Raw genomic sequence first — 55623 nt, forward strand, 5'->3', positions numbered from 1 at the left:
ATCCAGTGAATAGGGTCGTGACATCGATGCTGGCCTCCACCCCAGTCAGCATCTTGAATCACAAATCACCCCAGCTGGGAATCCCACCAGATTCACACTTCGGGAAACGTGCTCTAGTCACGACCCTCAGCCAGAATCCCCTTCTCCCTTCGCGGGAGAACGATGCGAAGCCTTAGCGAACGAAGTGAGCTTAGGCGACGCTGGATGAGGGGGCCGCGCAGCGAAGAGCCGCGCGCAGCGCGCGAGTGCTAAGGATATCCCGAATAAACGAACCCCAGCACCGCGATGAGGAGGAGCGCGCCGAGCAGGCCGCCGATCATGAGCCAGCGGGCGAAGACCTCCCATGTCCGCCTCTTGGATTGCGCCAGCTCGTCGTCGGCGCGCGCTTCATCGGCACGCGCTTGCTGCAGGTTGTCGTTGCCGTGCAGCGCCTGATCCGCCGGTTCACGTCGAGGTGGTGCGGCCTGCGACTCCTCGTCGCGCTCCACCAGCGGTATCATGCGCCGATGTCGTGCCGATGACACTGAGCCCTCTCAGTTTCCTAGACGTCCATCAATGACTCGTGCAACATCCCGCCTCTCCCGCCGTTGCAGCGCGGCGCGCCTATGCGACCTTATGTGCCAGGGTGATGGATCCGCTCCTCCGGTTCAGACGGCCTTGGATAGAAACGCGTTCAACCGCTCCAGGACGAGAGCCGGCGCCTCGAGCTGCGGCAGGTGGCCGACGCCAGGCAGTGTCTCGAACGAGGCCTGGGGAATCAGCGCATGCAACGCCTTGCCGCGCTCCAGCGGAATCCATGGATCGTCCTCGCCCCAGACGATCTTGACCGGACAGCGGATCGTCCCGAACGACGGCTCAACTTCGGCGGTATATTTTTCATCGGCCTGCGCGAATTGCCGATAGAAGCTGCCGCGTCCCTCCTCGGAGAGCCACGGCTCGACCAGCTTCCCGAAATCGTCGGACCCGACGTCGTTCACGATCGCGCCCTTGATGTAGGCTTCCACGACCGCGCGGTGGATGTGCGGCGGCAGGCCCAGAAAGGCCTCCACGTGGCGGCCGACATGGTCGAAGAACGCGGATCCCCATGGGCGCATCGCGACGACGTTCATCAGCACATACCGCTCGAAGTCGCAGCCATGCAGCAGATGCGCCCGCAGCGTCGTCGCGCCGCCGAAATCGTGCGCGACGACCATGGGCCGCGCGAGACCCCAGTGCGCCAGCATCTCGGCGAACACCGTTCCTTGCACATCTAGCGATGTGCGCTGCGCCGCGCTCTTGGCGGATCGCCCATATCCAGGCATGTCGTACCAATGGACGCGATAGCGCTGCGCCAGGTCCGGAATGATCCGGTGCCATGAGAACGAGGACCAAGGCCAGCCGTGCGCCAACACGAGTGCAGGCCCGCTGCCGGTTCGCCCCGCCGCCACAATGCCCGCGGATGTCTGCACGGTCTCATCGAGTTTCCACGACATCGAATGGTCTCCCTATCTTCGGAACAGCGCCACCCAATCCCCTTGGGCAGGGCCATTTGGCGAATGAAGTGAAGAAAATGGGGTCAGAGTCGATTTATCGCTGCGTCCTGCGCGCCCACGTGCTTCCTGCATCAGGCTCGGCAGCTTATCGGTGGCACCACGAGGTTGTCGCGCCGTTTTCCCCGTGGTGGAGATGGGTCGGAGTCGACTTAGCGCAGGGCGGACAGCGCGACGTCATCTCCGACAAACGAGCATGGGATAGCTCTCCAGTCCGGAGACGAGCCGCGTATAAGGCGGGTGTTTTGCCAGTTAAACTACGGGGCCGCGATCAGGCGCGCGGCGTCCGTATTCGGCGGCGCAGGAGGGCGATATCTGGCAGGGCGAGTCATGAATCGGCCGACCGGCGCGGCGATCACCGCCCGCCGGTCGGAGACAACTACGGTCCCGATCGGGCCTAGCGCCGCGGCTGGTCCGTCGGTTCGGAGACGCCGGCGAGCGCCTGCTTGGCAGCCTTGTCGCTGCTCCTGCCGAGATCGGCGAGGGCAACCACGCCGACAAGCCTCTTGTCCCGATTGAGAACGGGCAGGCGTCGAACCTGGTGCTCCGCCATGATCTGGGCGGCGCGTTCGTCCGTTTCGTCCTCGAAACAGTAGAACACCTTATCCGACATGACTTCGCGGACGGTCGTGTTCCCGGCGGAACGGTCTTCGGCGACCGCCCGCATCACGATGTCGCGGTCCGTCACCATCCCGATGAGCCGGTCGTTCTCGCCGACCGGCAGCGCACCGATATTGTCCGCCCGCATGCTGCGCGCGGCATCGCGGATCGTCATGTTGGGATCCGCAATCGCGGCACCTTTGTGCATGATCTGCTGAACTTGCATTGGCCTTCCTCGCATCCGCTTGGGCTTGAGCTTGCACGCGTGTCCGCGAGCTCCTGTCCGCTTGGTCGAGCGGAAGGCATGCACGCTCGCCGGCATCACGCATCACGCCGCAAACCGCTGGGGATGAGGAGTCGTTCCCTGCTTTGAAAAATGATCCGGCGCGAGGAGAAGGAATGCGGTTTGGGTTCGCCGCGGCAGCTACGGAACCAGCCCGCGCCCTACTGAATCCCCCGCGCCTGCAGCGCGTCTTCCACCACGGCGCAGATCTCCTTCAGCGAGAACGGCTTCGAGACCACGCGGTCGATCAGCGCGTCGAGGTTGTGCGCGCGCTGGCGTTCGTTGGCGAAGCCGGTCATCAGCACCACGGGCAGAGCGGGCCGGTCCTTGGTCGCCTTGAGCGCGAGCGCGATGCCATCCATGCCAGGCATGACGATGTCGGTCAGCAGCAGGTCGTACGGGCTCTCTTCCAAAGCCGCGAGCGCGGAGCCGCCGTCGCCCACCGCCGTCACGTTATGGCCGTAATGCGCGAGCGCGCGCTTGACGAACTCGCGCACCGCTTCGTCGTCTTCCGCCAGCAGAATCGCTGCCACCGAATCACCGCTTGATTGGCCGGCGTTCTCCGGGTTGTCCCCACAGTCCGGTTGCCGGTCTAGCCCTTCACTCATTCTGGCTCAACTTGTCCTTCCACACCACGGGGCCTGCGCCCCGCACGTCGCCACGGAAGGATAGTCGCGCCGCCTTAAGAATTGGTGAGCCCGGTCATTCCGCGGACCAATCGATGTCGAAGCGCGGCGCCCCGGCAGGCCAATTGTCGAAAGATTTCAGAAATTTGATGTTTTGTCCCGGCTCGATCTGCGTCTCGGCCAGGCGGAACTCCAGCGGCTCCAGCTGGCTTCCGGCCGCGTCGATCGGCGTGACGATCAACGGCGGAAGAGAGACTGGATAATAGGACTTGTTGAACACCGTTCCCCACAGATGGAACACCTTCTCGCCCGTCTGGTCGCCCGGTTCGAGCTTCCAGTCGTCGATCGCGAGATCGAGATCGGCGGTCGCATCGTCGGCCGAGAGTCCAAGCAGCGAATAGATCGCGTCGGCACCCGGCACGGTGCGCGCGATCACGTCGCGGAACACGTAGCCCGCGATCAGCAGCCCGACCACGAGCCCGGCGATCAGGATGAGGCCGAGGCTGGAGCTGCGCTTGGCCGGGCGCATCGGCTTCATGCGCGGCGGCACGGTGATGGGTCCCGTGGTGCGCCGCGCCAAGCGCGCGATCGGGTTGGGCCCTTCCTGCAGGGGCCCTTCCTTGACGGTGTAGCCCTCGGACTTGTTGGCGCCTGCCACCTGCTCGGCGATCGCCGCCAGGGATTGCGCCATCTCGGCCGGGGTCTCCGGCGGGCTCGGCGGATGTGATTCGGCCTCCTCCGGCGGCGCGGCGGCCTCGGGCTCGGCTGGTGGCGCAGGCGGCGTTTCCGACAGTTGAGGTGCCGCCGGCACCGTTTCGCTGACCGTGTAGCCCTCCGGCATTTGGCGCCACCGGTGCTCGCATTTGGCACAGCGCACGTTGCGGCCCGCTGGCAGCAGCTTGGCTGGATCCAGATTGAACCGGGCTCCGCAGGACGGGCAGGCGATGATCACGCTTCTTATAGGTCCCCTGAAAGCACGTAGGCGCTTCTAAAAGCTTATAGTTCTGACCCGTCGAGCCGGGCAAGCCTGCAAGGCTATTGCATTTAGCCACCAAGAGCATCATTCCCCTCCCGGGGAGCGTCGGGGTGGGGGAAAGCGAGCGATAACTGTCTACCACTGGGACGCGGCTTCCCCCTCCCTAACCCGGGCAAGCCTGGACCTGAACAGGGCGAGCGTGCAATTCTGCCGAGCCTGAGGGCGACTCGGGAAGTCGGTTAGGGGCCTGGATAGTGGTTTTGTTCGACGGCGTCGCCGTGCGTTATGGCGCTGGGCCGGAAGTATTGCGCGGCATCTCCTTCACATTGGCGCCTGGTTCGTTCCACTTCCTGGTGGGGCCGAGCGGCGCCGGCAAATCTTCGCTGCTGAAGCTGATCTATCTCGGCCTGCGCCCCGCGGCCGGGCGCGTCGAACTCTTCGGCCGCGATGTCTCGGTCCTGAGGCGCGGCGATTATCCCGCCATGCGGCGGCGGATCGGCGTGGTGTTCCAGGATTTCCGTCTGATCGAACATCTCTCCGCCACGGACAATGTGGCGCTGCCCTTGCGCATTGCCGGTGTGCGCGAGAGCGACATCAAACGCCATGTGCCGGAGCTCCTGGCCTGGGTTGGCTTGAAGCATCACCTCGATGCCTTGCCCGCGACCCTGTCCGGTGGGCAGCAACAGCGCGTGGCGATCGCGCGCGCCGTCATCTCGCGCCCCAGCCTGCTGCTGGCGGACGAGCCGACGGGCAATGTCGACGACCGCATCGGCGTTCGGCTCATGTACCTGTTCGAAGAGCTGAACAAGATGGGCACGACGGTGGTCGTCGCCACCCACAATGAAGGGCTGGTCGGCCGCTTCAATCACCGCCAGCTGCGCATCGAGAACGGCACGATCCGCCCGTTCGATCCCACGACCGCGGCGCCGCCCCCTGATCACACGACGCCCGATGACACCGCGCCGGATTACGCCGAGGCTGAGCAGCAGGAGAGCGCCTGAGCCATGCTGCGCTTCCGCACCGACCTGCCGCTCGACCGCGATTCGACCGCGCGCTTCCTGCCGTGGATCATCGGCTTCATGGTCTATCTCGCGATCATCGCCGCGACCGTCGCCTTGCTGGTCCATCATGTGACGCAGCGCTGGCAGCGCGACTTGAGCGGCCAGCTGACGGTGGAGCTGCCGGCGGTCATCGACGAAGAGCCCGCCGCGCGCAAGCAGCGCCTCGATGCGGCGGTCGAGGAGATCTCCGACACCAACGGCGTCATCGGCACGCGCCTGCTGGATGACGCGGAGGTGCGGCGCCTGCTGGCACCCTGGCTCGGCGATCAGATGGAAGAGCTCGGCGTCGCGCTGCCCGACCTGGTGGCGGTATCGACCGCGCCGGACATCCGCCCCAACCTCTCCGAGCTGGCGGCGCGCCTGCAGCGCGTCTCGCCCGGTGCCGTGATCGAGGACCATGCGCAGTTCAATGCCGGCGCGCTCAGCTTCCTGCGCACCATCGAGGTGATGGCAGTGAGCCTGCTGGCCCTGGTGCTGGCCGCAACCGCCGGCGTGGTCGCGTTCACGGCGCGCGCCGGCCTCTCGATCCACCGTCGCATCGTGGAGATCGTACATCTGGTCGGCGCGCACGATTCCTACGTCGCGCGCCAGTTCCAGGCCCAGGCCTTCCGCTACGGCTTCTTCGGCGCTTTCATCGGTTCGCTGCTGGCGACGGCCACGCTGCTGATGGCCGCGGTCTTCGCCGCCCGCGGCGCCGTCCCCATGAGCGCTGCCGTCCGCACCTTCGAGCCCTGGATGATCTGGCCCCTGGCCCTGATCCCGTTCGCCGCCGTCCTCATCGCCATGATCACCGTCCGCATCGCCGTCCTCACCGCGCTGAGAAGGATGGCGTACTAGAACTGCGCTCGCGCAGCGAGCACGACAATCCCCTCCCCCAACATCGGGGAGGGATAGGGAGGGGAAGCCGCGCCTCGCTGCGTGACAATCTTCGCTCGTTTCCCCACCCCAGCTCTCCCCCATGTTGGGGGAGGGGGAGATAGAGTTCTGCTCCCGCATGACACCGCCTTTCCGCTCTGCTAAGACCCATCGCCCATGAGAGCCGGACGAATCACTTTCAAGGAACAGCCGCCGAGCCTCGGCCGGCGGATCTCCCATGGCGTGCTGCTGCTGATCGTGATTTGGCTGGGCGGCTTTCTCGCCTTCGCCGCCGCCATTCCGCCCAGGGTGCCGGACCCCGACCGCCCGGTCGACGCGATCGTGGTGCTGACGGGCGGCGACGTTCGCCTGGCCGAAGGGTTCGCGCTCTTGGATCGCGGCCTTGCGAAGAAGCTGCTGATCTCCGGCGTCTCCAGCGGCGTCGACATGCCGGCGTTGTTGCAGACGCTGAACGGCGCCGCCCAGCCGCAGCAGGCGGTGCTCGATTGCTGCGTCACCCTCGGCTACGACGCGCGCTCGACCGAGGGCAATGCGCGCGAGAGCCTGCGCTGGCTCACCGAGAACGAGTTCACCACCGTGCGGCTCGTCACTGCCAACTACCACATGAACCGCAGTCTGATCGAGTTCCGCCGCGTCATGCCGGGCATCACCATCATCCCCAATCCGGTATTCCCGCGCCAGATGCAGGACCCCTATTGGTTCGTGCGGCCCAACACGATCTTCCTGCTGTTCAACGAGTACCATAAATACCTCGCCGCGGCCGTCCGCGCGAAGGTCTCCGACGTCGGCAACGCGATCGCGGGTGTGGGCACCCGCATAGCGGCGATGGTCGGGTTGTGATGAAGACACTGACTCCAACAACACTTCCCTTCCCCCCTTGCGGGGGAAGGATGCGTAGCCTTGGCGAACGCAGTGAGCCTAGGCGAAGCTGGATGAGGAGGGATAGCGCGGCGAGAGCCGCGCGCGCTCGCCAGAGCGCTACAACGCTGCCTCATCATCAGCGCTCGCGCGCTGCGCGTCTTTCGGCGCGGCCCCCTCATCCAGCTTCGGCTAAGCTCGGCTTCGCCTCGCTAAGCCTCCGCATCCTTCTCCCACAAGGGGAGAAGGTGAGTCCTTTTGGAGCGTTGCACGCGTGACTCTCCTCCGTTCCCTGCTGTTCAACCTCTTCTACCTGCTGTGGTCCGCGATCATGCACGTCGTGAGCCTGCCGCTGCTGCTGGCGCCGGCGGCGTGGGTGTGGAAGGCGGCACACCTCTGGATCGACGGCACGCTCTTCCTGCTGCGGCTCTTCTGCGGCCTCGGCTATCGCGAGCTGGGCCTCGAGCATTTCCCCCACGGCCCGGCGATCATCGCCGCCAAGCATCAGTCGGCGTGGGAGACGCTGTTCCTCTCGCGCCGCCTGAACCACCCCTCCTTCATCCTGAAGCGTGAGCTCCTGAGCATCCCGCTCTTCGGCTGGTTCCTGCGCAAGATCGGCATGATCGCGATCGACCGGTCCGGCCGGGCGGCTGCCCTCAAGCAGATGGTGCGCGACGCCAACACCGCCTTCGCGCAAGGCCGGCAGATCATCATCTTTCCCGAAGGCACCCGCGTCGCCCCCGGTGCGCACAAGCCGTATCAGCCGGGCATCGCCGCGCTCTACAGCCAGCTCAACGTGCCCGTCGTGCCGGTCGCACTCAATTCCGGCCTGTTCTGGGGCCGCAAGGCCTGGACCAAGAAGCCCGGCCGCATCCTGATCGAATATCTGCCCGCCATCCCGCCCGGCCTCGACCGCAAAAGCTTCATGGCGGAACTGGAAGCAAGGCTGGAGCCCGCCGCGAAGAAGCTACTCTCGGGTGCGGTCTAACGTCTACGCAAGTACAGCTGAAACTACGAAGCGGACTCTCGAACAGAGGCTAGCCAGTCCTCCCAGAACCTCTGTTGTATTTCGACCGGGGCCGGGACAACGTCGGGACCTTCTGCGAATATGTCAACGAGATCCACGATGCTCGTGTGTTGTCCCTCGGTCAGCTTATAGGCCTTCAAGCCCTTGCCCATGTCTCTGGCCATCCCTGAGGGATACACATTCATGCTCGCCCCATAACAAAACGGGATCAAGCCGTCGTCCCAGAGCTGTCGTCGAATCTTGCACAACGCGTCAAAGAAATCAGCCGCCTCAGCTTCGATCAGCTTCCCACGATAGCTGCAGCTCAGGCGACAAATGTCGTTATCTCCGTGCAGCAGGAATAGAGCCTGTTCGTCGTCCTCGCCGCCGATCAAATATAGGCTGCGTTGCGTGTTCATGCCGCGGACCAGTCGTTCCGAAACGAACCCTTAGGTCGAGGATATTAGGTGACAGTCCCTGAGTAGTGCAAATGGCGGAACAGCTAGTGTGCATTCGCGCGAAGCCACGCGGCGAAACCCTCTTCTTCGATCTCGCCCGCTGCGAGCCGCAGCATTGTCAGAACGCAATCCTGGTCGCTCGCGGCCAGTGTCATGCCGTTGAGGCCCAGGAACAGTTCCGCCGCGACAAAGGCGGTGCGCTTGTTGCCGTCGATGAAAGAAATGATTGCACGCGCGGCCAAACGCGTAAGCGGCGGCCAAGGTCGCGAGATCCGCTGCTTCATCGTACGCCAACCGGTTCTGCGGAATGCGGACTCTCGCAGCCCATCATCGCGCACGCCCGTGCGGCCGCCGTGTTCTGCCAACTGCTCATCGTGGATCGCGAGAATGATGGCCTTCGAGAGCCACGCCGTCACTTGGAAAGCTCGCGCAGGACGTTGCGGCGCTTCTTCATGATCTTGCGCGCCGCTTCCATCTGGCGCTCGAACTCAGGGTCGTACGGAGCAACGCGGTAGCCGTCTTCCGTTTCGATCCTGAAAACCTGCTGCCGCTAGAGAACCCAAGGGGAGGGTTATCCACAGGCCCCCACGCACGCCGCTGCTGTGGATTCTGTGGATAACGTGGATAACTTTGTTTTCATAATGTTCTGCAACGACTTAATGGGGCTCATCTGGGGATAAGTCTGGCTCAACCCTGTTGAAACAAAGAGAGAACATTCAGTCGACTCTCGTCAGGTCATTTGTTAGTCTCTCTGCCCCCGCGGTGGTTAAGATGGGGCCGAGGGGCCATATATTGAGGGTTGAGGATTAGGGCGATGGCGCAGGTAGCCGCGATCTCGCAGCAGATCTGGGACATGAAATACCGGCTCAAAGGGCCGGACGGCGCACCGGTGGACAAGACCATCGAGGATAGCTGGCGCCGGGTGGCCGCTGCGCTCGCCGAGGCCGAGCAGCCGGAGACCCAAGCCAAGTGGGCCGACGCCTTCTACGAGGCGCTCTCCGGCTTCAAGTATCTGCCGGCTGGCCGCATCCTCGCCGGCGCCGGCGCCAAGCGCAACGTGACGCTCTTCAACTGCTTCGTCATGGGCGCGATCCCGGACGACATGAGCGGCATCTTCGAGCATCTGAGGGAAGCCGCCCTCACCATGCAGCAGGGCGGCGGCATCGGCTATGACTTCTCGACCCTGCGCCCCAAGGGTGCGCCGGTGAAGGGCGTCGGCGCCGACGCCTCTGGCCCGCTCAGCTTCATGGATGTGTGGGACGCGATGTGCCGCACCATCATGTCCGCCGGCCACCGCCGCGGCGCGATGATGGCGACCATGCGCTGCGACCATCCGGACATCGAGAGCTTCATCGAGGCCAAGCAGCAGCCCGGGCGGCTCCGCATGTTCAACCTCTCGGTGCTGATCACCGATGCCTTCATGCAGGCGGTGAAGGAGGATGGGCCCTGGGAGCTGAAGTTCAACGGCACCACATTCCGCGTCGTGCGCGCGCGCGAGCTGTGGGACCGGATCATGCGCTCGACCTACAGTGCGGCCGAGCCCGGCGTGATCTTCATCGACCGCATCAACCGCGCCAACAATCTGCATTACTGCGAAAATATCCAGGCGACCAATCCCTGTGGCGAGCAGCCGTTGCCGCCCTACGGCGCGTGCCTGCTCGGCTCCATCAATCTCACCACGCTCATCCGCGAGCCGTTCAGCGCGAACGCGCATCTCGACCTCGAGGAGCTCCAGCGCCTCGTGCGCATCGCCGTGCGCATGATGGACAATGTGGTCGACGTCTCGCAGTTTCCGCTGCCGCAGCAGACCCACGAGGCGCGCTCCAAGCGCCGCATCGGGCTCGGCGTCACCGGCCTTGCCGACGCGCTCATCCTGTGCGAGGCGCGCTACGGCAGCGCACGTGCAGTCGAGCTGACCGACCAGTGGATGCGCGCCTTGACGCGTGACGCCTATCTCGCCTCGGTGGAGATCGCGAAGGAGAAGGGCTCCTTCCCGCTGTTCGACCGCGACGCCTTCATGAAGAGCGAATTCGTCAAGAGCCTGGATGAGGACGTGCAGGACGCGATCGCTGCGCATGGCATCCGCAACGCGCTGGTCACTTCGATCGCGCCGACCGGCACCATCTCGCTGTTCGCGGACAACGTCTCGTCGGGCCTCGAGCCGGTCTTCAGCTTCAAATACACGCGCAATGTGTTGCTGCCCGACGGCGCGCGCCAGGCAGAGGAGGTGAGCGACTATGCCTATCGCCTCTATCGCCGCCTGAAGGGCGAGGATGCGCCGCTGCCCGACTATTTCGTCGATGCCCAGACCCTGTCGCCGCAGGATCACGTGCTGATGCAGGCGACGGTGCAGAAGCACATCGACTCTTCGATCTCCAAGACCATCAACTGCCCGGTCGACCTCTCCTTCGAGGCCTTCAAGGACGTCTACATGATGGCGTTCGAAACCGGCTGCAAAGGCTGCACGACCTACCGCCCGAACGAGGTGACCGGCGCGGTGCTCGAGATCGCGCGGGAGAAGGACAAGGAGAAGGCGCGCCAGCCGGAGCTGCCGTTGAGCCTGAAGCCGGAATCGAAGGCCGAGGATATTTTCGAAGCCGGCGGCGTCGTCTACATGACCCAGCCGCTCGATCGCCCGGAGGCCCTGCCCGGCCAGACCTACAAGGTACGCTGGCCGGAGAGCGACCACGCCATCTACATCACCTTGAACGACATCATCCAGGATGGCCGCCGCCGCCCGTTCGAGATCTTCATCAACTCCAAGAACATGGAGCACTATGCCTGGACCGTCGGCCTGACGCGCATGATCTCGGCCGTGTTCCGCCGCGGCGGCGACGTCTCGTTCGTGGTGGAAGAATTGAAGGCCGTGTTCGACCCGCGCGGCGGCTCCTGGGTCGACGGCAAGTATGTCCCCTCGCTCCTCGCCGCGATCGGCGACGTGATCGAACGCCACATGATCGCCATCGGCTTCCTGCCGGACCCCGCCAAGGAGCGCGCCGAGCTCGAACACATGGCCGCGCGGAAAGTGGCGAACTTAGCCGACGGCCTCGGCAACGGCGACGCCGGCTCCCTGCGCCTGCGCCACTGCCCCAAGTGCGGCTCGCCCAGCCTCATCCGCCAGGAAAACTGCGACCTCTGCACGAGCTGCGGCTACTCGAAGTGCAGTTGAGGCAGTAAGGCAATGCCACTTCTCTAACCTGTCATCCCGGGCGCCGCACAGCGCGACCCGGGACCCATGAGGTCGAGGTCAAAATTAGGAGAACCTGCTCCCTCGTTTCCATCGCTAAGGTCTGCGCCGCATCGGACGCGCACCGCCACAATTCCGCTTAGGTGAGGCGCCGCCACAGCTTCACCCAGCGGCCGGCTGAAATGCTACTCCGCCACCAACTCCCCCGACCCGCCGACATGAGCGGGGAAATCCTTCAGTTTCGGCAGCCCGTCCTTGATCCGTAGCACCGCCTCCACGTAATTCAGGTGCACGCTCGGCTTGAACGCGAGGGTCGGAAGCTTGTCCGCATAGACGTCGGTGAAGCCGAGTGTCGGGTGGCCCGTCATGAGGTGGCCGCCGCATTGCGTGCAGAAGCGTCGATGGCTCATCCCGGTCTTGTTGAAGCCGCCGAGCAACTCTTCGCCCCTGGTCACACGCACCTGCTCCGCCTTGAACAGCGCGAACGCGACCAGCGGCGCGCCGGTGTAGCTTCGGCAGTCGCTGCAATGGCAGAACCCCATCTCGAGCGGCGCGCCCTCCGCCGCGATCTCGACGGCGCCGCAGAAGCATTGTCCTCTGTGACTCTGGCTCACGATCCTTCGTCTCCGGTCAAGTGTTGCACGTTTGGTCGGTCCGCTAACACGAGCGGACCGAGGGCGGCTAGTCCAGTTCATGGAGCGCGCACATCGCCGTTAGGACGCACGCCCCCCTTCGCGGCAACATGCGGCCCCAGCCTACGCCACGCGTGCTCGACGGTGAAGACGTGGCTGTAGAGATTGGCGATCCACTGCTTGCCTTCGATGGTCAGCTCGAGATAGCCGAGCGCATGGGAAATAGCGGAGTCGTTAAAATGGGGTCAGAGTCGATTTCCTTGCGCCTATCGCCCGCCCGCGCGCTCCCGCCTCTTCTCCTCCACCAGCTGCTCGAACTCCGCGACCAGCGCCTTGAGCTTTACGCCTTCGCATTGCGGGCACCACAGCAGCTTCTTGCTGCGCAGGAACAGCACCTTGCGGCCGCTCTTGCACTTCTTGCAGCCGGGCGCGCCGGCCCAGGCATCGAAGTCGGGCAGCGCGAGCAGATCACGCAGGAAGAACGGGTGCGCCGCCGCCACATAGGCGATCTCCGCCGGCTCGAACGTGCGCGGCGACAGCTCGAGCCGGGTCAGCTGCTTGAGATCGGCGAGCGGGCTCAGATCGCCGTCGCTCACCTTGGCCGCCGTCAGATGCAACTGCTCGAGCCCGACCAGCGCCCTGAGCGGCGCCAGCGGCGGCAGCACTTGTGTTGTCTGCACGCCGCCGGTCAGGGCCAGTATCCGCAGCCCCGTCAGCGGCTCCAGCGGCGCCAGCGATTCGATGGCGCCGACATCGTTGAGATACAGCTCGGCGAGCCGCGTCAGCCGCTCGACCCCGTCGAGCCGCTTCAGCTTCCGGGATTGCCAGACCGTCAGCGTCTCCAGCGTCGCGAGCTTGCCGAGGAATTGCAGGTCCTCGGCGTCGGCATGGCGCAGGCTGAGCGTCGTCAGGCGTGGCAGGCGGCAACCCGCCAGCACCGGCACGTGCCGGCGCGGCAGCCGATAGACCGTGAGCTGGGTGAGCGCTTGGAATTCCTGCAGCGCCGCGAAGTCCTTGGCGGTGCCGTCGACCCACAACGTCTTCAGCCCGCGATCGACCCCCGCCAGCGATGTTCGCAGCGGCTCGTTCTGAGGTACCTGGAGCACTCCATCCCCCGGCTTTCGCCCCGTTCTTCCGCCCCATCATAGCACCCTTCGAATGGGTGTGAGCCTGCCGACTTTCGTGAGAGCTGCGTCGCCCTGGGCTTCTGGTGCGCTAGGCGGCCCACCGGCCTGGCCTGCGCCTTCGCCACCGCCACCGATTTTCCAGCCATCGAGATTTTGCAGGAAAGCGCATCGTGGGAGGCCTAGCCAGCCCACCTAGCTCGCCGCCACGAGCAGCACCGGCACCGACGTCGCCGCTACGACCTCTCGCTGCTCTGTGGCACGAGGTGCGGGCCCAGCCTTCGCCGCGCGTGCTCGACGGTGAAGACGTGGGCATAGAGATTGGCGATCCACTGCTTGCCCTCGATGGTGAGCTCCAGGTAGCCGAGCGCGGGTCCGATGTAAGGCTCGACATTCTCCCAGAAGAAGGCCGGGTATTTCTCGATCATGTCGGCGGGGCTGGCATAGCCGTTGCGCGCGGCTAGGCCGGTCTCCACGAACTCGTAATAGAGCGCGTTGAGGCGCCGCAGATAGAGCGGATCGGCAAGCTGGCCGATCAGGTCGGCAGCGCGCACCAGGCCCGCTTCCGTATCGGTCTCGTCATGCAGCCCGTCCTGCGGCACCGGGAAGCGCGTCATCTCGATCGCGCGCGCGATGCGCTCGCCATCCACGCCGGGCACTGACCTGAAGCGATCGCGCACGAAGATCTTCGAGCGGTCAACATGATAGGGCGCGAGCGCCGCGTCGGACGCGCCGCGCTCGAGCGTCACCATCGCGCCGCTCTCGTCGATCACAAAGCGGTCGGACTCATCGCCCGGGCACACGCCGCGCACGTAGCCGATGTCGTGCATGATGAGGGCGAGCGTGAAATGCAGCCAGTCGGCCGGCTCCAGCGGCTGCCGCAGCAGGCGCCCGCGCAAGATGGCCTCTCCGACGAGCGCGGCGAGCGCGGTGTGGTTGGTGCTGTGGTAGAGCGCATCGCTGTTGGCGATCCACTCGATCACTAGCCGCCCGGCGCTCTCGAGGATGCGCCCATATTCCGGCTCCCGCCCGCCATAGCGCCGGTCATAGGTCTCCGCGAGGTGGCGCCCCAACGCTTCCGCTAACAAGGTCGTCGGATTGAACATCCCAGCCTCCATCGGCTCGCGAGCGCTGACCGATTATAGGCCCCGCTGAGAGCTCAGGGGTAGTTCGGTTGGAGCGGGAAGCGCCGTGTGCTATCGATACAGCCGCTCCACGGACCTTGCCGCGATCTCGACATGACCTCCATCACCCTCACGACTCCCCGCCTCATCCTCCGCCCGTGGCGCGACGACGACGCGGACACCTTCGCCGCCATGTTCGACGATGCCGCGGTCATGGAATTCCTGACGCCGGTGAAGGACCGCGCGGCGATCGATGCGATCGTCAGGCATGTCCGCGCGCATTTCGATCAGCATGGATTCGGCTGGTGGGCGGCGGAGCTCAAAGAGACCGGTGCCTTCATTGGCTTCATCGGCCTGTCGTACATCTCGTTCGAGGCGCATTTCACGCCGGCGGTCGAAGTGGGCTGGCGGCTCGCCAGCGCATACTGGGGCCGGGGCTATGCCACCGAAGGCGCCCGTGCGTCCCTCGAAGCTGCCTTCACGCGGCTCGCCCTCGACGAGATCGTCTCCATCACCGTGCCCGCCAACACGCGCTCGCGCCGCGTGATGGAGCGCATCGGCATGACCCACGATCCCGCCGACGATTTCGACCATCCGCGCCTGGCGCAAGACCACCCGCTGCGCCGGCACGTGCTCTATCGCATCAGCCAGGAGCGCTGGCAGCAGGCGCGCTGATCCAGGTGTCCCGGCACGCCTATTGCACGACGTGCCAGACCCCGCCTTCGCCGTCGCCCTCGACGTCACCCGGCGCTGTGTCGTCGTGATAGAGGTAGAGCGGCATTCCGTTGTAGGCCCACTGGCGCGTTCCGTCCGTGCGCTCGATGATCGACATCTGGCCGAACGCCTGAGCGTCGCTCGGCGCGGTGACCGGCGGCCATTCCTCGGCGCATTCGCCGTAGCAGTTCGAGGCGCCCCGCGTATCCGCGTCGTAGGTGTAGACCGTCATGCCCTCCGGCGTGGTCATGATCTCCCCCGCCGGGCTCTCGCGCATGTAAGTGCCTGAAGGCATGTAATTTGCCTCGGCCACGCGGGATGGCATCCCCGTGTCGCTCATGCCTATCTCGCCCGCCTCGCCCCCATAGTCTTCCGAGGCGCAACCGGCCAGCCCGGCCACAATCACCAGGCCGGACGCCGCGGTGATCCTGAAATTGATCATGCGATGTTCCTCCCTTGTCGCGCGTTTCTGAGGCCCGAGAAACACCCGGAAGCCTGACGGCGTCCCGACGCGCTGAACAAATCTTGGTGAAGCGTTCCCCGTCCCCCCAAGTTGCAGGGCTATCGCATTTTTCCAACAGAGCATGATTCCCCCTCTCCCAAGCTGGGGGAGGGTCGGGGTGGGGGAAGCGAGCGATGACTGTCTCGCACCGAAACGCGGCTTCCCCTCCCTGACCTCCCCCAGGCTGGGGGAGGGGAATTACAGCGTGCGTTCTTCATCTGCGCAGCACCCAAGTTGGGGGAGGGGAAATCAGCGCGTGCTTGTCATGCGATCGCCCGGCAGCGGTCCGCTCAGGAACAGCAACACGCGGATGCCACCATGCGACACCGGGGCCTGCGGCGGCCGGAACGGGATTGGCTCTACCGCATCGATGTGCAACGTGGGATAAGGCGCGGACCTAGGACCTCTGCGATGAGGCCTCATCGCAGCATGCTCTTGACGATTGGCACTGCGGCCGCTTAAGCGCAGTCGGTGTTCCTAGCAGCAAACGAGTTCGGAGACGCTCCTCTGCTAGGCTTCCTCAGTGCTCGCCTCCACCATGTCGGCGCTCCACTGGGTTGCCAGCTTGAGCAGGCGGCGACTTTCCTCGAAATAGTCTTCAGTCGTCTTGGTCGCCCAATCGCGCTGCAATTCTGCTGCTTCGGTCCAGCTGCGGCACTTGGCGAGCGCAAATCCAAATTCACTATCCCGCCGCAAACGATCACTCGCAAATCGGAGGACCTCGCCATTCAAAGCGGCACATCGCTCGCCGGCGCGGAACGCAACGTTCATCATCGGCGGATTCCACCATTGAGTGGCCTCCAGCGGCGGCGCACTCGCATTTTCTCTTGCCCTTGCCTGGGCATTACGATCTTTCATGGGAAGATCTCCTTCTTTCGAAGCGGCGTGCTGCTGTTATCAGCTACGTCGAGTGAGATCGCATTGATGGACATCAAACCAACGGAGTGCATCTCCGTTGCACGTTCGACAGCATGTTCTTTGCGTCATTGGCGCTGCGCATGTTTGCTGGCAAATGTGCGATGGCTTCGCTGTCTCAAAGTGGCAGAGCCGCTCGTCACGGCAGCGCTCCGGTCCGGAACAGCGACACGCGGATCCCGCCGTGCGATACCGGGCCTTGCGGCGGCCCGAACGGCAAGCCGGTGGCCTCGGCGAGCCACGTCTCGTTCGTCACCAGGCCGACGCGCCAGCCGGCGAAGCGCGCACCAAGCGTCTGGCCGAGCGCGCGGTAGAGCGACATCAGCCCCTTCTTCTCGCCGATGCGCGCACCGTACGGCGGGTTGACGATGACGAGGCCCGGCTGCCCGCTCGGCGCCGTCAGCGCGCTCAACGCCTGCTGCTTGAACTCCGTCAGCGCGGCAACGCCGGCGCGTTCCGCGTTGGCGCGGCTCATCCGGATCGCGCCCGCGTCGCGATCGCTGCCGTAGAACCGGACCGCCGGCGGCGCAATGTTTCCAGCGCCGCCGCCCTTATCGCGCAGCTTCTGCCACGCCGCCGCATCGAAGCTCGCGAGCTGCTCGAAGGCGAAGCGCCGCGAACGGCCGGGCTTGAGGCCGGCTGCGATCTCGGCGGCCTCGATCACGAAAGTGCCCGATCCGCACATCGGGTCGAGCACCGGTTCGCTGCCGTCATAGCCGCACTGGCGCAGGAACAAGGCCGCCAGGTTCTCCCGCATTGGCGCCTTGGCGACCGCCTCCTTATGGCCGCGCTTGTGCAGCGACTGGCCGGACGTGTCGACGCTGATGGTGCAGAGATCATCCTCGATGCGCGCCTTGATGCTGAGCTCGGCATCCGGCGAGGCGCGCGCGCCGAGTGTCTCCTCGATCGCAGTCTGGATGCGCTCGGCCGCAGCGCGCTCATGATAGATGCGCGAGTGCGCGCACGATGCCTCGACCCGGAACGGCACATCCCGCCGCAGGATCATCTCCCACGCGACCTTGCGCGCCCGCTTGTCGAGCTGTGCCAGGTGGAACGCGCGGAACGCGGCGATGCGCGCCAGCACGCGGGCGGCGCCGCGCAGCTCCAGGTTCGCGCGCCAGACCTCGCGCCAGCCGCCTTGCACCGTGACCCCGCCCTTGACGGCCTTGGGTGTCCTGAATCCCTGCGCCTTCGCTTCCGCGCACAACGCGGATTCCAGGCCCGGCGCGGTCACCAGGAAGATCTCGAACTCGCTGCCTGCGTTCATCCCGGTTCCATATCGTGCTGGCGACCAGGTTGCGACAAGTTTCTGGGCCGCGCTTTCGCGACGCCTCAGTTCCCGCGTCGGCGATTTGACAGTCCTTTGATGGATGTCTGAAGCTCTGCCAAGGCCCGCCCGATAGTCTGAGCGGCGTGATCCCTGGAGAGACCAATGGCCGAAACATCAGCGCGCGACTGCTGCATCTGGCGTGCGGGTGCCGACACCTTGCCGGCGATCCTGTTCATGGCGGGGTTGGGCGACGACAGCAGCATGTTCTTTCCGCTGAAGGACACCGAGCTTGCCGCTCGCTATCGCCTTCTGGGGCTGGACCTCCCCGGCTTCGGCAATACGCCGCCGCTCAAGACCGCGACAACTCTGGAGGCGCTCGCGCGCGTCGTTCGCGCGGTGGCCGAGGAGGAAGGCGCCCGGATCGTGGTCGCTCACTCGGTCGCGTCGATCATTGCGTCTCTGGCCACCCGGCCGGCCCCATCGCCCATCGAGACGATCCTCTCGCTGGAGGGAAACCTGACCGCCGAGGACGCCTACTTTTCCGGCACGGCAGCGGACTTCGCGAGCGCGCACGAATTCCGGCAAGCGTTCCTCACGCGGCTTGACAGGCTCGTGGAAGACCATCCGATCATCGCGCGATATCGATCGGTCGTTGCGAAGGCCGATCCGACGGCGTTGTGGGAGTTGGGATGCGAGGCACGCAGGTTTTCGGCGGTCTGTGTGCCCGGCGAGGTGCTCATCGAGTCCGCAAAGGCATGCTACCTCTACAATCCGGCAAACTGCCCGGAGGCGACCCTGGAATGGTTGCGGACCCACCCCATTCCGGCACTCCGGCTGGAAGGGGCATCGCACTGGCCCAGTCTGGACCAACCACACCTGGTCGCACGGAGCATCCTCGAGGCGCTGACCCTCCTTGGCCAATCAGGCTGAACCGGCCCCATCGCGCAGCAGGACTTTTGCATGTGACTGCAGCTTGTGCATCGGCAAATGCGATTGCGTTGCGTCGCGGAGAGGCAGAGCCGGCCGCTTCAGAACTCCGACAGCGGCAGAGCCGGCGGCTCGTGCACCTCGCGGCAGGCGGCGAAGACCAGGATCTTGTTCACGGTCACGCCGTCATCGGAGAGCGGCAGGAAGATCGTTTCCTCGGTCACGTAGCGGCCGTCGATTGCCTTGAATGCCACCGGATCGACCAGCGGCTCGCGCATTGCCACCACGCGGTCGTAGCAGCCGACCGCATCCTCCTTGCTCGGCGCCAGGAACCCATCCATGACCGACTTGCCCGTGGGATCGAATCCGCGCGCTTCGACTTCGCCCGTGCCCACCAGGCGATAGACGTACCGCCGCTCGTCGGGCACGACGTCGATCAGCGACACGCCCGGCAGCACCTGCGGCGGGATCTCGACCGGATCGATCTCCTCGCGGCTGGGCATGGACCGATTCCCCCGCTTCTTCAGCCAATAGCGATAGAGCAGCAACGCGTCCGGGTGCCGCAACACAGCGGGATCTATGTGCCGAATGTCAGCGAGCATGCCACGTCGTTCCGATATGAAGTCTCCTGCGTACTCTCTCGAATGCTAACGCATGATTAAGATGTAAAATATGATGGATCAGGCACCGGACCCTATTTTACATTTCAGCCTTCCGACTTCTGGGAACCCAATTGTCCTGCGTTTATGCTTCGAACGCCACTGGGTTTTTGGTCTCAGAGATAGCGTGCCTGGCGGGTCATAGTGATGGGGCAAAGACAGAAAATAGTGAGCAGCGCTGACTGGCCTGCCCTCTTTGCGGAGGCAAAGGGCCTGTTGGATGCGGGCGATTCCGGCGCGGCGTCTCGGCTGATTACCGATATTCCGAGCTCCCTCGACAGCCCGGAGACGGCGGCGATTCGCGACCGGATCTATCGCGCGCTCATTCCCAACTGGCACTACAGCATGATGAACGACCAGGTGCGCAATGCGGCGTTCCTGCGCGCGTTCCGGGCGGTCGGCATCGCCGGCAAGCACGTCCTGGAGATCGGCACCGGGGCCGGGCTTCTGGCCATGATGCTGGCGCGCGAAAATCCGGCGAGCCTGGTGAGCTGCGAGGCTTCCCCCGTGCTGTTCGACATGGCGAACCGGGTGATCGGGGAGAACGGCCTCGCCGGCGCGGTCAGGACCATCAACAAGCCTTCGAGCGCGCTGCAGGTCGGCGTGGATCTCGCGCAGCGCGTCGACGTGGTGGTGGCGGAGATCGTCGACAGCGTGCTGGTGGGCGAAGGGATCCTGCCGTCGGTGCGCGACGCCAGGGCGCGCCTGTTGCAGTCCGGGGGTCGCATCATTCCGTGCGCCATGACTCTCTACGCGGCGCCGTTCAGCTCGGACCTGATCTATCGCGACAGCTTTGTCGAGCAGAACCCGGACTTCAAGCTGTCGGCGTTCAACGAGTTCGCCTCGCGCGTGCATCGGCCGCTGGTGTTCGGCATCCACCCGCATAAGATACTCGGCGACTCCGCCCGCCTCTTCAGCATCGATCTGCAGGCGAATGATCTCGGCCCATTCAGCGGAGACGCGGAGATCCGCATCACGGCGGAAGGGCCGCTGCACGGCTACGTGCTGTGGTTCGAGCTCGAGCTTGCGCCCGGCATCGTCGTCTCCAACCCGCCGGAAGAGATCTACAGCCACTGGGGCCAGGCCGTCAGCATGGTGGAATCCGGCGGGACGGTGAAGCCCGGCCAGATCATCAGGATCGGATTCGACGTCGGCGATCAGAACTTCCTGCTGAAGCCGTAGCGATCAGCCCAGCCGGGGCGCATGTGAGCCGAGAAGATGACCCCCTTCTCCCCTTGCGGGAGAAGGTTGCGTAGCCTTAGCGAGGCGCAGCACAGAAGTTTCGAAAGCGACCTGGCCCGACTCTTCTCTACCCGTGGCGTGATGCCATTCGCTTTAGTTCACGCCCGATCTCGTCGCGATCGTAGCCGACCCGTTCGACGGCCGTTCGAACCTCGGATTCACGGACGCCCGTGCAGTGCGTCCAATAGACAATCTCGTGGATCTGCCGGGCCTCTGTCGTATCCCGTATCCAGCCGGATCCCACCTTGTCGAGTTGCACCGCTGCCTCCGTGAACACTCGCGTCACTTTTTTGAGGGTTCTGTAATCTCGGTTGCATTGCGATGCAACACCGATGTCATGCAAAATCACCGGTCTCTCGGTAGGGATATCATCGTTGTCACATCGTGATGCACACCGGAATTCGAAGCGCGGCCGTATCATAAGATTGCGAGCAGAGCCGGCGTTCTTCGGCAACTCAGACAGGTATAAGCATAGCAAAGAAAAAATCGAGGAAATGAAGGAAATGGGTCGGAGTCGATTTTCCTCATGACTATCTGTGATTGACACGTGGAAAATCGACCTGAGCCCATTTTCCGAACGCGGAGGTCGCCATGGAATACAAGGCCCGATGCCATTGCGGACGTGTCCGATTCTCGTTCCGCTGCCCGGAAATCACGACCGGCGCGCGCTGCGACTGCTCGCTCTGCCAACGCCGCGGCGCGGTGCTGTCGTCGCGCTACGTCCCGGCGGCCGACTTCACGCCGCATCACAACCCGGACGATCTCGGCCTCTATCGCTGGAACGAGCAGGTGCTCGGCAACTACTTCTGCAAGGCCTGCGGGATCTTCGTCTATATCGCCGACGGCGAGAACGGCAAGGACGGCTACCGCGTCAACCTCGGCTGCGTCGAGGGCATCGATCCGTTGGCACTCGACATCGCCATGATCGACGGAAAGTCTGTGCCGCTGGTGGAACCGCCGGTGGGTGGCCGTTTCTAGTCCTTGCGGCTAGTCGTCCACCTCTACGTCAACATCGTCGTCGTCGTCATCGACATCCGAATCGAGCTGAAAGTCCGGTTCCTCGTCGTCTTCCACCATGGTACAGCCCGCAACCGGTGCGAACGCAACCACTCCGACCAGGAAAAGATTGCGGATCAGACGTGAGATATCCTGCATGTCTCTCTCTCTCCAAGCTGGCGCACGTTCATGAAAACAGCTTGATGCCCCGGCGCGTTGCGGTGCGCTCGCCATCGTCCGTCCGTTCATGTTCGCTTAAGATGAGTTAACTCGCCTCGCGCATAGCGAGTGCAAGCGATGGCGCGTGCCCGGCCTTCAGCCTAACTCCCCATCCCAATAGCCGCGCGTGCCCGCCATGTCGAAGATGGCGGTGCGTGTGCGCAGCGCGTTGACCGAGATCTTGTTCGAGTCCGGATAGACGCAGACATCGGCGGGATTGCGCTCGCCGATCATCAGGTACCTGCACGGCCCCGTGCCGCTGTTGAGGAAGGAGTGGCCGACGGTCTGCCCCGCCGGGAAACAGACATAGTCGCCCGGCTTCATTTCGTATCGCTCGTCGCCCAGCAGCAGCGTCACCTGCCCCTCGAGGATCAGCGCGTGCTCCTCCTCCAGCATGTGATAATGCTTGGGCGCCAGGCGCATGCCGGGTGCCGGCGCCTCGATCAGCATGCCGACGCGATAGCCCTCTCCGACCGCGGCGTAGGTGAGATGCTTCGAACGGCCGCCGAAGCGCGTGCCCTCGCCCGGCCCTTCCTCGTTCCATTCCACGTCTGAAGACGAGAGCGGCGGCTTCGGCTTGGCTGCCAGGGGCGCGTCGCTCGGGCCATCGGATGGCGGCAGCACGCCCGGCGGCAGGCCGGTCTCCTCGCCCTCCCAATAGCTGCGCCGCGCCCCGAGATCGAGAATCGTGCGCCGCCCCAGCGCGCGCACCAGCACCTTGTTGGTGTCGGTATAGACCGCGATGTCGTTCAGGTTGCGCTCGCCCACGATGACGTAGCGGCATGGCGCGCCGCTGGTGTTGATCAGGCAATGGCCGGCCTTCTGCCCGGCCGGGAAGCAGACATAGTCCCCTGCCTTCATCGCGAAGGTCTCGGCGCCGATCCGCACGCTGAGCGCGCCCTCGAGGATGTAGACATGCTCCTCCTCGAAGATGTGATAATGCGCCGGCGCGCTCTGCTTGCCCGACCCGAGCTCCTCGATCGCGACACCGACATGATAATCCTCGCCCAGCGCCGCGAGGCTCAAATGCTTGTACCGCACCGCGAAGCGCGGCACATCGGACCACGCGGTCCATGGAACGTCATTCGATGAAATGGGCTTTGTCGGAGCAATGTTTTCGGTAGACATGGTTCAGCCTCCGTGACCATCCCGCTTCCGGCGATACTCCGGCAAGTCTGGGTCAAGGAACGGCAGCATGCAACGCCGAACGCCTTTCTCTCCGTCATGGTCGTGCTCGGCCAATAGTCGACCCACGCGCTCTGCGCGTCCGATCTCCGCGCACGCCAGATCACAGTGCGCCTGCAGGTTGATCCACGATTGCTCATGGCGGCCTCGACTCGTACCAGGCAGACCGTGCTATAGTTTCATCCGGGCCGTACGGAAGGACACTGTCCTGGATACTTGACGGATGAGCGGCCATGGACACGCCGACTTCGGATTTCGTACATGCAGGCACCCTTGAGGAATTGAAAGCCAAGGGGCGACTGGTCGTGCGCGGCCGCCATCGTCCGATCCTGCTCGTGCACGAGAACGGGTGCGTGTTCGCGCTCGACAATCGCTGCCCGCACATGGGCTTCCCGCTCGATCGCGGCAGCATCGAGGACGGCATCCTCACCTGCCATTGGCATCACGCGCGCTTCGATCTGGCGAGCGGCTGCACCTTCGATCTGTGGGCAGACGACGTGCCGCGGTGCCCCGTTGAGATCCGCGGCGACGAGATCTGGGTAAGGCCGGTGTTCGGCTACGCCGACCCGGTTGAGCACTGGCGCCAACGGCTCGCCGACGGGCTCGCGCATAGTCTCGGCCTCGTCATCGCCAAGGCCGCACATGGCGTGCTGGCTGCCGGCCGGCCACCATCGGACGTGGTGCGGCAAGCCGCTTTGTTCGGCGTCCGCAACCGCGACGGCTGGAGTTCAGGTCTCACCATCCTGACTGCACTCGGCCAGCTTCTGCCTCTGCTGCCGGAAGAGGAGACGCATCTGGCTCTCTTCCACGGGGCGCGGCGCGTGGCTGCGGACTGCGACGGTGAAGCACCGCGCCGGGAACGAGCGCCGCTGGCGAGCCGCACCGACCTCACGACCCTGAAGCGCTGGTTGCGGCGTTGGGTCGCCGTCCGCCACCGAGAGGCCGCTGAGCGCACCGTCCTGACCGCCATTGAGGGGGGCGCCTCGCCGGCCGAGCTCGCCGATCTCCTGTTCGCGGCCGAGACGGACCGCGCCTTCGCGGATGGCGGGCACTCGCTCGACTTCATCAACAAGGCCTTCGAGTGTCTCGATCTCGTTGGCTGGGAGCATGCCGCCGATGTGCTGCCAAGCATCGTCGGCCAGATGACAGAAGCCCGCGGTTCCGAGGAATCGACCGCATGGCGTCAGCCCGTCGACCTGATTGCCCTCAGCCACGACGCTGCGCGCGAACTGCCCCGCCTCTTCGCCGGCCGCAGCGCCGGCGGGTGGTCGGATCACGCGCTGCTGGCCGAGAGCCTGCTCGCCGATGATCCGGCCGCCATCATCGATGCGCTCAAGAGCGCAGCGCGGGCCGGCGCCTCTCCGGCCGACCTCGGCAAGGCGCTTGCCTATGCGGCGGCGCTCAGGGTAGCGCGCTTCGGCACCGCCAACGAGCATTCCGACTGGGAAACGGCCCATCATGTGTTCACCTATACGAACGCGCTGCACCAGGCGCTCAAGCGGATCGGCAGCGAGGCAGTCAGCGCGAACGCGCCTGTCGAAGCCGCACGCGGCCTCCTGCACGGGGCGATGGCGCTCCATCTCGCGCGCTATCTGAACGTGCCGCCGGCGGCGCTGCCGGGGGAGAACGGCGGCGAGGATGGCGATCGGCTCGACCAGCTGCCCACGGCCGTCGAGGAGATCCGCACCACGCTGCTCGATGCCTTCGATCGACAGCAACAGGTCGACACTGCTGCGCGCCTCGTCGCTCGCCATCTCATTCTCGGCCACGCGCCGGAGGCGCTGATCGCGACGCTCGCACATGCGCTGCTGCGTGAGGATGCTGGCTTCCATGCCTACCAGATGCTCGAGGCCGGCGTGCGGCAGTTTCGCGAATGGGGCAACACGGTTGCCGGCCGGCACATTCTGATCGCCGTCGCTCGCTATCTCGCCGCCCATTCGCCAACCGAGCGCGCGACATTGCAGACGGCAGACATCGCACGCCGGCTGATGCGCGGCGGTGAGCTTCACCAGTAGCAGGGAGTGGGTCGGAGCCCCCGCCGACAGCCAAGGAGCTGCGCAGCGCTCCGCCTATGAAAGGGGAAACCGGATCGTGCAGACCAGACCTTGAGGAGCAAAGTCGACGTCCACCCGGCCTCCAAGGCTCGTCGCGAGGCTGTATTCGATGAACGTCATGCCGAAGCCGCTTCGCGTCCGCGCCTGCACCGGTGGGCCATTGCTTTCCATCCAACGCAGATCCAGGAAATCGCCGTCGGTTCTCCAGTTCAGGCTCACGCGTCCCGTGCTGGTCGACAAGGCGCCATACTTCGCCGCATTGGTGACAAGTTCGTGAAGCGCCATGCCCAGCGTCGTTGCCACATCGGCCTTCAACGTCACCGGTGGGCCGCTGGCCAAGACGCGGTCACCTGCGTCGGCATAGGGCGCCAGGGTATCGGTCACGACAGTCTCGAGCGACACGTCCCGCCATCCAGTGCGAGCAAGCACCTCGTGATTGCGCGCCATCGCCTGCAGTCTCGCCACGAAAGCCTCATTGAACGCCTGAGGTGACTGGCTGGTGCGCAGCGTCAGTGCCGCGATCGCCTGGGCCTTTGCCAGAGTGTTCTTCACGCGATGGTCCAGTTCAGCCGACAGCAGCTTGCGAAGCTGCTCGGCCTCGCGTCGTACGCTGACGTCGGCGCTGAGGATGAGGCTGGGCACGGAAACGCTCATCATGAACATGAGCAGCAACAGAAAGGAATCGTTCTGGGTGTTCCGGGCGAACGGTCCCACCTGCGCCATCGCACCCCAGACGGCGAAGGCGGCGAGTATCAGGGCCGCGGTGGCCGTATCAGCGCGGCGGCCCCGCAGGGCTGCCCATGACAGAGGCACGACGGCGAGGAAGCCGAGCGCGTTCCGGGTGCTGCCTTCGGCGATCAGCGGGCTGAAGGCGATGATCCCGACGAGGCTTGCGGCGGCGACGGTGATCGCGCTCGCCCGCAATTCGCGCGGCGCCGAGGAGAAGAGGCCGGCTCTGCTCCACAGGATGAGCACCGGCGCGACGACGACGGCTCCGGCCAGGTCGCCCAGCCACCAGGTCGCCCAGATCGGCAGGCTCTCGTCCATTTCGGCATAGCCGGTAGCAAGCAGCGTTCCGACGCCCACCGTCGCGCTGATCGGCGTCGCCACCAGGAGGCATATCAACGCGAACCTCGCCACGCCGGTCGGCGTGTCGAACGTGGCCGCGCCGCCCGACCAGCGATTGACCAGGTAAGCGCCGACCAGGCACTCGAGCGTGTTGCCGCATGCAATCAGCGCGGAGGTGTGGATGGAGCCGGTAACGGCGACGTTGGCGAGGAGCGCGGCGACATAGACCGCCGGAGAAACCCGGTAGCCCCACAGGATCACGGCTGCCAAGGCGAGGCCAGTGGGAGGCCAGATCGGCGTTGCACTCGGATTGATGGAGGCGAGCTTCAGCGCGAGAATGGCGATGACGAAATAGGCTCCGCCGACCAGCGCGATCCTGGGCGCGTGCCAACCCAGTCGGGCTCCCGAAACAGCCTGCGGGACGGTATGTCCTTGTTCGCTCGTCACTTATCAGAGCCCCACAGAAGAAGCGCTCAAGGCGCGTGCACCACCCACTCGAGCGCTATGTTACCTCGGCGGTGCAGGAAACCAAAACGCCTGCGACGCTGTGCGCTTCTGCTGATTTTCAACCGCAGATCGGATCGAGGCGATCAAATTGACCGGCAGGCTGGTCCGCCTGCGGCAGTTCCAGGTCCCTCAGCCGCACGCAGGCGTTGGTGCCGCCGGAAATAGATGTCTGGCCGCTGCGCGTTCCACTCACGCGGCGTGCGATTTGAATTCCCTTTTCACGGGTGCGGCCAACTCAAGCTCGGCGCGCTCCAGATGGTAGTGCTGTGTGATGCCCATCGGCTTCAGGAAGTCCTCCCCGCTCTCAGCGGCTTCAGTTGTGGTTTACAACGACCGTCGCGCCGATCGCTTCCGCGCGGGACTAGGCCCCACTGCCGTTGGAACTTTTCCGCCACTCTGTGTTAAAACTGTCGGGAAAAGGGGGCATTTCCATGATAGCCAGCTTCGATGTTCCACCACAGGGCGATCCAGCGAGCAGGCCTACGATCCTTGTGGTCGAAGATGAAGTTCTGGTGCGGCTGGATATCGCCGCATTCCTGAGATCAAGAGGATTTCGGGTATTGGAAGCTGGTAATGCCTACGAGGCGATTCAGCTCCTTGATGCCGAGCAGGATATCGATCTCGTATTCTCTGACATCACGATGCCAGGGAGTCTTAATGGTATGGACCTGGCGCGGTGGGTCCGCCACAAGCACAATAGGGTCAAAGTTCTCCTCACATCCGGCACGGCCAACAACGTTCAACTCGCGTCGCGAGACAACGAAGTTGTCGAAAAGCCGTATCATCCCAGTGACGTAGAAAAGAACATTCGTCGGCTCTTGGGCAATTGAGACGGGGGACCATCAGATGAGGCAGGGAACACTCGTCGCGCGCTCCAGTTCACTAGGCATGTCGAAACGTTCGCGCCGACCTCAACGCGGAGCGAAATCAGCGCAAATTATCCTGGTCGTGGAGACAGATGTTCTCGTACGCGTGACCGTCGCTGAATACATTCGCGAATGCGGCTACAAGGTCTATGAAGCAGTGAGTGCCGCCGAGGCTTTGGAGGTGCTAAGAGCTGGTCACAAGGTGGACGTAGTCCTCTCCGACGTCAGGCTTGGCGACGCCGCGATGGACGGATTTGCTTTGGCGCAGCAAATTCGCCAGGAATTTTCATCTGTGGAGACCATTCTCACCAGCGGACTGGTGATGACAGTCCAAAAGGCGGGAGAGCTGTGTGATCAAGCGTCGCTGGAAAAGCCATACCATCACGAGCAGTTGCTGAGTCGCTTGAGCATCCTGTTCCAGAAGCGCGAGCGGTCACGCACCACCTAGTCTGCTTCACTTGGGCTTCCACCGCGGTCGGGCATGAAGGTTGCGGGAAACGGTCTACTCATGGGCATGCTCAGTCGCTTGCCGGCAGCGCGTCGAAGTCGACCAGCAAGGGTTCGCGGCCACACGAGCGGATGAAGCGCAAGAGTTCGGCAGGCCGGAGGCCGGTGCTCTCGGTATTGATCAGCGGATGGAAATTGATCCGTTCGGCATCGAGCAATGCAGCGTCGATGACCGAGGTGACGGTGCCGGCCGTGTCGTTGATTAGGGCGAGCGGCGTCAGCGCGCCTGGCGGCACGCCGAGCAATTCCACCATACGTTCGGCCGGCGCAAAGCCGAGACGCCCGCTGGCGCCGATCCGGGTATGGAGCGTCCTGAGATCAAGGGCGCGGTCTTCGTCGATCGAGAACAGAAACAACCGGGCCTTCTTGTCCCGAAGCAAAAGATTCTTCGTGAAGGTGCCCGCCATGAAGCCGCGGAGCCGCTTGCCGTCCTCTACGGTGTCGTGCGCCGGATAGGGCACGGTCGGCGCTGCGATCCCGAGGGAGGCGAGCCGGTCGAACAGGCGCGCCCGGGCCTCATCAAATGCCGCCTCGGAGATGGAGCGGTCATTCATGCCGCAGCGCTTCCGCGTTCGGTCTCGGTTTGCAAGGGTTCGAGGTACCGATGCCGCCGGTAGCTGAGCCAGATCAGGGACAGTGCGGCGAGTGCAAGCCACGGAAGCAGCAGCGCGTTGAGCATTTGCCAGCCGAACGTTTGCAGCGGCGCCGCTGCGCTGAATGAGCAGGCGAGGCCGATGGCGAAGATGGTCATGTCGTTGGTGGCCTGCGCGCGGCCCTTTTCCGCGACCGTGTAGGTGTTCGTGAGCAGCGTCGTGCCGCCGACATAGAGAAAATTCCACCCAACGCCGAGCAGGACGAGCGCGCCGGCGAAGGAACCGAAGCCGCTGCCGGTCAGGGTCATGAGCACGTGGCCGGCGAACAGCGTAACGCCTGCCAACATGACGCGGAGCACCCCGAAACGGGCGATCAGCGAGCCGGTGAAGAAGGACGGCAGAAACATGCCGAGCACATGGAGCTGGATGACCGTCGCCGTCGTAGACAGCGCGTGGTGGTGATGAACCATGGCAATCGGCGTTGCCGTCATCGCCAGGATCATGATGCCGTAGCCGGTCGCCGCGCCGAACAGGGCGATGAGATAGGCCGGCTGGAAAACGATGGCGCGCCAGGGCCGGCCCTGCACTGCTTCGCCGGGTTCTGCTTTGGGAGTCGGAACACGCAGCCCGAGGAGCACGCCCGCGCCGATCAGGGATACGAGGGCGAGCAGCAGGAAAGAGCCGACATAATGCGGCTCGACAAGAGGGCCCCCCAGGTGGCCGAGCATCGGCCCGGCGAGCGCGGCGACGATACCGCCGGCGAGAACGAGCGAGATCGCGCGCGGCCGAAAGGCTTCATTTGCCACTTCGCTGGCGGCGAAGCGATAGAACTGCGCGAACGCCTGGTAGGCTCCGACGAGGAATGTGCCAGAAGCGAGCAGTGGAAGCGCGCCGAGCCAGATCCCCGCGGCCGCGAGCAGCCCGCCCGCCACGCCGAGCAAGGCGCCGACGACAAAGCCCGTCCGCCGGCCGACCCGCGCCATCCACATCGACGCCGGAAAGGTCGTAGCGGCCGTGCCGAGGAACATCGTCGCGATCGGCATCGTCGCCAGCTCTGGTCGCGATGCGATCTGGCCGCCGGCGAGACCACCCACCGTCATGACCAGGACGGACGCTGTCTGGAACAGGGCCTGGGCGCTGGCGAGAAGGAACACCTGCCGGTGCATAGGGCGGCCGATCATCGGCAGGTCCTTTCCTCGGCGTGACGGGCTTAGGGATCAAACAGTCAATTTCTTGTTTGAATGATTAGAGAATGATAGAATTCTGTCAATGGCAGGCGCAAAGAATCAGCTTTTTGAGCAGTTTGCGGAGCTGGCACGGGTGCTCGGCCAGCCGCATCGGCTGGAATTGCTCGAGCACGTCTCGCAAGGCGAGCGTTCGGTCGAGCGTCTGGCCCAGCTCACCGGCCTATCGGTCGCCAATGCTTCGCAACATCTGCAGCACCTGAGACGAGGCGGATTCGTCCAAGCCCGTCGCGACGGCAAGCGGGTTCTCTACCGGCTCGGCGACGGTCCGATCCTGGCCCTGCTGTCCGCGTTGCACTGCTATGCCGAACGAAGCTGCGCCGAGGTCCGCGAGATCGTTGCGGACTATTTCGACCAGCTCGACAAGCTGGAGCCTGTGTCGCGCGAGGAATTGGTAGCCCGGCTTCAAGACGGCAGCGTGACCTTGCTCGACGTCCGGCCGGAGGACGAGTTTGCGCTCGGCCATCTGCCCGGCGCACTCAACGTGCCGCTCGACGAGCTGGAACGGAGGCTCTCCGAACTCCCGAAGGACCAAGAGATCGTCGCCTATTGCCGCGGCCCCTATTGCATCCTCTCCTTCGAGGCCGTCGCGACACTCAGGGCCAAGGGCTACAGGATCCGAAGGCTCGAGGACGGCTTCCCCGAGTGGAAAGCGGCCGGCTTCGAAGTTGAAACGGCGGCGTGAAAAGTGCGCGTCCGTCGATCATCACGAGCAGAAGTGCCGCACAACTGAGGCGCCGCTAAGGCAACTCCAGATCCCGCGCCCATCGGCGAAGAACGCCTGCGGCAGTGACGAGGCCTCCGACAGCTCCGATTCCTTGAGCCGTACGCAGGTGTTGGTGCGGTCGAACAATCGGGCCCCCGTCCGCGGCTTGGGCCAGGCGCCGATCAGACATTCATCGAAATTGGTGAGCTCGAACTCCGCGCTGCAGCCGAATGAGACGCGGTCCTCGCGAACGACGCGGATTTCGAAGGCCACGTCTCAGTTGCTTTGAGAGCCTGCATGCACGCTCGACCAATCCAGGCCAAAGCGGGCAAGATACTTACGTAGACGATCCGCATCGTTACTTGACGACCTCTTCAGCCGCGAAGCGGCAAAGAGCCTGCGGCCGGCTGCACTCAACGAGGCGCAGCTGCGACAAACGTTCAGCACTGCCGCAAGCTGCACGCGATCGAAGGGATCGATCTGCGCCAACTTTTCAGTATCGATGAGCGCGGCGAGAAAGTCGTCGCCACTCGGCTGCCCTGCCGTGTGCCACTGCGCCCGGAGTCGGTAGATTTCATTCTTCACGACGTCTTCGGTAATTCGTCCGCCCAATGCGAGCGTCGTCATGCGCGCCACTGATGCGCCGAGGTCACGGAAGTTGGCGCTCCACTCCGCCTCGGGAGAAGTCGCGAAATCGAGATAGCGCCTGCGCGCTTCTTTGCTGAAGGACACCGAGCGGCCGTCCTCGTTGGCGTGACGATGCAGCTCGAACTCCAGGTTCGGCTCGATATCCTCCTTGCGCTCGCGTAATCCCGGGAGACGGAAGGTCCAGAGATTGAGGCGGGCCAGCAAATCTTCGCGGAAGCGCCCATCGCGAACAGCCAGGTTGAGGTCGCGATTGGTGCCGGCAATCAGCTGGAACTCGCTCTCGACTTCCCTGTCAGAGCCGACCGGAAAGAACCGCTTTTCCTCAATCGCCCGCAACATCATCGCCTGCTCATCAAGACCAAGCTCGCCGATCTCGTCCAGGAATAGGACGCCTTTATCGGCGGCGCGCAGCAGGCCGGCACGGTCGGCGATCGCACCGGTGAAGGCGCCTTTAACATGCCCGAACAAGGTCGACATCGCTGCATCGCCGCGCAAGGTAGCGCAATTCACCTCGATGAAGTTGCCGGGCACCTGATGCCGCGCCTTCTTCAGCTCGAAGATGCGGCGGGCAAGCTGAGATTTCCCGGCGCCGGTGGGACCAGTCAGCAACAGCGGCGCCTTGGAGCGGATCGCCACCCGTTCGATCTCATCGATCATACGGTTGAAGGCCAGGTTGCGTGTCTCGATACCTGATTTCAGGAACGAGGTGCCTTCCACCTGCTCGGCGCGATAGCGGCTCGCGATGCGGTCATACTTTGAGAGGTCGAGGTCAATGATCGAGTAGGAGCCGGGCTGACTGCCGCTCAACGGCCTCGGTGGTGAAAGCTGAAGCAGACGGCCAGGGAAGTAGTGAGCCTCTGTCAGCAGATACATGCAGATTTGCGCCACGTGCGTGCCCGTGGTGATGTGAATGAGATAGTCCTCCGCCTCGGTATCGAACTGGTAAGCGCGCGCGAAATCATGCAACGCGCCGTAAACCTGCTCGAAGTCCCAGGGGTCGCGTATGTTCACTTCGTGAGTGCGTACTTCGGTTTCGGGCGAGATCTGGGCAATGTCCTGCGCGACCACATTGCCAAGGGCCGTAAAGCGCGCTTCGCGGATCAGCTCCAGGCGATGGATCAGGAAGTCCTCATGCTGGCAGAGCGCTACTGTCGGCCGCCAGCGAGACCAGCGCTCCTCCCCCTTGCCGGCATCGAGCGTGGTACCGAGAAAGCCGATGACAACTGTGCGCTTCATGAGCTGATCCTATCGTATAAGTAGCGAGAAATACAGATACGAATGGCATGATGCCGGAGCTGGCAAGGTTTTCTCCAAATCCGGAATAACCGCGCGTTTTCAGTTACTTAGCAGACAACAAATGCCGCAAGGGCAGTTGGCACGCGTCCTGCTTTAGGAAGGTCAGATAGTTTTGAGGGAGTGACGATCATGGCCAATAACAGCTTGTTCGCGAGCGTGCGGGGTGCCCTGCTGCCGCGCACTGATACCCTGAACGCGGAGGGTGCGCCGGCCTACGCCTATGAGCCGCGCCATAAGCTGGCGCAGCTCGCGGTGACCGGTTGCTTGAACCAGACATTCTACGCCGATGCTGAAGCACAGCTCAGCAACGTGTTGGCGCTGACCAGGGACCTCGACCCGGTCTTCGTCGCCAAGTGCGCGATCTATGCCCGCGAGCGCGGAATGAAGGATATGCCGGCCGTGCTGCTGGCGACCTTGTCGGTGAACGCGCCGGACTTGATGGTTCGCGTGTTCGACCGGGTGGTCGATAACGGCAAGATGCTGCGCAATTTCGTGCAGGTGATGCGCTCGGGCCAGGTGTGGCGCAAGTCGTTGGGTAGCCGGCCCAAGGCACTGGTTGCCAACTGGCTGAACAGCACGTCGGTCGAGGCGACCGTGAAGGCTTCGGTCGGTCAGTCGCCGTCTTTGGCGGATGTCATCAAGATGGTGCATCCGAAGCCGCGCGATGCCGAGCGGGCGGCCTTGTTCGCCTGGCTGATCGGCCGTCCGTACGACGTATCGGCGCTGCCGGACATCGTGCGTGCGTACGAAGCCTTCAAGCGCGATCCCAGCACCGAAATGCCGGACGTGCCGTTTCAGATGCTGACGCAGCTCCCGTTGAGCCGCGAGCAGTGGGCGGCGCTGGCGAAGCGCGGCGGTTGGCAGATGGTGCGCATGAACCTCAACACCTTTGCACGCCACGGCGTGTTCGAGGTGAGCGGGATGAGCGCGCTGATCGCCAAGCGCCTAGGCGATGCGAAGGAGATCCGCAAGGCACGGGTGCTGCCGTATCAGCTGCTGATCGCATCGCTGATCGCCGGCGATGAGATCCCGCACGTGGTGCGCAAGGCGCTGGCGAAGGCGCTGGAGATCGCCATCGCTAACGTTCCGGAGCTGGATCAGCGCATCGTTGTCTGCCCGGACGTGTCCGGGTCGATGAAGAGCGCGGTGACCGGCTATCGCAAGGGTGCGACCAGCAAGGTGCGCTGTGTCGACGTGGCGGCCCTGGTGGCGGCTGCGTTCCTGCGGCGCAATCCGGCGACGCGCGTGCTGCCGTTCGAGAACCAGGTGGTCGACCTCGACCTCTCTGCCTCGGACGAGGTGCTGACCAATGCGGTGAAGCTGGCCTCCATTGGAGGCGGAGGAACCAACTGTTCGGCGCCGTTGGCGCGGTTGAACGCGGAGCGTGCGAAGGTCGATCTGGTGGTGTTCGTCTCGGACAACCAGTCCTGGGTGGACGCGACCCGGTCGAGTGACACCGGCTTGATGCGGGAATGGGCGCAGCTGAAGGCGCGCAATCCCGAGGCCAAGCTGGTCTTGATCGATCTGCAACCCTACGGGACCACGCAGTCGGTGGAGCGGGCTGACGTGCTAAACGTCGGCGGCTTCTCCGACGCGGTGTTCCAGGTCGTGGCTGACTTCGCCACCGGCGAGATCGGCGTCGATCATTGGGTCGGCAAGATCGAAGCGGTTGAAGTTTAGCACACGGGATCGGCGCCGGTTGGGCAACCGACCGGCGCCGACCGCGGCGAATGCCGACGGGACTACATGGGAAAGGCCGCAAGGCCCAGAAGGTTCAAAGCCTTCGCCGGCGCAAGCCGGAGGTCTCGTCTCACTGGTCGCCGCGGCCGAAGCGTCGCGAGGAATGCCTGCGGAACTACATCGACTGTCACTCGATGTTTCGCAAGAAACCTGGTCCTCGCGACGCTGCGGCGTGGAATGGAATGCACGAACACGGCGAATGCATGCAGGACTACAGTTGAACCTGTTGGAAGTCTTGCAGACCTTTTTGTCGCCGTGGCCGGAGCGCCGCGGGGAATGCTGGCGGAACTACATTTAACTCGGTGGTCGCGGGTTCGAGTCCCGCCGGGTTCCCGCAAGGGAGTCCGTAGCTCAGCTGGTAGAGCACCGTGAAAGTTTCGCTACCGATAGTCCCCGCGGCGTGGCAGGTTGAGAAAATTGGAGAGGGCCATGACCGAACAGACTTATGACGTGATGCACCAGAGCGGCCACGCGCCTGTCAAGATGTGGACCAAGGGCGTCGCCGTCGAGGAGGGTGCCAAGGAACAATTGGCCAAGACCGCACGCATGCCGTTCATCTACAAGTGGATCGCAGTGATGCCGGATGTCCACAAGGGCATCGGCTCCACGGTTGGCAGTGTTATCCCGACCTTGGGCGCGGTCATTCCGGCGGCAGTCGGCGTCGATATCGGCTGCGGCATGATCGCGGCACGCACCTCACTCATTGCCAGCGATCTGCCGGATAATCTGGCCGGCCTGCGGTCGGCCATCGAGCAGGCAGTGCCCCATGGCCGCACCGTCGGACGCGGCCAGCGCGACAAGGGCTCCTGGGGCGACCCGCCGCAGAGCACGGTCGAGGCATGGTCGGACTCGCTGGACGAAGGCTTCCGCGCGATCGCAGACAAGTATCCGCGCCTGAAGAACAGCAACCACGTTACGCATCTCGGGACGCTGGGAACCGGTAACCATTTCATCGAAGTCTGCCTCGACGAAGTGGATCGCATCTGGTTCATGCTGCATTCGGGCTCGCGTGGAGTCGGCAACGCGATCGGCACCTTTTTCATAGAGCTGGCGAAGCAGGATATGCGCCGCTGGTTCGTGAACCTGCCGGACGAGGACCTCGCGTATTTCCCCGAAGGGACTGAACATTTCGTTGACTATGTGCGTGCGGTCTCCTGGGCGCAAAACTACGCCATGACCAACCGGCGGCTGATGATGGCGAACGTGGTGAAGGCAGCGCGTTCAGTGATCGCGAAGCCGTTCGAGGCAGACGTGGAGGCGGTGAACTGTCATCACAACTACGTCATGCACGAGCAGCATTTCGGCAAGCGCGTACTGGTGACGCGTAAGGGTGCCGTCAACGCGGCGAAGGACGTGATGGGAATCATCCCCGGCAGCATGGGTGCGCGTTCGTACATCGTGCGCGGGCTCGGCAGCGAAGAGAGCTTTCACAGCTGCAGCCATGGGGCCGGCCGCCTGATGTCGCGCACCGAGGCGAAGCGCCGATTCACGCTCGAAGATCACGCGGCGGCCACGCAGCACGTCGAATGCCGCAAGGACGCCGACGTGATCGATGAGACGCCGGCGGCGTACAAGCCGATCGACGCCGTGATGGAGGCGCAGAAGGACCTGGTGGAGATCGTGCACACGTTGCGCCAGGTGGTTTGCGTCAAGGGTTGAACCGAAATATTGGGGGAAGGCGCGCTCAGCGCCCTTTGAAGATCATGATTGTCATCGATGGCGCCGCTGGGGAGGGCGGCGGTCAGGTTCTGCGTACTTCGCTGGCCCTGGCCATGGTCACGGGCCAACCGTTCCGCATCGAGCGCATTCGGGCCGGGCGGCGCAAGCCCGGCCTGATGCGCCAACATTTGACGGCGGTTCTGGCTGCCACGCAGATCTGCGGTGGAACCGCGATAGGCGCGGAACCGGGCTCAACGACGCTTGAGTTCACGCCGGGTAAGGTCCGGGGCGGCGACTACCGATTCGCGATCGGCACCGCCGGCAGCACCATCCTGGTCTTGCAGACCATCCTGCTGCCCTTGCTCCAGGCGGGCGAGAGGTCGCGGCTTGTGCTGGAAGGCGGCACGCATAACCCGCACGCGCCGAGCTTCGCGTTCCTGGAGCGGGCATTCCTGCCGCAGCTCGCGCGCATGGGAGCGGAGGTGTCGGTCAAGCTGGTACGGCCGGGCTTCTATCCGGCCGGCGGCGGTCGGATCGAGGTCGAGATCGCGCCGCTTGAACGGCTGCTGCCGCTGCATGTGCCGCTGCGCGGTGCACTGCAGCGCACGCATGCGGAGGCATTGGTCGTCAATCTGCCTGGCTCGATCGGTGAACGAGAACTGGTGGTGATCGCCAATCGGCTGAAGTGGTCAGCGGAGGACCTGAAATTGCGGACCGACAAGCAGGCACTCGGCCCTGGCAACGTCCTGACGCTGTTCCTTGAGTTTGCGACGATCATCCAGGTGCTGGTTGCGTTCGGCGAGCAGGGCGTATCGGCCGAAGCTGTCGCCAATCGTGCGGCGGGCGTGGCAGCGCGCCTACTAAAAGTGGATGCCGCTATCGAGCCGCACCTCGCTGACCAGCTGCTGCTGCCCATCGCTTTGGCTGGCGCCGGTTCATTTACGACGTTGGCGCTGACATCACACGCGAAAACGAACATCGAGGTCATCCGCCGCTTCATGGATGTGTCGATCTCGGCAATGGAGAATGGTGAGGATCTCTGCGCGGTGCATGTCGCAACGTAGTCGATCCCTTCAGTTCTGCACTGACCTGGGTGCAAAGGTCCGGGCGGCAGTCTCTCTGGGGATTGCCGCCGCCACACGATGTTTTACGGCAGCTCCAGATCCCGCACCCCGTCGCCGAAGAACGCCTGCGGCATCGAGGATTTCTCCGACAGCTCCGATTCCTTGAGCCGCACGCAGGTGCTGGTGCGGTCGAACAATTGGCGCCAGGTCTGCGACTTGGGCCAGGCGTCGATCAGGCATTCGTCGAAATAGGTGAGTTCGAATTCCGCGCCGCAGCCGAAGGAGACGCGGTCGTCGCGCGCGGCGGTGAGCCAGATGCGATTGTCGCCCTTGCTGGCGCGGCCGATGAACACGCCGGAATGGCAGGCGGAGACCACCGCCACCGTCGGGCGCTCGCCGCATTGCGCATCGAGGATGCGGTCGAGCTTGCTGGGTGAGAGCAGGCGGTCGGAATCGTAGTCCTCGCGCAGATAGAGCCCCTTCTCCGTGCCGTGCGAGGTCATGAACACGAAGCAGCCCTGCGCCGCCGAACCCTTGAGCGCGCCGTCGAGGTTGCGGGCGCTCGCCAACGCGCGCGTCGTCGTCTGCAGCCGGCGGTCCGACGTGAGCCGATAGAGCTCGACACCCGGCCGCACTTGCAGAAGCTCCGTCAGCCGGTCGACCGCATTGTCGAACACCGCGGCCGAATCATCCCCCGCCAGCAGCACCACGCGCCAGCTCTGCAGCTTCGCGCTCTGGGCGCTCCCTGCCGGCAGCAATGCCGCGACGACGAGCGCCACGCCGATCATCATGCCACGCAAAATAGTCATTACGTCCATATCTCCTTGAGCCGCCGCAAGGCCGGCGCGACCAGGTGCTCGGGCGCTGCGGCATAGCCGAACATCAGGCCCTGCGGCCCGTCGCCGAACAGATCATAGTCCGAGACGGCCGCGAGTTGGATCCCCTCGCGCGCGGCGGTCCGGGCCAGCGCCTTGTCGTTGCGGCCCCCGAGGCGCCGGCCGATCCGCCCGACCAGATGCAGCCCGCTCTCCTCCGCGCGGAAGGCGACGAGGCCCTTGAGGTGCGTGTCCGCCGCATCGAGGAACGCGCGCTGGCGCGCCGCATAGACCTGGCGCATGCGCCGCACGTGAGCCGCGAGGTGGCCGGAGCGGAACAGCTCGGCCAGCGCGGGCTGCGCCACCATCGAGGGCTGGTCGTCGAGCCGCGTGCGCAGATTCCGGAACGCATCGGCGAGCTGCGGCGGCGCGACCAGGTAGCCGAGGCGCAGGCTCGGGAACAACAGCTTCGAGAGCGTGCCGACATAGATCACGCGGTTGTCCTTATCGAGGCTCTTGAGCGCCGCCAGCGGCCGTCCCGCATAGCGGTACTCGCTGTCGTAATCGTCTTCCAGGATCCAGGCGCCGGCTTCGCGCGCCCAGTCGAGCAGCATGAGGCGCCGCTGCAGCGAGAGCGCGACGCCAAGCGGGAACTGGTGCGAGGGCGCCACGCAGACCAGGCGCGCATGCCCTGCGACCTTGCGGCCCATCGCGACATCGAGGCCCTCTTCGTCGATCGGCACGCCGACCACTTCGCAGGCATTGGCGGCGAGCACGGCGCGGATGCCGGGATAGCCGGGATTCTCCATCCACACCTGGTCGCCGGGATCGAGCAGCAGCCGGCAGGCCAGATCCACCGCCTGGCGGATGCCGCTCACCACCAGCACGTGATCGGGGTGGCAAGCGATGCCGCGCGCTTCGCCGATATAGGATGCGATCGCCGCGCGCAACGCGGGATGGCCGCCGGGATCGCCGCCGATCGGCAGCGACGCTGCGGGCCGGCGCCAGCTGCGCGCGAGCAAGCGCGTCCACAGATCGAACGGGAACTGGCTGACATCGGGCACGCCGGTCGCGAAACAGCTGGGCCAACGCGGGCCGCCGCGGCGATCGGCGCCGACCGGGCCTGCGCTCGCCGCATCGCGCGCGCGGATGCCGAGCTCAGGCTGCGGCGGAGCGGGCTGCGGATCCTGGCGCGCGATCGGCAAGTCCTCCGCCACGAAGACTCCAGAGCGGTGGCGCAGTTCCAGGAAGCCCTCGCTCGCCAGCTGGTCGTAGGCGGCGAGCACGGTGTTGCGCGAGAGGCCGAGCTCGTCCGCCAGCACGCGGGTCGCGGGCAGTCGGGCGCCGGGCTTGAGCCGACCCTCCAGCACCGCCTGGCGAAGCTGGCGATAAAGGCGCTGGAACAGGGGTGACGCACTGTCACCATCCAGCTCCAGCGGGAGCAAGGAACCGGTCCCCGCCTTACGGGCCATGCGTAAAAATTCCTGCGTAATTCTGGTATCCTTTACCTTACGATTCTGGAGCTTCCGATGGAACCAAAATTGCGCTCGACTGCCCTCGAAAGGACGCCATCATGACCGCCTTCACGCCCACCCATCGTTCCAAGGTGAAACGCCTGCACGAGCGCGGCCGCTATGACGAGGAAAGCGTGTTCGCGATTCTCGATGCGGGGCTCGTCGCGCATATCGGCTACGTGATCGACGGCCAGCCTTATGTGACGCCGACCGCCTATTGGCGGCGCGGTCGCACGCTCTATTGGCACGGCTCGTCGGCGAGCCGCATGCTGCGCACGCAGAAGGACGGGGTTCAAGTGTGCGTCACCGTCAGTCTGCTCGATGGACTCGTGGTGGCGCGCTCAGGCTTTCATCACTCGATCAATTACCGCGCCGTGATGGCCTTCGGCCGCGCGCGCATCATCGAAGATGCGAAAGAGAAAGAGGCCGAGCTCGACTACTTCATCGAGCGCATCTATCCCGGTCGCGTCGCGGCTCTCAGGCCGGTGAATCAGCAGGAGCTCAAGGGCACGACGCTGCTCGCGATGGAGATCGAGGAGGCGTCCGCGAAAGTGCGCGTGGGCGAACCGAAGGACGACGAAGAAGACTACGCGCTCGACATCTGGGCCGGCGTCATTCCGATCCGGCAGGTGGTCGGCGCGATCGAGACCGATCCGCGCCTCAAGCCAGGTGTCGCAATGCCGGAGCACCTCAATCGCTTCAGCGATGGCGCACGATTCGACTCACTGCTGTCGGAGAGCACAGGGCGACTCGCGAAGGCGGCCGAGTAGAAAAGAGCGACGCCAATCAAAACGCCCCCTCGCGGGGGAAGGGGTGTTTCTTTGGGGATAAGGTTGCTCTAAGCCGCCCGCACCTTTTCCAGGAATGCGGCGAGTTCGGTGCTGAGTTCTTCGGCTTCGCGGGCGAGGTCGCCGGCGCTTTCGCGGGTGCGCTCGGCGGCGGTGCCGCTGTCGGCGGCGACGTTGGTGACCTCGGCGATGTCGCCGGCCACGCGCTGGGTTCCGCCGAAGGCCTGCTGGGTGTTGCGCGCGATCTCCTGGGTCGCGGCGTCCTGCTGCTCGATCGCGGCGGCGACCGCCTGCGCGATCTCGTTGACCTTGCGGATGGTGGCCCCGACGCCGCGGATGGCGCCGACCGTGGTCTGGGTCGAGGACTGGATGGCGGCGATCTGGCTGGTGATCTGCTCGGTCGCGCGCGAGGTCTGCTGGGCGAGGTTCTTCACCTCCGCGGCCACCACCGCGAAGCCCTTGCCGGCATCGCCGGCGCGCGCCGCCTCGATCGTGGCGTTGAGCGCCAGCAGGTTGGTCTGCTCGGCGATGTCATTGATCAGCTTGGTGACGTCGCCGATGCGCGCGGCGGCATCCGACAACAGGCTCACTTCGGTATCGGCCTGGCCGGCGACCGTGACCGCCTCGCTGGTGGCGTTGTGCGATTCCACCACCTGGCGCGAGATCTCCTGCACCGTGGTCGTCAGCTCCTCGACCGCTGCGGCGACCGTCTGCACGTTGGTCGCGGCACCCTGCGAGGCCTCGGCGGCAGAGGCCGAGCGCTGCTTGGTGCGCTCGACACCGTCGGCCAGCTGCTCCGACAAGGCCGCCATCTCGCGCGCGGAATTGCCGACGCGCTGCACCACGGCGCCGATCGCCTTCTCGAACCGGTCGGCGAAGGCCATCATCTCAGCGCGCTGTTCGTCCGCGACGCGGGCACGCTCCGCTTCCATCTCCGCCTGCATGTGATCGGCGGCCTGCCCGCTCTCCTTGAACACCTGCAGCGCACCGGCCATGCGGCCGATCTCGTCCTTGCGGTCGAGGTTGTCGACAGCAGCCGACCAATCGCGCTTCGCAAGACGCGCCATCGCCTCGGTCAGGACAACGGCCGGACCGGCGACCGAGCGGCTGATCAGCCAGATGAGAGATCCCGCCACCGCGGCGACCACGAGACCCAGCGCCATCAGCATGTTCATGGCGCCGTCGATCGCCGCCTGCAGCTCGTCCTTGGCTGCGTCGAAACTCTTGGAGAAAGTGTCGCTCAGCGCGACCGATTCGACGGTGATGTTGCCGTCCATCCTGGCCAGGTTGCGGCGGCCCTCGTTGAGCGCCCCTGTCGCGGCGGCAATGGCCTGGAAGGCCTTCTTGAAGGCATCGATCTCGGCAACGACGGTCTGATATTGCGGGCCGACGTTGCCCAGGATCGCATAGGTCTTGAGCTCGTCAATCTGCGCCTTGAGCGTTCCCAGGTCATTGCCGGCCGCCGAGCCGTCGCCTGCCGACATCGTGCCGGCGTAGCGGGCGACCTCGCCGTTCAGCTTCGAGAAGGTGCCATAGGCCGCGACCGTCTTTCTGATCAGGCTCAAGGTGCCGCCCTGGGCCGCGCCCTCGGCCAGCGCCGCAAAGGACGCCGACAGCGATTCCGACTGCTTGGCGGCGTCGTCCGCGGCTGCCTTGTGGGCCTCGCGCGCCTGGCGCATGCCCTCGAAGACTTTCCCATACTCGTCCACGATTCCGGCGAGCTTGGCAACCTTGTCCGCGACCGCCGTGCCTTGCGTGAGCGCCGCCAGCTCGGTGACGTTCTTGCGCATCTTGTCGATGCCGACCGTCACCGCCTGTGCCTGCGCGTCACCGCTCATGCGCAGGTACTGGTTCTGCGCCGCGATCACGCGCGAGACGTTGGTTTCGATCTGCGCCGCCAGCTTCGATGCCGCGTAGGCATTGGCCGCGCTGTCGAAGGTGCCGGAGATCGTGCGCATGCCAGTCATGCTGATCATGGCGACGGCGGCGAGGCTCACCATCAGAACCGCGAACACCACCAGGAATTTCCGCGCGATGGCCAGGTTCTTCAGGAACGCATGACCGAACGTCGACTTCAAAGCGAGCTTCGCCACAGAGTCCCCCATCGAATCCGGCGCGCCCAGCCGGCGACGATCCCGCGGCTAGGCCGAACTACATAAGGCGCGATTATTAACGGGATATCTTAACGGAATGTAACCGGCGCACGTTTTGCGCTAGTCCCGTGCCGCGTATTGAGCCAGTTCTGGCTCCGGTACGGGCGGTCGCCCGACCGGTTCGTCCCACATGGCTAGTCACTTCGCCCTGTTGAACGCGCGGGACGTGCAGGAGCGCGGCCGAATGCCGACGTCGGGTCAAAGGCCGCGGCTGTGGGGCCGAGATCGGCATGGACGTCCGCCCAGGCGCCTCGCTTGACTGTCGAATCGGCCGGCGTTAATCGACTTCGACATTGCCCTCTTTGTTGGCGGCCCTGATGGGTAAACCGCGCATCCGATGGGAGGAGAACACCTCGCCAGCCCTGGCAGCGGCGGTTGGACGCGATCCGATTGTCATTCTGCCGGTTGGCTCGGTCGAACAGCACGGCCGTCATCTCCCGGTCGGCTGCGATGCCGACAGTACCCAGGCCGTCGCTCTGCGCGCCGTTGAGGGGTTCGAGTTGGGCGAGCGATCGCTGCTGGTGTTGCCGGCGCTATGGTACGGCTTCTCGCCGCACCATATGAGCTTTCCGGGAACAGTCACCCTCAGCTCGGAAACCTTCCTGACAGTTGTCCAGGACATCGTCGAGTCGGTGTTGAAGCAGGGCGTGCGCCGGGTGGTGATCCTCAACGGTCATGGGGGCAATGTCAGCTCGCTCGATCTCGTCGCGGCGCGCCTCGGCCATGCCTGGCATGGAAAGGCGCGCGTCGTTGCCGTCACGTACTTCCACTTGGCAGCGCCGCGGCAAGCCGAGTTTCGCGAATCCGCGACGGGCGGCATGGGCCATGCCTGCGAGTTCGAGACCTCTGTGCAGCTGGCGCTTCATCCCGATCTCGTCGATATGCCGGCGGCCGTAACCTGCTATCCGACGCCGCCCTCATCACGCCAGTCGACAGACCTCTTCAGCAGCTCGCAGGTGCGCAGCTACCACGACTTCAAGGATCTGTCGCCGACGGGAACTTTCGGCGATCCTACGCTCGCGTCGCCTGAGAAGGGCGAGGCGATCCTGCGCATCTGCGTCGAGGAGTTGCGCGCCTTCCTCGCCGAGTTCGCCACCTGGCCGATGAAGTAGGAGGGACCGCAACCGCGCCACTTGCCCAATTTGTGGAGTCACGCGCGAAGTAGGGCCCCAGGTCGCTAGGTGTATTGAGCTTTCTGGATGTCTGGCAAGGCAACGGCTTTGTCGATTGCACCAAAGGAAACCAGTCTGCCGCCACGTCGGCTATCGAAGTGATAGGCGTCCTACTGCTGACAGATTTCACTCGGCCGCAGCTGGACCCTGAGCGGAAGGCCGACCGACAGGCGCGTCAGCGACTGCCGCGGCGTGATGCTTAAAAGAGGCACGAGTATTTTGCGACCAAGTTCCGATAACCTGACAATACCATCTGGCGGAGTGCCCCGAGGAGTCTGCGCAGCAACTCCAGGTGGCTGGCGAAATTGGCGATGGTGCCGCGCTTGGCCGCCTTGGTCGGGATGGCGGGATCTTGAAAGGCCCGGTTCCGCGAAACGCCAAGTCCAAACGGCACGAGAGTAGAATATTCGTCGAGCAAATCGAAGCGCATCGTCTTTCTCCTGCGCGGAACCTCGGCGTGTTGTTCCGTGAAGGCCAATCTGTCGATGCGCCGTCAACCGAGTGCCAATCAGGGCGTCAGTTTTCCGTCAATGTAGCGTCAATTGTGCTAGTCTGACGTCAATTCGCCTTGTCAGACTAGGTAGGCCGGCCTTAGACGAGATGTCATGACGGGTTACCGGTTCCATCTTCTTGGCCCACCCAAGTTTCAGACTGTGGCAGGCGATCCGGTCACAATCCGTTCGCGCAAGGGTACGGGGCTGCTGGGTTGTCTTGCCCTGGAGGACGGCAAGCCGGTCGGCCGCGATCATCTTTGCGCGCTGCTCTGGTCGGACCGGCAGACGGCCCAGGCCCGGGCGAGCTTGCGTCAGCTGCTCGTCGACCTGCGTCAGGATTTCGGTCATGCGAGCCATGTCCTCGATACCGCCACCGATGGCGCTATCTCATTCTATGAATCGGCTGTCGTGTCTGATGTTGCTGAGTTTCAACGGGTCCGCCGCGCGGACGACCGACAGAGTCTGGAGCAAGCATTCGCCCTGCGGCGCGGCCAATTCCTTGAAGGTCTAGCGCCCGAGAACGCCGCTTTCGCCGATTGGCTCGAAGACAACCGCCGCGTACTAGACAATCTGTGGTGCGAGGCGACGGCGAGGCTGCTTCGGATTCTTGAGCGCGAAGGTGATCACCGGCGAAGCCTGGACGTTGCCGGACGTCTGTTGTCCATCGATCCACTTTGCGAACTGGCACACCAGTCGGTGATCCGAGCGCATATCGCCATGAACAATCGCAGTCTCGCGCTCAGGCACTATCAGGACTTCCGGGAAAGGCTTGATCGCGAATTGGGAGTGGAACCAGACGCATTGACCCGACAAATTGTGCAGGATGTGTCCGCGCAGCGTACAATGCTAACGCAATCTGCCGAAGCGTCGGTATCTGCCGTCCCGAATCGCAGGCCAAAGGCCTCGATTGCCGTCCTGCCGTTCGAACAGTCCGGTGGCAATCCGGAGGACCTTCACTTTGCCGCTGGGCTTACAGAAGATCTGAGTACTGAGCTTTCCCATTTCGCCGACCTTGCGGTCATCGCCCAAGCGTCGGTGAGGCAACATGCCCAGGTTGCCGAGGGCAGGGCGCGCCGGCTCGATACCGAGTATCTGGTTCGCGGCAGCGTCCGCCGGGCGGACCAGCGCGTCCGCATCACCGCGAGCCTCGTTCATGCTGCTGATGGAGTGACGCTCTGGTCCGAACGATTTGACCGCGATTTCAGCGATCTCTTCGCGCTTCAGGATGACATCGTCCGCCGGGTGGTCGCCGTGCTGGCCGCCCGTGTCGAAGCCTTCGAGATGGAAAAGACCCTGCAAAAGCCGGCCATCGGTTATGAAGCTTACGATCTGTTCCTGAAAGCCAGGTTCCTGCAGCGGGAGAGCAGCAGGGAAGGCATTCTTGCGGCGCGGGCCCTGCTTCGCGAGGCCATCGCCCGCGAACCCCGATTCGCATCCGCCTATGCCGAATTGTCGCTTGGATACTCTTACGAACACCAGAGTGATTGGAGTACAGATCTTGAGCTCGCGCGGCAGGAGGCGGTGGCCGCGGCCGAGCAGGCGGTCGCCATCGATCATACGAACAGCAATGCCCACCGGGCCCTTGCAGAAGCGCAATTCTACTGCAATAAAAATTTTGATATCGCTAAGGCCCACGCTGATATGGCATTGGGGCAAAATCCAAATGATCAATTCAGTATGTGCCTCCTGGGATTTGCCTTGGCCTGCAACGGTCATGTCGCGGATGGTCAGCGCTACTCCCTAGAATCTCTCAAACTCAGCCCGCTAGTGCCGGAGCCCTGTCTTTACGCGATCGCAGTTGGTGCATATTTCGAAGGCAATTTTGCTGACGCGGCCAGCGGTTTCGCGCGCGTTGCCGGGACATTTGATGAAGCTCTGGCTTTTCGGGCAGCATCGCTCTGGAACCTCGGCCAGGCTGACACAGCGCGTGATGCCATGCAGCGATTCATGACGCTCAAACGCCAGAAAATGGCTAAGTATCCCGACGACGACGTGGAGAAATGGCGATCATATCTTCTCCGTTTAATGCCGATTGCCGATCCCGCTCGCCTGGAAAAACTCTTTGAAGGGTTCCGGAATGCGGGGTTGCCGGTGTGAAAAAGCGCCAGGCGGTCTGAATTGGCGTGCGGTTCCAACACCGATCGGTACGCCAAGCCTTTGATAACTCTCTGCCAAGAGGACATGCCGGATCGGGGCTTGTGACGTCTGATTCTGGCACGAGGCCGTTCGATATACCCTCGCTCCTGGAGCGACTGCCTAGGGGCAGTCAGCGGACATCGCGTAATAGAGACAGGGCCGTCGGCGATCAGGATCCACACATTAAGCGAGTGGCCCGGGACCGGAACCCGGTTTGCGCCGGGAAACGTCCCTCTAACTGAACTCAGCCCCGCGCTCCAATAGCGCCTCGACGACGAAGCGCCAGACGATGCCAATAAGCGCCACCGTCGGAATAACGGCAAGGCAGACGCTGGCGTTCAGCAGCCCCCACGACACGTCCGTGTTGCGGGCAAGCGCCGCCATCACCACCGAGAGCGGCCGGTTTGCCGCATCGCCGGACAGCACCAGGGCGAACAGGAACTCCGCATAAGAGAGTATGAACGCGAAGATGCCGGTCGCGAAGATGCTCGTGCGCGACAGTGGCAGCACGATCCTGAGAAACACCTGCGTCCGGCTGCAACCGTCGAGCAGCGCTGCGTCCTCGATGTCGCGGGGAATGCGACGGAAGAATATCGTCAGGATCAGCACCGTGAACGGCAGGGTGAGGACCGAATGCACGATGATCAGCGCGGCCTTCGTGCCGAGCAGCTGCATCGCCTGGATCAGCAGGTAGAATGGCGTGATCAGCGCCACCGCCGGCACCAACCGCGACATCACGATAGCGAGGAAAGTTGCGGTCTGACCGCGGAAGCGGAGGCGCGCGAAGGCGTAGGCTGCGGGCGCACCGAGGATGATGTTCACCGCCATCACGCCAAGTGCCACGAGCATGCTGTTCAACATGCCGGCGGGCACCTGCCGCGCTGCATCGGAGATCATGTTCCGGTTGGCGCCGGCGGTCAGATAGGTTGCCGGTATCCTGCCCGTGAAGATGTAGCGATAGTTGTCGGAGGTGGCGCTGTAGCCGAACCAGTTGGGTGGAAAGCTGAAGATGGCCTGGTCCGGCACAACGCTGGCGAACAAGCTCAGGCCGATCGGCCCGGCGCACAGCAGGAACAGCAGCAGCGCGGCGAGATGGACAAGGAGGCGCCGCATCGGTTCACCCGCTCCGGATGATCGCCGCCGGCAGGGCCTTGATGATGGCAGCCATAAAGGCAAGCGACAGGATGACAAGGATGAAACCGACCGCCGAGCCGGTACCGAAGTTCATCATCGAAAAGCTCTCTTTCCAGATCTGAAAGGAGAGCAGCGTGGTTGCCGTGCCTGGTCCGCCGGCGGTCAGCGCATAGACAAGGTCGTAGCTCGTCAGCGCCACCAGCGACTGATAGATGGCAAGCACGACGACCACCGGCTTGATGCTTGGAAAGGTGATGAAGCGGAACCGCTGCCAGGCGTTAGCGCCGTCCACAAGCGCGGCTTCGTAGAGGCCGCGGTCGATACCTCCGAGCGCCGCCATCAGCAGAATGCTGGCGAAGGGAAACTGCGTCCAGACGAAGGCGAGGACGACACTGAGCCGGGCGAGCTGCGGATCGGTCAGCCAGGGAATGTAGCGATCGATGATGCCCAGATGATAAAGGCCAAGATTCAGAATCCCCCAGGATGGATGGAGAATCCACATCCACACCACGGCTGAAATGGCGCCGGGTAGCACCCAAGGCAGGATGACCACCGCCCGCAGGAGTCCACGACCAAAGAAACGCATGAGCAGGAGGCGCGCCACGCCGAAGCCGATGATGATCGTGAGCGGCGCCGTGACAAGGGCAAAGACCACACTATTGACCAGCGCCTCTCGGAAGCCGGGGCTCAGCACGACCTGCCGGTAGTTCTCGAGCCCGACAAACGGCTCCACCGGCATGATGACGATCACTTGATGCAGGCTGGTATACAATACCTGCGCCACGGGATAGAGCGTGAACAGCAGAACCGGTACCAGCACCGGCAGCAACCACGCCATCGGATAGCGGTCATAGGTGCGCGTGGTCATCGTGCATCATCGCCGCATTCCTCCGCCTTCGTCCCGATTTTTGTCGAGGGATGCTACGGTGGTATTCGAGGATATCGAGCGCTGCCCCTCGTCCTGCCGTCTCCCTGCTGAAGGGAACGCGTTCTGGACCGCCATCCGCGAGTCAGTTCCCGCGCACCAGCTTGCGCAGTTCGAGCCAGCGCTTGGCGCCCGCATCCATGGTCTCCGCCACGCTTGCCTCGCCAACCATTGTCTTCGCCAGCAGCGGCCGGAAGAAGCCGCTCCACATGCCGAGCCACTCCGTCTGCGTGCCGTTGATGGCGAGCGTCGCCTGTTTCTTGAAGGTGTCAACGTCGATCCAGCTCGACCAGGCTTTCTGCACGCCGGGATCATCGAACAGCGGCAGCTGGGCGAAACCCAGACCCTTCTCCTCAGCCCAGCGCTTCGCGATCTGAAAATCGCCGCCGCCCATGAACTCGATGAACTGCCAACTAGAGTCGCGGAGCTTGTCGTCCTCCGCTGCTTGGCTCGTCATCGCATAGAACTTGCAGAAGCCGAGGCACGCCTGTGCTTTGCCGGGCATCAGCGCCATGGAGAACTGGCCGGCCAGCGGCTGCGTCGCCTTCTCGTTCATGGCCGCCAGCACATAGTTGAACAGCACGCTGAAGGCATGCTTGCCGGTATTCATCGCCGGAATGATGCGCGACTCGTGATTCTCGAAGGCGATGATGTCGTGCTTCTTCACGGCATCCTGCAACCACTGCAAATGCTTGAAGGCCTCTGAGCCAGGATCGCTGAACAGCGGATTCAGATCCGCATCAAACATTTGGCCGCCGCGGCCATAGACCTGCGAGACGAAGGCTTGATAGAAGTTGGGCAGCGTCTGGTTATATTCGTAGACGAACGGCTTCTCCATCCCGGTCTTCTTCAGCTTCAGGCTGGCCTCCAGCACCTCCTCCCAGGTCGTTGGCACGGTGATCTTGTTGTCGTCGAGAATCTTCCGGTTGTACTGGAAGGTGATGAGGTCGGCGTAGTAGGGCAGGCCGTAGAGCTTGCCCTTATAGGTCATGTCGCGAACCGCATAGTTCGCGATCTTGTCTTTGTAGCTCGTGAGCTCTGGGTAGTGATCCTCGATCGGCACGAGCCAGCCCGCCAATGCCCAGCCGGGTAGCCAATCCTCGCCGCAATACATCACATGGGTCGGCGTGTTGCCGCGAAGCCGCAGCATCATCGTGTCGAAGTAGTCTGGCCAGGTATAGTCCGTGAGCGTTACTTTGACGTCCGTATGACCGGCCTCAAACTTTCTGATGTTGTCCTGGATGGTATCGAGTGAATAGTTCCAGACTACGAAGTTGAGGTTCGCCACATCCTGCGCAATCGCCCTAAGCGGGATTGCACCAAGTGCAGCCGCGGCGCCTGTAGCGCCGAGCAGCTGCCGCCGACTGAGATTGTGCATCATGGTTGTCCTCCCTGTGTCAGGAGATGATTGTTGTTCTTGTCTCCGTCTGTCGTTTTGTTGGTCGATAATGGTGCTCCCACACCAAAATGTGAGTCAAGTCAGCGTCGACGCAACGGGCCCTCCTTCCTTCGCTTCATCCTGAGCCAGTCGAGGGCGACATGAAATTTCGCGAGTCTGGTAGCTGTCGAAATAGCTGCAATCGAGCACGAACGTCTTCGGATGCGTGCCGAGAGTCCGGACCTGGCACGGATGAGAAGTAGCCGGCGCGCCTATGGATGTCTCCATCTGCTGGAAGAACGGACACATCGCAGCGGCTTCGCTACAGCCGGGTTTTGACCTTCGCTCCCTGCGCCCGGCTAGTTCTAGGCACATCCAGTTGCCCATGCCTACAAAACGCGTTAGGCCTCGCGCAGGCCCACACACTTCAGGAGAACTCATGTTTGACCACGTCAAATTCGGAGTCAGCGACTATGCAGCGAGCAAGGCGTTCTTCCTCAAGGCACTCGAGCCGCTCGGTGTAGCTGTTGTCTCGGAGGGTTCCCCGACGTACGGTGTCGAGCTTAGCCCAAAGGGTGATAAGTCTTCATTGTGCATGTTCCAAACCGAGGAGAAGCCGGCGCATCTTCACTTGGCGTTCACGGCCGAGAACCGCCAGCAAGTCGAAGCGTTCTATCGCGCGGCTCTGGAGGCGGGTGGCAAGGACAACGGTGCGCCTGGTCTGCGCCCGCACTACCACGCGAACTACTATGCAGCTTTCGTCATTGGTCCGGACGGGCACAACATCGAAGTGGTTTGTCACGAACCCGAGGCCTAACCCTTCCGTCAAGGGACGTCCACAAGCGCACGACTCACCTTCGCGTGGTTCGAGCGCTCTGAACTAGGCGGCGTCGACGTTCGGCCTTCGTCTGTGCCAACGGCATTGGCCGAGCCGGAACTCATCTTCCATCACATCGTGCACCGTGACCAGAATGCGGCCTAACCCCTTCGCTCGGTGAACCGCCGGTGGGCTGCTGTCATCTGAGTAGGTCCGCTGTCGGAGGTAGATCAGACCTTCCCGTGGATCTACTGCGCGATCCGAGTTTAACCCGAACCCGTCTTGCAGTGGAGGAAGCACTTGCCCGCAGAGATGAAGGCCACAGGTTAGCCGGTCGCCTGCCATCCGAGATCGGCGACACGTTGATGGCGATTGATGCACCATGGGAACATCCAAGGCGAGAGGGGAATTTCGCATAGATGCGCCAGGATGCGCCAAAAGCCGCCGCGCTGCTGCTTCCCCGGGCTAGGCAGACCATTCGCCGCACCGGCGCCATCGTTGGTACCGCCCTCACAGCAGCCGCCTCCGGCGCCGGCAGCTGGTTCCGCGTGACCTTCGTCGATCTGGGCCGGCAGCTCCGCTGGTCATACCTGCCGCCGCTGATGGTCTATCTTGCGGCCGGCATCTCCGGCCTGACGGCGATCGTCGGGACCTTCTTCGTCAAGGACTATCTGGGCCTGTCGGCGGCCTTCCTTGCCGGGCTCACCTTCTGGGCCGGCATCCCCTGGGCGCTCAAGATGCCGCTCGGCCATCTGGTCGACCTTATCTGGCGCTGGAAGGCGCTGCTGGTCTGGCTCGGCGCAGGGCTGATCGCAGCCAGCGTCACCATCATGTACGCCTTGATCGCCCATACCGAAGCGATGACCGCGATCATGTCCGCCGACGCCTGGTACGTCATGGCCGCCCTGCTGGCGCCCAGCGGCTACGTCGTTCAGGACGTGGTGGCGGACGCGATGACGGTCGAGGCAGTGCCGCAGTTCGACGAGAACGGAAAGAGGTTTGCGGAAGCCGACATCAAGGCCATGCATACCACCATGCAGACGCTCGGCCGCTTCGCCATCATCAGCGGGACGGTGGCCGTTGCAGCGGTCAACGTCATCTTGTTCGAAGGTGTCGAGACTCTGGAGGAGACGGAAAAGGCGGCCATCTATGCCGATGTCTACCTGCTGGCATTGTTCATTCCGGCCGTCTCCGTCGCAGGCGTCACCCTCGGGTCGTTGATGCAGCACTGGCGGGCCAGACGGTTGCGCGCAAAGGGCGTCGAGGAAGAAAAGATCGAGGCGGACCTCTTCGCCCCGTCGGGGAAGGTCAAACCCAACTGGCTGATCCTCGGCGGCAGCGGCGCATTCGTCGCCTTCAGCCTGGCCACCGGACTCGGCAAGGCACCCTATGCGCAGGAGATCATCTTTCTCGGCTCGATAGCGATCGTTGTCTTCCTGATCCGGCGCCTCGTGCTGGAGCTTGCGCCCGACCTGCGCGGCCCGCTGATCGGCACCGCCATCATCATCTTCGTGTTCCGGGCGGTACCGCTGCCGGGATCCGGCGCCACCTGGTTCCAGATCGACGTGCTCGGGTTCGATCAGCAGTTCATCTCGGTGCTGTCGCTGATCACCTCCGTGCTGACGCTTGCCGGCCTGGTGATTCTGCGGCCGCTCATGGCGCGCCGATCCATCGCCTATATCGTCGTGTTGCTGACGATCGCCGCGGGCGTGCTCTCGCTGCCGAACATTGGTCTCTATTACGGCGTGCATCATTGGACCGCGGCGTGGACCGGCGGTGTGGTCGATGCGCATTTCATCGCGATCATCGATACGGCGCTGGAATCGCCGCTCGGCCAGGTCGCGATGATCCCGATGCTGGCCTGGATTGCCCGCAACGCGCCGGCAAATCTCAAGGCGACCTTCTTTGCGGTGATGGCCTCGTTCACCAATCTCGCCCTGTCGGCCGGCTCGCTGCTTACCAAGTACCTCAACCAGATCTTCCTTGTGACGCGCGAGGTGCGCGATCCCGTGACCGGTGCCATTGAGGTCGCTGCCGACTACAGCGAGCTCGGCTGGCTCCTGATAGCCGTCGCCATGATCGGTGTCGCAATCCCACTGGCGGTTATTATGACGGTGCAGAACAGCCGCCTCCGGACCGAGCAGTGAGGCTCCTCAGCGTGGGCGAGGCGCGTATCGAGCCATTCAGGCTCCGGTGCGGATGCAGGGCGGTCGCCCGACCGGTTCGTCCCACATGGCCAATCACTTCGCCCTGTTGGACGTGCGTGCCGATCTCGGCCCTTGCGTCGGAAAGGCCGCTGCAGTCAGGCTCGGAGCCGGAGCGGACGTGTGCGCGTCGCAGTCATATATCGCGCTTCCGTTTGGCGCGCGGCTTGGAGCGCTGCGCACTGCCTGCTTGTATTGCGAGGGCCGCGGTTTCGACCGGACAGATCTCCTGTGGACAGGCGGCGATTTCGCACAAGCGGCAGATGTGATCGCAACGCTCCCGGTCCGGCGTCATTGCGTAGAGCATCTTGCCCAACAGCTTCTCGAGCATGGCTTGCTCTTGCGATGTGAGCGCTGCCAATGGCCGCCGAACCGCACCGCGCCTCGCCGCAAGCACAAGCTCGGCGATGCTGTGCCCTCGTCGCGTAAGATACAACGCGATAAATCGCTGATCCGAAGAGCCCGCGCGACGTTCCGTGAGACCTGCGGCGACGAGGCGATCAACCAATCGTCCCGCTCCTGAAGGCGTCAGTCGCAGAAACTTGCGCAACGTGTCCAACGACATTCCGGGATACGCATGGATGGTAGCGAGCGCGGCCGGTGCGCCAGCGATCATTCCGCTCATTGCTTCGATCGCAGCAAGCATGTCGTCCGTTGCTGCAAGCGCGAACGCGCCGGCAAGATTGGTCAATCTCGGTGAGGGCATGTGATCACTCATTGTTTGAGTGGAACAAATAATCGGCTGTTTTGTTCCACTGATCGCAAAGAGGCTGCCATGTCGGATCTTTCCCGTCCAGACGGACCCCGCCGGCTGCAGGCAGCGTGAGAGCATAGGAAATCTTCGGTAGGAGTCGTCGTATGACAGAGTCCGCAACTGCACTTGTTTTCGCAGACCCGTCCGGCGTCGTCCGTATCTGGAATTCGGCCGCCGAGTCCCTGTTCGGGCACCGGGCCACCGAGGCCATCGGCCAGACGCTCGACCTCATCGTCCCGCCCGACTACCGTGCGCGCCATTGGGCAGGCTTCCAGGCCGCCATGGCTGCCGCGGATGGCAATATCGATCATTCATCGTTCAACATCCCTGCGCTGCACCGGGACGGAACGGTCATTCGGGTTGCGGTCAGGCTGCTTGTGGTCCACGACAGCCGAAACCGGGTGGTCGGCGCCATGGCCGTCTTCTCGCCGGACGACGACAGCGCGCCGCCGCTAACGCGCTTGTAGACCCGCTTGCAGATCAAACGGCGGCCGCCTCACGCGCGCCCGCCGCTCACTGCCATGGATGTGTTCGTGTCCACGTCCTCGAGGAACAGCACGCTCTGCGACCTCCTGATGCCGACTACAAAGGTCGGGAGTTCGAGGTCTAGCTGACGTGAACTGCAATTAGTTTCGGTCTAGCTTTGTAAGCGACGTCCGCGGCGGATCATTCAACTGTCGTCTCTGATCCTTAACGGACCTCCGGCAGGTCTGCTTCAGCGCGGCTACCCGGCCAGTCCGCCGGCACGAAACTCACTGGCTAACCGGCTGCGATTCTCCTGCAGGCAATACAAGAAGTTCTCTTCGATCTTGGCCGAAGGGTTGGACGGGATCATGGTTCCCGGCTTCTTGGATGGGTTATCGGAATTGGATCATCGAAACTGACTATAAGTGCAGACTGCGCCCTGCCGTGTGTCTCAGGCAATTGCTCGGCGAGCTACCACCTCTTCTTTCCGGGCCCGAAAGCACCCAGCTTACCTTGAGCCAGCACCGTCGTTTCCGCGGCGACAAATGCTTTTGGCTTGGCCTGCTTGGGTTTCTTCGGCTCACGATTGCCGCGTTTCCGACCTTTGCTCATTCCGCTCTCCTATGATTGATGTGGTGCTGCACAGCTATTTCATGTCCGAGGCAACCAGCGTGTATGAGCCTTTGCGCTGACGGCGGGAATAAATCCGATCCGCCGACCTGAAGATTCGGCTGCGGTAGCGATCGAACGCATTGAGCAGTCCCGGCTCATCTCTCGTGGCGCTCGGGTCCACACGGCACAGCGCATCAGCCTCGACAAAGAACGGGATCTCAAGTGCTTCGTCGTATGCCCAAAAGCGCACGCAACGCTGCCTGGCGTCGTAGATGCGGCTTGCGTTTGGAAAACTGAGTGCCATCGGACCCATCATAATCTCTTTCCTCACCCGAGTCCGACTTATTCGGATACCGACCGGAGGACAGTCGGTTCAAGTCCGGCCGCTAGAATCCAAAATGGCGGGTCGATCTCGATCGCAGATCGCGCGGTGGGGCAAGCCGGATCGCGTTTCCATGCGCCAGTCTCGGCTGCGAGTCCCCCGAGCCTGACGGCGCGGACGGCTGTGAAGCTCGGGTCACCTGGAGCCGTTCAGCGACGTCCCGCCGCTCGGTGCGACGATCATGCCTCAGGAGCTGCGCTCTTACCGCAGAGGCCGTTCAGATCTGCCGCTGCGTCTTCGATGAGCTGCTTAATCCGCGGGTCCCGCGCATCGGTCGTCTCGGCGAATAGGCGCAACAGGTAGAGCGCCTTCTTTGCCGCCTCTGTCCAGTTGGTCGCCGGCGCGGCGAACAGGAATTTCTCGAGCTCGGCTCGGCTGTCCCGTAGTGACGCCTGATCTGCTTCGACTTCTGAACGATGCCGCCTCGCTTCAGTCGCTTTCTGCGAGGCCATACCACGATGCTGGTCGAGAAGAACTGCTGGTGTCGTGTTGTCGTTGTCCGACACGATCGCCGATGATCCGTCAGGTCGCTGCGGGCTTGGCCAGTGCGTCCGCGCACTTGCTCGCCAGATCACGGTTCGGACCATCGGTCGCGGGCATTGTGGCCCAGCCGCTCTTTATGACAAAGTCCCGCTGCTCGTAGGATGACTTCATGGCGAGCAGCTGCTCGATCTTCGCGGTCATGTCGGGATCAAGCTTCGATTGACTGACACAGATTGGGACGAGCGCATCGATCACGGCGCCGTCGGCTCTCTGCTGCGCCAAGCGTTCAGCCGAGCCACCGGTATACCATCCACCCTGAGAAAAGCCGACGATCATAGTCGCGATCGCGCCAACGATCGCACCGGTAATGCCCGGTTTTGTCCATGTTGGGATTTGCATTGGTGTACTCCCTGTTCGGGCAGCGGCGGTGCCGTTGCTCCGACTACCAGCATGCGCCCTTATCGGCGACTAAGATA

General features: G+C 63.8%; 56 protein-coding genes and 1 pseudogene. 22 read left to right on the plus strand and 35 right to left on the minus strand.

Annotated elements, in window-relative coordinates; all coding sequences use genetic code 11:
* Window positions 1-248: 248 nt before the first annotated feature.
* The 6 genes and pseudogenes from DTX69_RS21340 to DTX69_RS31070 all read right to left on the minus strand — a co-directional run.
* A complete protein-coding gene (locus tag DTX69_RS21340; RefSeq protein WP_119303612.1) occupies window positions 249-500 on the minus strand; it encodes a hypothetical protein in 252 nt (83 codons plus the stop codon).
* Window positions 501-647: 147 nt separating this feature from the next.
* On the minus strand, window positions 648-1472 hold the full coding sequence (locus DTX69_RS21345) for an alpha/beta fold hydrolase (protein WP_119303614.1): 825 nt from the start codon (window positions 1470-1472) through the stop codon (window positions 648-650).
* 454 nt (window positions 1473-1926) lie between these two features.
* Window positions 1927-2355 carry a CBS domain-containing protein gene (locus DTX69_RS21350; protein WP_119303616.1) on the minus strand — a complete coding sequence of 143 codons (429 nt, stop codon included), beginning with the start codon at window positions 2353-2355 and terminating at the stop codon, window positions 1927-1929.
* A gap of 218 nt (window positions 2356-2573) precedes the next feature.
* Window positions 2574-2945 carry a response regulator gene (locus DTX69_RS21355; protein ID WP_119303617.1) on the minus strand — a complete coding sequence of 124 codons (372 nt, stop codon included), beginning with the start codon at window positions 2943-2945 and terminating at the stop codon, window positions 2574-2576.
* Window positions 2946-3114: 169 nt separating this feature from the next.
* A complete protein-coding gene (locus DTX69_RS21360) occupies window positions 3115-3879 on the minus strand; it encodes a hypothetical protein (protein ID WP_284735968.1) in 765 nt (254 codons plus the stop codon).
* 12 nt (window positions 3880-3891) lie between these two features.
* Window positions 3892-3990: pseudogene (locus DTX69_RS31070) on the minus strand (zinc-ribbon domain-containing protein); the annotation flags it as partial.
* 278 nt (window positions 3991-4268) lie between these two features.
* Here DTX69_RS31070 and ftsE point away from each other — a divergent pair.
* The 4 genes from ftsE (at window position 4269) to DTX69_RS21380 (ending at window position 7797) form a co-directional block, all read left to right on the plus strand.
* Entirely contained in the window at window positions 4269-5015 is a 747-nt protein-coding gene (gene ftsE / locus DTX69_RS21365; RefSeq protein ID WP_119303619.1) for a cell division ATP-binding protein FtsE, read from the plus strand.
* A gap of 3 nt (window positions 5016-5018) precedes the next feature.
* A complete protein-coding gene (locus DTX69_RS21370; protein WP_119303620.1) occupies window positions 5019-5912 on the plus strand; it encodes a cell division protein FtsX in 894 nt (297 codons plus the stop codon).
* A 195-nt stretch (window positions 5913-6107) separates the two neighbouring features.
* Entirely contained in the window at window positions 6108-6791 is a 684-nt protein-coding gene (locus DTX69_RS21375) for a YdcF family protein (protein WP_119303621.1), read from the plus strand.
* Between the two features lie 292 nt (window positions 6792-7083).
* Window positions 7084-7797: a lysophospholipid acyltransferase family protein gene (locus tag DTX69_RS21380; protein ID WP_119303622.1), complete on the plus strand. Its 714-nt coding sequence runs from the start codon at window positions 7084-7086 to the stop codon at window positions 7795-7797.
* A gap of 23 nt (window positions 7798-7820) precedes the next feature.
* Here the strand turns inward: DTX69_RS21380 and DTX69_RS21385 are convergent, their stop codons facing one another.
* Both DTX69_RS21385 and DTX69_RS21390 read right to left on the minus strand, forming a co-directional pair.
* Window positions 7821-8234, minus strand: coding sequence for a hypothetical protein (locus tag DTX69_RS21385; RefSeq protein WP_119303623.1), 414 nt, complete (start codon window positions 8232-8234; stop codon window positions 7821-7823).
* An 83-nt stretch (window positions 8235-8317) separates the two neighbouring features.
* Window positions 8318-8689 (minus strand): type II toxin-antitoxin system death-on-curing family toxin, encoded by a 372-nt coding sequence (locus tag DTX69_RS21390; protein ID WP_284735969.1) that lies wholly within the window; start codon window positions 8687-8689, stop codon window positions 8318-8320.
* A gap of 398 nt (window positions 8690-9087) precedes the next feature.
* On the opposite strand from DTX69_RS21390, the gene DTX69_RS21400 reads away from it, so the two are divergent.
* Window positions 9088-11442, plus strand: coding sequence for an adenosylcobalamin-dependent ribonucleoside-diphosphate reductase (locus tag DTX69_RS21400; protein WP_119303624.1), 2355 nt, complete (start codon window positions 9088-9090; stop codon window positions 11440-11442).
* A gap of 203 nt (window positions 11443-11645) precedes the next feature.
* Here DTX69_RS21400 and DTX69_RS21405 read toward each other — a convergent pair whose 3' ends face one another.
* From DTX69_RS21405 to DTX69_RS21415, 3 genes are all read right to left on the minus strand, one after another.
* Complete coding sequence (locus tag DTX69_RS21405) at window positions 11646-12074, minus strand: GFA family protein (RefSeq protein WP_284735970.1); 429 nt, start codon at window positions 12072-12074, stop codon at window positions 11646-11648.
* Between the two features lie 284 nt (window positions 12075-12358).
* Window positions 12359-13198 (minus strand): leucine-rich repeat domain-containing protein, encoded by an 840-nt coding sequence (locus tag DTX69_RS21410; protein WP_119303626.1) that lies wholly within the window; start codon window positions 13196-13198, stop codon window positions 12359-12361.
* Window positions 13199-13452: 254 nt separating this feature from the next.
* Window positions 13453-14322 (minus strand): metal-dependent phosphohydrolase, encoded by an 870-nt coding sequence (locus tag DTX69_RS21415; RefSeq protein WP_119303734.1) that lies wholly within the window; start codon window positions 14320-14322, stop codon window positions 13453-13455.
* Window positions 14323-14454: 132 nt separating this feature from the next.
* On the opposite strand from DTX69_RS21415, the gene DTX69_RS21420 reads away from it, so the two are divergent.
* Window positions 14455-15015, plus strand: coding sequence for a GNAT family N-acetyltransferase (locus DTX69_RS21420; RefSeq protein WP_119303627.1), 561 nt, complete (start codon window positions 14455-14457; stop codon window positions 15013-15015).
* A gap of 19 nt (window positions 15016-15034) precedes the next feature.
* Here DTX69_RS21420 and DTX69_RS21425 read toward each other — a convergent pair whose 3' ends face one another.
* From DTX69_RS21425 to DTX69_RS21435, 3 genes are all read right to left on the minus strand, one after another.
* Window positions 15035-15496 (minus strand): COG4315 family predicted lipoprotein, encoded by a 462-nt coding sequence (locus DTX69_RS21425; RefSeq protein ID WP_162917424.1) that lies wholly within the window; start codon window positions 15494-15496, stop codon window positions 15035-15037.
* A 570-nt stretch (window positions 15497-16066) separates the two neighbouring features.
* A complete protein-coding gene (locus DTX69_RS21430) occupies window positions 16067-16414 on the minus strand; it encodes a phasin family protein (protein ID WP_119303629.1) in 348 nt (115 codons plus the stop codon).
* Window positions 16415-16610: 196 nt separating this feature from the next.
* Window positions 16611-17738 (minus strand): THUMP domain-containing class I SAM-dependent RNA methyltransferase, encoded by a 1128-nt coding sequence (locus DTX69_RS21435; RefSeq protein WP_119303630.1) that lies wholly within the window; start codon window positions 17736-17738, stop codon window positions 16611-16613.
* A 219-nt stretch (window positions 17739-17957) separates the two neighbouring features.
* Between DTX69_RS21435 and DTX69_RS21440 the strand changes: the two genes are divergently transcribed.
* Window positions 17958-18671, plus strand: coding sequence for an alpha/beta fold hydrolase (locus DTX69_RS21440; RefSeq protein ID WP_162917425.1), 714 nt, complete (start codon window positions 17958-17960; stop codon window positions 18669-18671).
* Between the two features lie 98 nt (window positions 18672-18769).
* On the opposite strand, the gene DTX69_RS21445 is transcribed toward DTX69_RS21440, so the two are convergent.
* Window positions 18770-19270 carry a PAS domain-containing protein gene (locus DTX69_RS21445; RefSeq protein WP_119303632.1) on the minus strand — a complete coding sequence of 167 codons (501 nt, stop codon included), beginning with the start codon at window positions 19268-19270 and terminating at the stop codon, window positions 18770-18772.
* Between the two features lie 225 nt (window positions 19271-19495).
* On the opposite strand from DTX69_RS21445, the gene DTX69_RS21450 reads away from it, so the two are divergent.
* Window positions 19496-20509, plus strand: coding sequence for a 50S ribosomal protein L11 methyltransferase (locus tag DTX69_RS21450; RefSeq protein WP_162917426.1), 1014 nt, complete (start codon window positions 19496-19498; stop codon window positions 20507-20509).
* A 127-nt stretch (window positions 20510-20636) separates the two neighbouring features.
* Here the strand turns inward: DTX69_RS21450 and DTX69_RS31075 are convergent, their stop codons facing one another.
* Complete coding sequence (locus DTX69_RS31075) at window positions 20637-20990, minus strand: DUF3606 domain-containing protein (RefSeq protein WP_119303634.1); 354 nt, start codon at window positions 20988-20990, stop codon at window positions 20637-20639.
* Between the two features lie 170 nt (window positions 20991-21160).
* On the opposite strand from DTX69_RS31075, the gene DTX69_RS21460 reads away from it, so the two are divergent.
* The gene (locus DTX69_RS21460) at window positions 21161-21547 is read left to right on the plus strand and encodes a GFA family protein (RefSeq protein ID WP_119303635.1); all 387 of its coding nucleotides are present in this window, start codon (window positions 21161-21163) and stop codon (window positions 21545-21547) included.
* 9 nt (window positions 21548-21556) lie between these two features.
* On the opposite strand, the gene DTX69_RS30300 is transcribed toward DTX69_RS21460, so the two are convergent.
* Complete coding sequence (locus tag DTX69_RS30300; RefSeq protein WP_162917428.1) at window positions 21557-21724, minus strand: hypothetical protein; 168 nt, start codon at window positions 21722-21724, stop codon at window positions 21557-21559.
* A gap of 156 nt (window positions 21725-21880) precedes the next feature.
* Window positions 21881-22912 (minus strand): cupin domain-containing protein, encoded by a 1032-nt coding sequence (locus tag DTX69_RS21465; RefSeq protein ID WP_119303636.1) that lies wholly within the window; start codon window positions 22910-22912, stop codon window positions 21881-21883.
* A 290-nt stretch (window positions 22913-23202) separates the two neighbouring features.
* Between DTX69_RS21465 and DTX69_RS21470 the strand changes: the two genes are divergently transcribed.
* Entirely contained in the window at window positions 23203-24984 is a 1782-nt protein-coding gene (locus DTX69_RS21470; protein ID WP_119303637.1) for a Rieske (2Fe-2S) protein, read from the plus strand.
* 54 nt (window positions 24985-25038) lie between these two features.
* On the opposite strand, the gene DTX69_RS21475 is transcribed toward DTX69_RS21470, so the two are convergent.
* Window positions 25039-26538, minus strand: coding sequence for an MASE1 domain-containing protein (locus DTX69_RS21475; protein WP_119303638.1), 1500 nt, complete (start codon window positions 26536-26538; stop codon window positions 25039-25041).
* Between the two features lie 491 nt (window positions 26539-27029).
* Here DTX69_RS21475 and DTX69_RS21480 point away from each other — a divergent pair, with 491 nt between their 5' ends.
* Window positions 27030-27428, plus strand: coding sequence for a response regulator (locus DTX69_RS21480; RefSeq protein WP_119303639.1), 399 nt, complete (start codon window positions 27030-27032; stop codon window positions 27426-27428).
* A 16-nt stretch (window positions 27429-27444) separates the two neighbouring features.
* Window positions 27445-27912: a response regulator gene (locus DTX69_RS21485; protein ID WP_119303640.1), complete on the plus strand. Its 468-nt coding sequence runs from the start codon at window positions 27445-27447 to the stop codon at window positions 27910-27912.
* Between the two features lie 70 nt (window positions 27913-27982).
* On the opposite strand, the gene DTX69_RS21490 is transcribed toward DTX69_RS21485, so the two are convergent.
* Together DTX69_RS21490 and DTX69_RS21495 are read right to left on the minus strand one after the other, a co-directional pair.
* Window positions 27983-28525, minus strand: coding sequence for a prolyl-tRNA synthetase associated domain-containing protein (locus DTX69_RS21490; RefSeq protein WP_119303641.1), 543 nt, complete (start codon window positions 28523-28525; stop codon window positions 27983-27985).
* Window positions 28522-29730, minus strand: coding sequence for an MFS transporter (locus DTX69_RS21495; RefSeq protein WP_284735971.1), 1209 nt, complete (start codon window positions 29728-29730; stop codon window positions 28522-28524). The genes DTX69_RS21490 and DTX69_RS21495 overlap by 4 nt, the downstream gene beginning before the upstream one ends.
* A 103-nt stretch (window positions 29731-29833) precedes the next feature.
* Between DTX69_RS21495 and DTX69_RS21500 the strand changes: the two genes are divergently transcribed.
* A complete protein-coding gene (locus tag DTX69_RS21500) occupies window positions 29834-30493 on the plus strand; it encodes an ArsR/SmtB family transcription factor (protein ID WP_119303643.1) in 660 nt (219 codons plus the stop codon).
* A 21-nt stretch (window positions 30494-30514) separates the two neighbouring features.
* On the opposite strand, the gene DTX69_RS21505 is transcribed toward DTX69_RS21500, so the two are convergent.
* Entirely contained in the window at window positions 30515-30787 is a 273-nt protein-coding gene (locus DTX69_RS21505; RefSeq protein ID WP_119303644.1) for a hypothetical protein, read from the minus strand.
* Window positions 30788-30790: 3 nt separating this feature from the next.
* Window positions 30791-32398 (minus strand): RNA repair transcriptional activator RtcR, encoded by a 1608-nt coding sequence (gene rtcR / locus DTX69_RS21510; RefSeq protein WP_119303645.1) that lies wholly within the window; start codon window positions 32396-32398, stop codon window positions 30791-30793.
* 189 nt (window positions 32399-32587) lie between these two features.
* Here rtcR and DTX69_RS21515 point away from each other — a divergent pair, with 189 nt between their 5' ends.
* The 3 genes from DTX69_RS21515 to rtcA all read left to right on the plus strand — a co-directional run bounded on the left by DTX69_RS21515 (window position 32588) and on the right by rtcA (window position 36921).
* A complete protein-coding gene (locus DTX69_RS21515) occupies window positions 32588-34138 on the plus strand; it encodes a vWA domain-containing protein (RefSeq protein ID WP_119303646.1) in 1551 nt (516 codons plus the stop codon).
* A gap of 489 nt (window positions 34139-34627) precedes the next feature.
* Window positions 34628-35857, plus strand: coding sequence for an RtcB family protein (locus DTX69_RS21520; protein WP_119303647.1), 1230 nt, complete (start codon window positions 34628-34630; stop codon window positions 35855-35857).
* Window positions 35858-35901: 44 nt separating this feature from the next.
* A complete protein-coding gene (gene rtcA, locus DTX69_RS21525; protein WP_119303735.1) occupies window positions 35902-36921 on the plus strand; it encodes an RNA 3'-terminal phosphate cyclase in 1020 nt (339 codons plus the stop codon).
* Between the two features lie 83 nt (window positions 36922-37004).
* Here the strand turns inward: rtcA and DTX69_RS21530 are convergent, their stop codons facing one another.
* Window positions 37005-37730: a C13 family peptidase gene (locus DTX69_RS21530; protein WP_162917430.1), complete on the minus strand. Its 726-nt coding sequence runs from the start codon at window positions 37728-37730 to the stop codon at window positions 37005-37007.
* Window positions 37730-39208, minus strand: coding sequence for a MocR-like pyridoxine biosynthesis transcription factor PdxR (gene pdxR / locus DTX69_RS21535; RefSeq protein ID WP_119303649.1), 1479 nt, complete (start codon window positions 39206-39208; stop codon window positions 37730-37732). The genes DTX69_RS21530 and pdxR overlap by 1 nt, the downstream gene beginning before the upstream one ends.
* Window positions 39209-39309: 101 nt before the next feature.
* Here pdxR and DTX69_RS21540 point away from each other — a divergent pair, with 101 nt between their 5' ends.
* Complete coding sequence (locus tag DTX69_RS21540) at window positions 39310-40020, plus strand: pyridoxamine 5'-phosphate oxidase family protein (RefSeq protein ID WP_119303650.1); 711 nt, start codon at window positions 39310-39312, stop codon at window positions 40018-40020.
* A gap of 68 nt (window positions 40021-40088) precedes the next feature.
* On the opposite strand, the gene DTX69_RS21545 is transcribed toward DTX69_RS21540, so the two are convergent.
* Window positions 40089-42131, minus strand: coding sequence for a methyl-accepting chemotaxis protein (locus tag DTX69_RS21545; RefSeq protein WP_162917431.1), 2043 nt, complete (start codon window positions 42129-42131; stop codon window positions 40089-40091).
* A 377-nt stretch (window positions 42132-42508) separates the two neighbouring features.
* Between DTX69_RS21545 and DTX69_RS21550 the strand changes: the two genes are divergently transcribed.
* Window positions 42509-43303 carry a creatininase family protein gene (locus DTX69_RS21550; protein ID WP_119303652.1) on the plus strand — a complete coding sequence of 265 codons (795 nt, stop codon included), beginning with the start codon at window positions 42509-42511 and terminating at the stop codon, window positions 43301-43303.
* A 259-nt stretch (window positions 43304-43562) separates the two neighbouring features.
* Here the strand turns inward: DTX69_RS21550 and DTX69_RS21555 are convergent, their stop codons facing one another.
* Window positions 43563-43793, minus strand: a complete 231-nt coding sequence (locus tag DTX69_RS21555) for a hypothetical protein (protein WP_119303653.1) — start codon at window positions 43791-43793, stop codon at window positions 43563-43565.
* Between the two features lie 175 nt (window positions 43794-43968).
* Here DTX69_RS21555 and DTX69_RS21560 point away from each other — a divergent pair, with 175 nt between their 5' ends.
* Window positions 43969-45954: a BTAD domain-containing putative transcriptional regulator gene (locus DTX69_RS21560; RefSeq protein ID WP_119303654.1), complete on the plus strand. Its 1986-nt coding sequence runs from the start codon at window positions 43969-43971 to the stop codon at window positions 45952-45954.
* 273 nt (window positions 45955-46227) lie between these two features.
* Here DTX69_RS21560 and DTX69_RS21565 read toward each other — a convergent pair whose 3' ends face one another.
* The 3 genes from DTX69_RS21565 to DTX69_RS21575 form a co-directional block, all read right to left on the minus strand.
* On the minus strand, window positions 46228-47106 hold the full coding sequence (locus tag DTX69_RS21565; RefSeq protein WP_119303655.1) for a carbohydrate ABC transporter permease: 879 nt from the start codon (window positions 47104-47106) through the stop codon (window positions 46228-46230).
* A 4-nt stretch (window positions 47107-47110) separates the two neighbouring features.
* On the minus strand, window positions 47111-47947 hold the full coding sequence (locus tag DTX69_RS21570) for a carbohydrate ABC transporter permease (RefSeq protein WP_284735985.1): 837 nt from the start codon (window positions 47945-47947) through the stop codon (window positions 47111-47113).
* Window positions 47948-48137: 190 nt separating this feature from the next.
* Window positions 48138-49433, minus strand: a complete 1296-nt coding sequence (locus DTX69_RS21575; RefSeq protein ID WP_119303657.1) for an ABC transporter substrate-binding protein — start codon at window positions 49431-49433, stop codon at window positions 48138-48140.
* A gap of 436 nt (window positions 49434-49869) precedes the next feature.
* On the opposite strand from DTX69_RS21575, the gene DTX69_RS21580 reads away from it, so the two are divergent.
* Both DTX69_RS21580 and DTX69_RS21585 read left to right on the plus strand, forming a co-directional pair.
* Window positions 49870-50247, plus strand: coding sequence for a VOC family protein (locus DTX69_RS21580; RefSeq protein WP_119303658.1), 378 nt, complete (start codon window positions 49870-49872; stop codon window positions 50245-50247).
* Window positions 50248-50666: 419 nt separating this feature from the next.
* Window positions 50667-52394: an MFS transporter gene (locus DTX69_RS21585; RefSeq protein ID WP_119303659.1), complete on the plus strand. Its 1728-nt coding sequence runs from the start codon at window positions 50667-50669 to the stop codon at window positions 52392-52394.
* Between the two features lie 193 nt (window positions 52395-52587).
* On the opposite strand, the gene DTX69_RS21590 is transcribed toward DTX69_RS21585, so the two are convergent.
* Window positions 52588-53283, minus strand: coding sequence for a MarR family winged helix-turn-helix transcriptional regulator (locus DTX69_RS21590; RefSeq protein WP_119303660.1), 696 nt, complete (start codon window positions 53281-53283; stop codon window positions 52588-52590).
* A gap of 26 nt (window positions 53284-53309) precedes the next feature.
* Between DTX69_RS21590 and DTX69_RS21595 the strand changes: the two genes are divergently transcribed.
* Window positions 53310-53672: a PAS domain-containing protein gene (locus DTX69_RS21595; RefSeq protein WP_119303661.1), complete on the plus strand. Its 363-nt coding sequence runs from the start codon at window positions 53310-53312 to the stop codon at window positions 53670-53672.
* A gap of 469 nt (window positions 53673-54141) precedes the next feature.
* On the opposite strand, the gene DTX69_RS30305 is transcribed toward DTX69_RS21595, so the two are convergent.
* From DTX69_RS30305 to DTX69_RS21610, 4 genes are all read right to left on the minus strand, one after another.
* Window positions 54142-54282, minus strand: a complete 141-nt coding sequence (locus DTX69_RS30305) for a hypothetical protein (protein ID WP_162917433.1) — start codon at window positions 54280-54282, stop codon at window positions 54142-54144.
* A 34-nt stretch (window positions 54283-54316) separates the two neighbouring features.
* Window positions 54317-54586, minus strand: coding sequence for a DUF1488 family protein (locus tag DTX69_RS21600; protein WP_119303736.1), 270 nt, complete (start codon window positions 54584-54586; stop codon window positions 54317-54319).
* A gap of 257 nt (window positions 54587-54843) precedes the next feature.
* Entirely contained in the window at window positions 54844-55170 is a 327-nt protein-coding gene (locus DTX69_RS21605; RefSeq protein WP_284735972.1) for a hypothetical protein, read from the minus strand.
* A gap of 16 nt (window positions 55171-55186) precedes the next feature.
* On the minus strand, window positions 55187-55483 hold the full coding sequence (locus DTX69_RS21610; RefSeq protein WP_284735973.1) for a hypothetical protein: 297 nt from the start codon (window positions 55481-55483) through the stop codon (window positions 55187-55189).
* Between the last annotated feature and the right edge of the window lie 140 nt (window positions 55484-55623).

The sequence above is a fragment of the Dongia deserti genome, assembly GCF_003574735.1.
In the GTDB taxonomy this organism is placed as follows: domain Bacteria; phylum Pseudomonadota; class Alphaproteobacteria; order Dongiales; family Dongiaceae; genus Dongia_A; species Dongia_A deserti.

Coding starts and splice junctions, on each gene's coding strand:
- DTX69_RS21340 (WP_119303612.1), bottom strand. CDS start 500: ATGATACCGCTGGTGGAGCGCGACGAGGAGTCGCAGGCCGCACCACCT.
- DTX69_RS21345 (WP_119303614.1), bottom strand. CDS start 1,472: ATGTCGTGGAAACTCGATGAGACCGTGCAGACATCCGCGGGCATTGTG.
- DTX69_RS21350 (WP_119303616.1), bottom strand. CDS start 2,355: ATGCAAGTTCAGCAGATCATGCACAAAGGTGCCGCGATTGCGGATCCC.
- DTX69_RS21360 (WP_284735968.1), bottom strand. CDS start 3,879: ATGCCGGAGGGCTACACGGTCAGCGAAACGGTGCCGGCGGCACCTCAA.
- DTX69_RS21370 (WP_119303620.1), top strand. CDS start 5,019: ATGCTGCGCTTCCGCACCGACCTGCCGCTCGACCGCGATTCGACCGCG.
- DTX69_RS21375 (WP_119303621.1), top strand. CDS start 6,108: ATGAGAGCCGGACGAATCACTTTCAAGGAACAGCCGCCGAGCCTCGGC.
- DTX69_RS21385 (WP_119303623.1), bottom strand. CDS start 8,234: ATGAACACGCAACGCAGCCTATATTTGATCGGCGGCGAGGACGACGAA.
- DTX69_RS21400 (WP_119303624.1), top strand. CDS start 9,088: ATGGCGCAGGTAGCCGCGATCTCGCAGCAGATCTGGGACATGAAATAC.
- DTX69_RS21415 (WP_119303734.1), bottom strand. CDS start 14,322: ATGTTCAATCCGACGACCTTGTTAGCGGAAGCGTTGGGGCGCCACCTC.
- DTX69_RS21420 (WP_119303627.1), top strand. CDS start 14,455: ATGACCTCCATCACCCTCACGACTCCCCGCCTCATCCTCCGCCCGTGG.
- DTX69_RS21425 (WP_162917424.1), bottom strand. CDS start 15,496: ATGATCAATTTCAGGATCACCGCGGCGTCCGGCCTGGTGATTGTGGCC.
- DTX69_RS21430 (WP_119303629.1), bottom strand. CDS start 16,414: ATGAAAGATCGTAATGCCCAGGCAAGGGCAAGAGAAAATGCGAGTGCG.
- DTX69_RS21435 (WP_119303630.1), bottom strand. CDS start 17,738: ATGAACGCAGGCAGCGAGTTCGAGATCTTCCTGGTGACCGCGCCGGGC.
- DTX69_RS21445 (WP_119303632.1), bottom strand. CDS start 19,270: ATGCTCGCTGACATTCGGCACATAGATCCCGCTGTGTTGCGGCACCCG.
- DTX69_RS31075 (WP_119303634.1), bottom strand. CDS start 20,990: ATGATACGGCCGCGCTTCGAATTCCGGTGTGCATCACGATGTGACAAC.
- DTX69_RS21460 (WP_119303635.1), top strand. CDS start 21,161: ATGGAATACAAGGCCCGATGCCATTGCGGACGTGTCCGATTCTCGTTC.
- DTX69_RS30300 (WP_162917428.1), bottom strand. CDS start 21,724: ATGCAGGATATCTCACGTCTGATCCGCAATCTTTTCCTGGTCGGAGTG.
- DTX69_RS21465 (WP_119303636.1), bottom strand. CDS start 22,912: ATGTCTACCGAAAACATTGCTCCGACAAAGCCCATTTCATCGAATGAC.
- DTX69_RS21470 (WP_119303637.1), top strand. CDS start 23,203: ATGGACACGCCGACTTCGGATTTCGTACATGCAGGCACCCTTGAGGAA.
- DTX69_RS21480 (WP_119303639.1), top strand. CDS start 27,030: ATGATAGCCAGCTTCGATGTTCCACCACAGGGCGATCCAGCGAGCAGG.
- DTX69_RS21485 (WP_119303640.1), top strand. CDS start 27,445: ATGAGGCAGGGAACACTCGTCGCGCGCTCCAGTTCACTAGGCATGTCG.
- DTX69_RS21490 (WP_119303641.1), bottom strand. CDS start 28,525: ATGAATGACCGCTCCATCTCCGAGGCGGCATTTGATGAGGCCCGGGCG.
- DTX69_RS21495 (WP_284735971.1), bottom strand. CDS start 29,730: ATGCACCGGCAGGTGTTCCTTCTCGCCAGCGCCCAGGCCCTGTTCCAG.
- DTX69_RS21500 (WP_119303643.1), top strand. CDS start 29,834: ATGGCAGGCGCAAAGAATCAGCTTTTTGAGCAGTTTGCGGAGCTGGCA.
- rtcR (WP_119303645.1), bottom strand. CDS start 32,398: ATGAAGCGCACAGTTGTCATCGGCTTTCTCGGTACCACGCTCGATGCC.
- DTX69_RS21515 (WP_119303646.1), top strand. CDS start 32,588: ATGGCCAATAACAGCTTGTTCGCGAGCGTGCGGGGTGCCCTGCTGCCG.
- DTX69_RS21520 (WP_119303647.1), top strand. CDS start 34,628: ATGACCGAACAGACTTATGACGTGATGCACCAGAGCGGCCACGCGCCT.
- rtcA (WP_119303735.1), top strand. CDS start 35,902: ATGATTGTCATCGATGGCGCCGCTGGGGAGGGCGGCGGTCAGGTTCTG.
- DTX69_RS21530 (WP_162917430.1), bottom strand. CDS start 37,730: ATGACTATTTTGCGTGGCATGATGATCGGCGTGGCGCTCGTCGTCGCG.
- pdxR (WP_119303649.1), bottom strand. CDS start 39,208: ATGGCCCGTAAGGCGGGGACCGGTTCCTTGCTCCCGCTGGAGCTGGAT.
- DTX69_RS21540 (WP_119303650.1), top strand. CDS start 39,310: ATGACCGCCTTCACGCCCACCCATCGTTCCAAGGTGAAACGCCTGCAC.
- DTX69_RS21550 (WP_119303652.1), top strand. CDS start 42,509: ATGGGTAAACCGCGCATCCGATGGGAGGAGAACACCTCGCCAGCCCTG.
- DTX69_RS21555 (WP_119303653.1), bottom strand. CDS start 43,793: ATGCGCTTCGATTTGCTCGACGAATATTCTACTCTCGTGCCGTTTGGA.
- DTX69_RS21560 (WP_119303654.1), top strand. CDS start 43,969: ATGACGGGTTACCGGTTCCATCTTCTTGGCCCACCCAAGTTTCAGACT.
- DTX69_RS21565 (WP_119303655.1), bottom strand. CDS start 47,106: ATGCGGCGCCTCCTTGTCCATCTCGCCGCGCTGCTGCTGTTCCTGCTG.
- DTX69_RS21575 (WP_119303657.1), bottom strand. CDS start 49,433: ATGATGCACAATCTCAGTCGGCGGCAGCTGCTCGGCGCTACAGGCGCC.
- DTX69_RS21580 (WP_119303658.1), top strand. CDS start 49,870: ATGTTTGACCACGTCAAATTCGGAGTCAGCGACTATGCAGCGAGCAAG.
- DTX69_RS21585 (WP_119303659.1), top strand. CDS start 50,667: ATGCGCCAGGATGCGCCAAAAGCCGCCGCGCTGCTGCTTCCCCGGGCT.
- DTX69_RS21590 (WP_119303660.1), bottom strand. CDS start 53,283: ATGCTCTCACGCTGCCTGCAGCCGGCGGGGTCCGTCTGGACGGGAAAG.
- DTX69_RS21595 (WP_119303661.1), top strand. CDS start 53,310: ATGACAGAGTCCGCAACTGCACTTGTTTTCGCAGACCCGTCCGGCGTC.
- DTX69_RS30305 (WP_162917433.1), bottom strand. CDS start 54,282: ATGAGCAAAGGTCGGAAACGCGGCAATCGTGAGCCGAAGAAACCCAAG.
- DTX69_RS21600 (WP_119303736.1), bottom strand. CDS start 54,586: ATGGCACTCAGTTTTCCAAACGCAAGCCGCATCTACGACGCCAGGCAG.
- DTX69_RS21610 (WP_284735973.1), bottom strand. CDS start 55,483: ATGATCGTCGGCTTTTCTCAGGGTGGATGGTATACCGGTGGCTCGGCT.